The sequence below is a fragment of the Mycolicibacterium vulneris genome, from assembly GCF_002104765.1.
Classification (GTDB): domain Bacteria; phylum Actinomycetota; class Actinomycetes; order Mycobacteriales; family Mycobacteriaceae; genus Mycobacterium; species Mycobacterium vulneris.
Window position 1 is genome coordinate 1 of the sequence record NZ_NCXM01000006.1, and the last position, 57,222, is coordinate 57,222.

General features: G+C 64.9%; 52 protein-coding genes and 2 pseudogenes (1 of these 54 only partly in view). 27 read left to right on the forward strand and 27 right to left on the reverse strand.

From position 1 onward, the window contains the following. Window positions 1–296: 296 nt before the first annotated feature. Both B8W69_RS07145 and B8W69_RS07150 read left to right on the forward strand, forming a co-directional pair. A pseudogene (locus B8W69_RS07145) lies at window positions 297–503 on the forward strand (hypothetical protein); the annotation flags it as partial. A gap of 316 nt (window positions 504–819) precedes the next feature. Next, on the forward strand, window positions 820–1,491 hold the full coding sequence (locus B8W69_RS07150) for a CAP domain-containing protein (RefSeq protein WP_026071529.1): 672 nt from the start codon (window positions 820–822) through the stop codon (window positions 1,489–1,491). An 89-nt stretch (window positions 1,492–1,580) separates the two neighbouring features. Here the strand turns inward: B8W69_RS07150 and B8W69_RS07155 are convergent, their stop codons facing one another. Beyond that, complete coding sequence (locus B8W69_RS07155) at window positions 1,581–2,039, reverse strand: lipoprotein LpqH (protein WP_036390507.1); 459 nt, start codon at window positions 2,037–2,039, stop codon at window positions 1,581–1,583. Between the two features lie 280 nt (window positions 2,040–2,319). After that, window positions 2,320–2,868 carry a TetR/AcrR family transcriptional regulator gene (locus tag B8W69_RS07160; protein ID WP_009953709.1) on the reverse strand — a complete coding sequence of 183 codons (549 nt, stop codon included), beginning with the start codon at window positions 2,866–2,868 and terminating at the stop codon, window positions 2,320–2,322. A 1,458-nt stretch (window positions 2,869–4,326) separates the two neighbouring features. Here B8W69_RS07160 and B8W69_RS07165 point away from each other — a divergent pair. The 11 genes from B8W69_RS07165 (at window position 4,327) to B8W69_RS07215 (ending at window position 16,422) form a co-directional block, all read left to right on the forward strand. Beyond that, window positions 4,327–5,115 (forward strand): MlaE family ABC transporter permease, encoded by a 789-nt coding sequence (locus B8W69_RS07165; protein WP_009953710.1) that lies wholly within the window; start codon window positions 4,327–4,329, stop codon window positions 5,113–5,115. A gap of 32 nt (window positions 5,116–5,147) precedes the next feature. Then, the gene (locus tag B8W69_RS07170; protein WP_009953712.1) at window positions 5,148–5,996 is read left to right on the forward strand and encodes an ABC transporter permease; all 849 of its coding nucleotides are present in this window, start codon (window positions 5,148–5,150) and stop codon (window positions 5,994–5,996) included. 6 nt (window positions 5,997–6,002) lie between these two features. Further along, entirely contained in the window at window positions 6,003–7,472 is a 1,470-nt protein-coding gene (locus B8W69_RS07175) for an MCE family protein (RefSeq protein WP_083175138.1), read from the forward strand. 38 nt (window positions 7,473–7,510) lie between these two features. Continuing rightward, window positions 7,511–8,539: an MCE family protein gene (locus B8W69_RS07180; RefSeq protein ID WP_009953715.1), complete on the forward strand. Its 1,029-nt coding sequence runs from the start codon at window positions 7,511–7,513 to the stop codon at window positions 8,537–8,539. Continuing rightward, window positions 8,536–9,861 carry an MCE family protein gene (locus B8W69_RS07185; RefSeq protein ID WP_011724857.1) on the forward strand — a complete coding sequence of 442 codons (1,326 nt, stop codon included), beginning with the start codon at window positions 8,536–8,538 and terminating at the stop codon, window positions 9,859–9,861. The genes B8W69_RS07180 and B8W69_RS07185 overlap by 4 nt, the downstream gene beginning before the upstream one ends. Continuing rightward, window positions 9,858–11,204 carry a virulence factor Mce family protein gene (locus B8W69_RS07190; RefSeq protein WP_110881864.1) on the forward strand — a complete coding sequence of 449 codons (1,347 nt, stop codon included), beginning with the start codon at window positions 9,858–9,860 and terminating at the stop codon, window positions 11,202–11,204. The genes B8W69_RS07185 and B8W69_RS07190 overlap by 4 nt, the downstream gene beginning before the upstream one ends. Window positions 11,205–11,230: 26 nt before the next feature. Next, window positions 11,231–12,361, forward strand: a complete 1,131-nt coding sequence (locus B8W69_RS07195) for an MCE family protein (protein ID WP_085289223.1) — start codon at window positions 11,231–11,233, stop codon at window positions 12,359–12,361. 1 nt (window position 12,362) lies between these two features. After that, window positions 12,363–13,838 carry an MCE family protein gene (locus tag B8W69_RS07200; RefSeq protein WP_009953720.1) on the forward strand — a complete coding sequence of 492 codons (1,476 nt, stop codon included), beginning with the start codon at window positions 12,363–12,365 and terminating at the stop codon, window positions 13,836–13,838. Beyond that, the gene (locus tag B8W69_RS07205; protein WP_085289224.1) at window positions 13,802–14,533 is read left to right on the forward strand and encodes an Rv1363c family protein; all 732 of its coding nucleotides are present in this window, start codon (window positions 13,802–13,804) and stop codon (window positions 14,531–14,533) included. The genes B8W69_RS07200 and B8W69_RS07205 overlap by 37 nt, the downstream gene beginning before the upstream one ends. A gap of 62 nt (window positions 14,534–14,595) precedes the next feature. Continuing rightward, window positions 14,596–15,297, forward strand: coding sequence for an Rv1363c family protein (locus tag B8W69_RS07210; RefSeq protein ID WP_085289225.1), 702 nt, complete (start codon window positions 14,596–14,598; stop codon window positions 15,295–15,297). Window positions 15,298–15,567: 270 nt separating this feature from the next. Then, entirely contained in the window at window positions 15,568–16,422 is an 855-nt protein-coding gene (locus B8W69_RS07215) for an acyl-CoA thioesterase (RefSeq protein WP_085289226.1), read from the forward strand. A gap of 30 nt (window positions 16,423–16,452) precedes the next feature. Here B8W69_RS07215 and B8W69_RS07220 read toward each other — a convergent pair whose 3' ends face one another. The 3 genes from B8W69_RS07220 to B8W69_RS07230 all read right to left on the reverse strand — a co-directional run bounded on the left by B8W69_RS07220 (window position 16,453) and on the right by B8W69_RS07230 (window position 19,573). Next, complete coding sequence (locus B8W69_RS07220) at window positions 16,453–17,682, reverse strand: CaiB/BaiF CoA transferase family protein (RefSeq protein ID WP_083175145.1); 1,230 nt, start codon at window positions 17,680–17,682, stop codon at window positions 16,453–16,455. 37 nt (window positions 17,683–17,719) lie between these two features. Then, window positions 17,720–18,502: a FadR/GntR family transcriptional regulator gene (locus B8W69_RS07225; protein WP_011724865.1), complete on the reverse strand. Its 783-nt coding sequence runs from the start codon at window positions 18,500–18,502 to the stop codon at window positions 17,720–17,722. Between the two features lie 75 nt (window positions 18,503–18,577). Continuing rightward, a complete protein-coding gene (locus tag B8W69_RS07230) occupies window positions 18,578–19,573 on the reverse strand; it encodes an LLM class flavin-dependent oxidoreductase (RefSeq protein ID WP_085289227.1) in 996 nt (331 codons plus the stop codon). A gap of 176 nt (window positions 19,574–19,749) precedes the next feature. Here B8W69_RS07230 and B8W69_RS07235 point away from each other — a divergent pair, with 176 nt between their 5' ends. Beyond that, window positions 19,750–20,763: a Rieske 2Fe-2S domain-containing protein gene (locus B8W69_RS07235; RefSeq protein ID WP_085289228.1), complete on the forward strand. Its 1,014-nt coding sequence runs from the start codon at window positions 19,750–19,752 to the stop codon at window positions 20,761–20,763. Then, a complete protein-coding gene (locus tag B8W69_RS07240) occupies window positions 20,753–21,364 on the forward strand; it encodes a TetR/AcrR family transcriptional regulator (RefSeq protein WP_085289229.1) in 612 nt (203 codons plus the stop codon). The genes B8W69_RS07235 and B8W69_RS07240 overlap by 11 nt, the downstream gene beginning before the upstream one ends. Here B8W69_RS07240 and B8W69_RS07245 read toward each other — a convergent pair. Further along, a complete protein-coding gene (locus B8W69_RS07245; RefSeq protein WP_020188810.1) occupies window positions 21,348–21,965 on the reverse strand; it encodes a cysteine hydrolase family protein in 618 nt (205 codons plus the stop codon). The two genes, B8W69_RS07240 and B8W69_RS07245, sit on opposite strands and share 17 nt — an antisense overlap. A 109-nt stretch (window positions 21,966–22,074) precedes the next feature. Here B8W69_RS07245 and fadD4 point away from each other — a divergent pair, with 109 nt between their 5' ends. Next, entirely contained in the window at window positions 22,075–23,601 is a 1,527-nt protein-coding gene (gene fadD4 / locus B8W69_RS07250; RefSeq protein WP_085289230.1) for a fatty-acid--CoA ligase FadD4, read from the forward strand. 4 nt (window positions 23,602–23,605) lie between these two features. Here the strand turns inward: fadD4 and B8W69_RS07255 are convergent, their stop codons facing one another. Genes B8W69_RS07255 through B8W69_RS07265 form a run of 3 tightly spaced genes read right to left on the reverse strand, consistent with a single transcriptional unit; the run spans window position 23,606 to window position 26,419 of the window. Next, window positions 23,606–24,718: a cytochrome P450 gene (locus B8W69_RS07255; protein WP_224112187.1), complete on the reverse strand. Its 1,113-nt coding sequence runs from the start codon at window positions 24,716–24,718 to the stop codon at window positions 23,606–23,608. A 60-nt stretch (window positions 24,719–24,778) separates the two neighbouring features. After that, complete coding sequence (locus B8W69_RS07260; protein WP_083175156.1) at window positions 24,779–25,576, reverse strand: SDR family oxidoreductase; 798 nt, start codon at window positions 25,574–25,576, stop codon at window positions 24,779–24,781. A 12-nt stretch (window positions 25,577–25,588) separates the two neighbouring features. Next, complete coding sequence (locus tag B8W69_RS07265; RefSeq protein WP_014379513.1) at window positions 25,589–26,419, reverse strand: mycofactocin-coupled SDR family oxidoreductase; 831 nt, start codon at window positions 26,417–26,419, stop codon at window positions 25,589–25,591. 163 nt (window positions 26,420–26,582) lie between these two features. Here B8W69_RS07265 and B8W69_RS07270 point away from each other — a divergent pair, with 163 nt between their 5' ends. Further along, window positions 26,583–27,410, forward strand: coding sequence for an enoyl-CoA hydratase/isomerase family protein (locus tag B8W69_RS07270; protein WP_009953740.1), 828 nt, complete (start codon window positions 26,583–26,585; stop codon window positions 27,408–27,410). A 46-nt stretch (window positions 27,411–27,456) separates the two neighbouring features. Here the strand turns inward: B8W69_RS07270 and B8W69_RS07275 are convergent, their stop codons facing one another. From B8W69_RS07275 to B8W69_RS07290, 4 genes are read right to left on the reverse strand one after another with little or no spacing between them, the layout of a single operon-like run. Continuing rightward, window positions 27,457–28,236 carry an SDR family oxidoreductase gene (locus tag B8W69_RS07275; RefSeq protein WP_009953742.1) on the reverse strand — a complete coding sequence of 260 codons (780 nt, stop codon included), beginning with the start codon at window positions 28,234–28,236 and terminating at the stop codon, window positions 27,457–27,459. Then, on the reverse strand, window positions 28,233–29,342 hold the full coding sequence (locus B8W69_RS07280; RefSeq protein ID WP_009953744.1) for an acyl-CoA dehydrogenase family protein: 1,110 nt from the start codon (window positions 29,340–29,342) through the stop codon (window positions 28,233–28,235). Before B8W69_RS07280 ends, B8W69_RS07275 begins: the two co-directional genes overlap by 4 nt. Next, a complete protein-coding gene (locus B8W69_RS07285; RefSeq protein WP_085289231.1) occupies window positions 29,339–30,490 on the reverse strand; it encodes an acyl-CoA dehydrogenase family protein in 1,152 nt (383 codons plus the stop codon). The genes B8W69_RS07280 and B8W69_RS07285 overlap by 4 nt, the downstream gene beginning before the upstream one ends. 9 nt (window positions 30,491–30,499) lie before the next feature. Then, window positions 30,500–31,339 (reverse strand): SDR family oxidoreductase, encoded by an 840-nt coding sequence (locus B8W69_RS07290; RefSeq protein ID WP_009953748.1) that lies wholly within the window; start codon window positions 31,337–31,339, stop codon window positions 30,500–30,502. A 126-nt stretch (window positions 31,340–31,465) separates the two neighbouring features. Here B8W69_RS07290 and B8W69_RS07295 point away from each other — a divergent pair, with 126 nt between their 5' ends. From B8W69_RS07295 to B8W69_RS07305, 3 genes are read left to right on the forward strand one after another with little or no spacing between them, the layout of a single operon-like run. Continuing rightward, window positions 31,466–32,686, forward strand: a complete 1,221-nt coding sequence (locus B8W69_RS07295) for a Zn-ribbon domain-containing OB-fold protein (RefSeq protein ID WP_085289232.1) — start codon at window positions 31,466–31,468, stop codon at window positions 32,684–32,686. After that, entirely contained in the window at window positions 32,683–33,843 is a 1,161-nt protein-coding gene (locus tag B8W69_RS07300) for a thiolase C-terminal domain-containing protein (protein WP_011724876.1), read from the forward strand. Before B8W69_RS07295 ends, B8W69_RS07300 begins: the two co-directional genes overlap by 4 nt. A 12-nt stretch (window positions 33,844–33,855) precedes the next feature. Then, window positions 33,856–34,665 carry an enoyl-CoA hydratase/isomerase family protein gene (locus tag B8W69_RS07305; protein ID WP_009953753.1) on the forward strand — a complete coding sequence of 270 codons (810 nt, stop codon included), beginning with the start codon at window positions 33,856–33,858 and terminating at the stop codon, window positions 34,663–34,665. 25 nt (window positions 34,666–34,690) lie between these two features. Here the strand turns inward: B8W69_RS07305 and B8W69_RS07310 are convergent, their stop codons facing one another. The 5 genes from B8W69_RS07310 to B8W69_RS07330 form a co-directional block, all read right to left on the reverse strand. Then, window positions 34,691–35,515 carry a PaaI family thioesterase gene (locus tag B8W69_RS07310; RefSeq protein ID WP_085289233.1) on the reverse strand — a complete coding sequence of 275 codons (825 nt, stop codon included), beginning with the start codon at window positions 35,513–35,515 and terminating at the stop codon, window positions 34,691–34,693. Next, entirely contained in the window at window positions 35,512–36,252 is a 741-nt protein-coding gene (locus B8W69_RS07315; protein ID WP_083175162.1) for a FadR/GntR family transcriptional regulator, read from the reverse strand. The genes B8W69_RS07310 and B8W69_RS07315 overlap by 4 nt, the downstream gene beginning before the upstream one ends. A 108-nt stretch (window positions 36,253–36,360) precedes the next feature. Further along, window positions 36,361–37,503: an acyl-CoA dehydrogenase family protein gene (locus tag B8W69_RS07320; protein ID WP_009953756.1), complete on the reverse strand. Its 1,143-nt coding sequence runs from the start codon at window positions 37,501–37,503 to the stop codon at window positions 36,361–36,363. A 10-nt stretch (window positions 37,504–37,513) separates the two neighbouring features. Beyond that, complete coding sequence (locus B8W69_RS07325; RefSeq protein ID WP_014379517.1) at window positions 37,514–38,533, reverse strand: acyl-CoA dehydrogenase family protein; 1,020 nt, start codon at window positions 38,531–38,533, stop codon at window positions 37,514–37,516. Beyond that, window positions 38,530–39,735: an acyl-CoA dehydrogenase family protein gene (locus tag B8W69_RS07330; RefSeq protein WP_083175165.1), complete on the reverse strand. Its 1,206-nt coding sequence runs from the start codon at window positions 39,733–39,735 to the stop codon at window positions 38,530–38,532. Before B8W69_RS07330 ends, B8W69_RS07325 begins: the two co-directional genes overlap by 4 nt. A 115-nt stretch (window positions 39,736–39,850) precedes the next feature. Here B8W69_RS07330 and B8W69_RS07335 point away from each other — a divergent pair, with 115 nt between their 5' ends. Genes B8W69_RS07335 through B8W69_RS07350 form a run of 4 tightly spaced genes read left to right on the forward strand, consistent with a single transcriptional unit; the run spans window position 39,851 to window position 44,303 of the window. Further along, window positions 39,851–41,344, forward strand: a complete 1,494-nt coding sequence (locus B8W69_RS07335) for an aldehyde dehydrogenase family protein (protein WP_014382029.1) — start codon at window positions 39,851–39,853, stop codon at window positions 41,342–41,344. Then, window positions 41,341–42,552, forward strand: coding sequence for a CaiB/BaiF CoA transferase family protein (locus B8W69_RS07340; protein WP_009953761.1), 1,212 nt, complete (start codon window positions 41,341–41,343; stop codon window positions 42,550–42,552). The genes B8W69_RS07335 and B8W69_RS07340 overlap by 4 nt, the downstream gene beginning before the upstream one ends. Beyond that, window positions 42,552–43,511: a VOC family protein gene (locus tag B8W69_RS07345; RefSeq protein WP_085289234.1), complete on the forward strand. Its 960-nt coding sequence runs from the start codon at window positions 42,552–42,554 to the stop codon at window positions 43,509–43,511. Before B8W69_RS07340 ends, B8W69_RS07345 begins: the two co-directional genes overlap by 1 nt. A 15-nt stretch (window positions 43,512–43,526) precedes the next feature. Beyond that, window positions 43,527–44,303, forward strand: coding sequence for an SDR family NAD(P)-dependent oxidoreductase (locus tag B8W69_RS07350; RefSeq protein ID WP_085289235.1), 777 nt, complete (start codon window positions 43,527–43,529; stop codon window positions 44,301–44,303). Between the two features lie 12 nt (window positions 44,304–44,315). Here the strand turns inward: B8W69_RS07350 and B8W69_RS07355 are convergent, their stop codons facing one another. The 7 genes and pseudogenes from B8W69_RS07355 to B8W69_RS07380 form a co-directional block, all read right to left on the reverse strand. Continuing rightward, window positions 44,316–45,227: an SDR family NAD(P)-dependent oxidoreductase gene (locus B8W69_RS07355; RefSeq protein WP_047322077.1), complete on the reverse strand. Its 912-nt coding sequence runs from the start codon at window positions 45,225–45,227 to the stop codon at window positions 44,316–44,318. Between the two features lie 15 nt (window positions 45,228–45,242). Next, the gene (locus tag B8W69_RS07360) at window positions 45,243–46,445 is read right to left on the reverse strand and encodes an acetyl-CoA hydrolase/transferase C-terminal domain-containing protein (RefSeq protein ID WP_085289236.1); all 1,203 of its coding nucleotides are present in this window, start codon (window positions 46,443–46,445) and stop codon (window positions 45,243–45,245) included. Then, window positions 46,442–47,578, reverse strand: a complete 1,137-nt coding sequence (locus tag B8W69_RS31955; RefSeq protein WP_342744679.1) for an acyl-CoA dehydrogenase family protein — start codon at window positions 47,576–47,578, stop codon at window positions 46,442–46,444. The genes B8W69_RS07360 and B8W69_RS31955 overlap by 4 nt, the downstream gene beginning before the upstream one ends. Before the next feature lie 78 nt (window positions 47,579–47,656). Then, window positions 47,657–48,760, reverse strand: a pseudogene (locus B8W69_RS31960) (acyl-CoA dehydrogenase family protein); the annotation flags it as partial. Beyond that, window positions 48,757–50,247: a class I adenylate-forming enzyme family protein gene (locus tag B8W69_RS07370; protein ID WP_083175175.1), complete on the reverse strand. Its 1,491-nt coding sequence runs from the start codon at window positions 50,245–50,247 to the stop codon at window positions 48,757–48,759. The gene B8W69_RS07370 and the pseudogene B8W69_RS31960, both read right to left, overlap by 4 nt. Before the next feature lie 25 nt (window positions 50,248–50,272). Further along, window positions 50,273–51,493, reverse strand: a complete 1,221-nt coding sequence (locus B8W69_RS07375) for a cytochrome P450 (RefSeq protein WP_009953770.1) — start codon at window positions 51,491–51,493, stop codon at window positions 50,273–50,275. A gap of 26 nt (window positions 51,494–51,519) precedes the next feature. Continuing rightward, window positions 51,520–52,674 (reverse strand): thiolase family protein, encoded by a 1,155-nt coding sequence (locus tag B8W69_RS07380; RefSeq protein ID WP_009953771.1) that lies wholly within the window; start codon window positions 52,672–52,674, stop codon window positions 51,520–51,522. A 174-nt stretch (window positions 52,675–52,848) separates the two neighbouring features. Here B8W69_RS07380 and B8W69_RS07385 point away from each other — a divergent pair, with 174 nt between their 5' ends. The 3 genes from B8W69_RS07385 to B8W69_RS07395 all read left to right on the forward strand — a co-directional run bounded on the left by B8W69_RS07385 (window position 52,849) and on the right by B8W69_RS07395 (window position 55,485). Beyond that, a complete protein-coding gene (locus B8W69_RS07385; protein ID WP_085289238.1) occupies window positions 52,849–54,348 on the forward strand; it encodes a class I adenylate-forming enzyme family protein in 1,500 nt (499 codons plus the stop codon). A gap of 33 nt (window positions 54,349–54,381) precedes the next feature. Then, window positions 54,382–54,684 carry a hypothetical protein gene (locus B8W69_RS07390; RefSeq protein WP_009953773.1) on the forward strand — a complete coding sequence of 101 codons (303 nt, stop codon included), beginning with the start codon at window positions 54,382–54,384 and terminating at the stop codon, window positions 54,682–54,684. 69 nt (window positions 54,685–54,753) lie between these two features. Continuing rightward, a complete protein-coding gene (locus B8W69_RS07395; protein ID WP_085289239.1) occupies window positions 54,754–55,485 on the forward strand; it encodes a spirocyclase AveC family protein in 732 nt (243 codons plus the stop codon). A 45-nt stretch (window positions 55,486–55,530) separates the two neighbouring features. Here the strand turns inward: B8W69_RS07395 and B8W69_RS07400 are convergent, their stop codons facing one another. Together B8W69_RS07400 and B8W69_RS07405 are read right to left on the reverse strand one after the other, a co-directional pair. After that, window positions 55,531–56,472 carry a class I SAM-dependent methyltransferase gene (locus B8W69_RS07400; protein WP_085289240.1) on the reverse strand — a complete coding sequence of 314 codons (942 nt, stop codon included), beginning with the start codon at window positions 56,470–56,472 and terminating at the stop codon, window positions 55,531–55,533. A gap of 98 nt (window positions 56,473–56,570) precedes the next feature. Continuing rightward, window positions 56,571–57,222 carry the 3' portion of an amidohydrolase family protein gene (locus B8W69_RS07405; protein ID WP_009953777.1) on the reverse strand. 578 nt of this gene lie beyond the right edge of the window, so only the last 652 of its 1,230 coding nucleotides appear in the window; its start codon lies beyond the right edge, outside the window — the gene reads right to left on this strand; its stop codon occupies window positions 56,571–56,573.

Genomic DNA, 57,222 nt, shown 5'->3' on the forward strand with positions numbered 1-57,222 from the left:
CGTCGATCACCTTCTACACCAAGACCAAAACCGTGACGTCGCGGTGGCCGTCCGGCATCAAGGACGGCGCCGAATTCAGTATTCCGACCATGAATTAGGCGAGCCCTTGTAAGCAACCACTTTCAATCAACCGAGCAACTTTCAACCTCGAACTGGTGACGGAGGCCGTCGAGGCGGCCGCCGCAGCCGGCCGGCAGGCGACCACCAGCGCCCAAGCCGCGGCACTACTCGGCCTACCACGGGCCATGGAATCGGTGCCGCGTAACGATTGCGGATTCGAAATCGGTTGCGGGACAATGATAAGAGAGAGCTGGTTAAAGAGTTACGATCTGGTGATCCGGAACGGCTCGATCGTTGACGGTTTATAGGGGAGTGCCCGATCGGGGCTACGTCGCGGTGCGTGGTGGTGTCATCGTGGCGGTTGGTTCGGTCGATGTATGGGCACGCGTGAGATCGATGCGGCAAGCCTGTTGGTCACGCCCGGGTTCATTGACCTGCACACCACAGCATCTGAGCTGCTCGCAAGGTAATCCTGGCATCGAGCGGACGCCTCGTGCCGATGACAACATTGTTTAGCCCGCCTCGCCAGTCGGGATCGCAGCTGGCACAGACAAGTGCTTAAATAGATATTCATTTAAGTAATAAAACCTCTAGACGACGTCGCGGCGTCGTGGGTAGCCTACATGCATGTCAGGCTCGTTTCGGTCCTGCAACGGCTAGCTGAGGCGATCCGATCAGCCAGGCCGGCACTCGGTCGCAGCGCGTCCGCCGCACAGCACCGTCGACCACCGCTGGGTGGCTAACAAGGAGGACTTGGACATGCAACGTCGGCCGCACCGGCTGCCTGCCTTGGTTGTTACCGCCGGCGCTCTGTTGAGCAGTCCCGTCGCGCATGCGGACAATGACAACAACACGCTCATACCGAACAACAAGCGGCTCAATGACAGTGTCGTCGCCAACGTCTTCACCGTGCAGCATCAAGCAGGCTGCAATAACGACGTGAGAATCAGCCCCCAGCTGCAAGCCGCTGCGCAGCGACACACCCAGGATTTGTTGAACAACCGGGCCCTCGATGGTGACATCGGTTCGGACGGGTCTAGCCCACAAGACCGCGCCAACGCGGCTGGTTTCCATGGCCCGGTGGCCGAGACGGTGGCGATCAATCAGTCAATCGCGATCAGCGGCAATGACTTAATCAACCGGTGGTACTACAACCCCGACTATTTCAAGATCATGTCCAGCTGTGCGAACAGCCAGATGGGGGTTTGGTCGCTGAACAGTCCGGATCGTACGGTCGTGGTTGCGGTCTACGGACAGCCACAAGCCGATCCCTCGGGACGGGGAGCAACACCACTGAACACCGATGGACAGAACATTCCGCTCGATCCCAGTCCTGACTATGACGCCAGCGATGAACTCCAGTTCGGTCTCAACTGGTTCCCGTGGATCCTGAGGGGCGTGTACCCGCCGCCGGGCAATCCTCCGCAGTAGAGCGAGATTCGTCTATCGGTAGCAAACGCGGGTCAAAAGCCCGCACATCAACGTAATTCGGCCATAGGTCGCTAGGTCGCTAGGTCGCGTTAACACGCGACCTTGATTATGAACGTGTCGGTTGCCTTCAGGCTGGGATTATCGGTGTCAAAGCCCTCGGCACGTCCCCGGATGGTGTAGGTGTATCCGTGCAGGGCTACATCGGCGGCGCCCTGGAGGTCTTCGGCGTAGCCGCCGGTGAAGCCGCCCAGGTCGCTGATGTTGACCGACTTGGCGGTCAGCGCACTTCCGTTGGAAATAAACGCTTTTGTGCCTGCCGCGGTGTCACCGATAGTAACCGCAGTGAGTGATCCCATCGGAATGCACTTCACAGCGTGGGTCTCCGGAAGGGCATGATCGTTGATCGTCACCTGTGCGGTTTCTGGGGGCAATGTTCCCGGAGGTGCGGCTGCGCGGGGCGTTGACGAACATGCACCGACACTTGCTGTTATCACGACGATCGCGGATGCGTTACGGAACCGCTTCTGCACGAGCGCACCCCATTTCATCTCGCCGCCATCCCGACTCCGAATTAGAGCAAGGTCGCCACCGCTGTATTTCGGCGTCGGCTTGCCCGGTGCGGCGAGCGGTCGGCTTGGTCAAAACAACGATATCCGACTTTGGCATCGTGGTCACGGCTATCGCGATGTATTCGTTGACAACCGTTTTCGTCTGTGGGTCGGTGATCAGCCGTCATCGTGGTCGATTGCGCGTCCTCTTAACGAGGACAACAAGATTGAAGAGCTGACGGTGTAGCCGGCGCAGCCGTGACTTGATCTCGGCGAGAGGCTATCGCCGAGGGGTTAGCGAGGCGACGAGCAAGTTGCGCAGTACGCCCTCATCACCACCGTCATCGGGGTCGGCGGGCTCCGCGATAAGGCTGAAGTTGATGCGGACGATCCAGCGGGCGAGGGTGTCAGCCGGGACATCTCGGCGAATATCGCCGACAGCGGCAGCAGCCTCGAGGCGCCGCACCAGCGCGTCAGCGAGCTTGGCTCGCCACAACTCGGAACCTTCGGCGGCATGATAGGCAGCGCCGACGGCTTGATGGTCGTCGACTAGTGATCGCATCACCGGTGAGCCACGGGCGATGTCGATTCCCCGCATGCATGCGGCGACGAGCTGAGTCAGGAAGGGCTCGTCAGTCTGCCAACATTGTTCAACGGCGTGCAGGGTAACGGTGAGCACTCGCATGAAGGAGGCCGCCAGCAGAGCGTCCTTGCTCGGGAAGTAGTAGTACACCGTCGACCGGTGCACGCCAGCGCGCCGGGCGATGTCGCCCATCCGGGTGCGCACAGGCCCCTTATCCGAGTAGCAGGAATCGGCCGCGGTCAGCAACCGTTCGCGCGCCTCATCATCTGCCGGCGAGTCCGCCCCGGCTGGCCTCGGGCGACGGCCTCTGGATTGGGCGGTCACACCAGCACACTACGGCCTCGCAGCTGTGTCGGTGACGCGATGCGAATGTCTCGGCGAGGACTCGCTGGCGGTTTAACTGCGCTGCGAGAGGTGGCGGCGCCACCGGTTGTTCCCGGCGAGTGAAGCTCAACCGGCCTTGGCGGCTGCCCGGAATCTCGGCGATGGGGCAAGCCCACATCCAGATGAGCCGGGCTCTACCCCCGACCAGTTAACCGGGTAGCAACTGTCCGGCAGCGCACCTGACTCACTGCGGCTCAGCAGTGCAGAGTTCCCTCGAGATTCTCCAGTAATGCTCCGAATAATGAGCTAACGATACAAACCGATATATAGATAACTATTTAGCTTTAACCGTCACTTCTGTCAGCCCTTTTGTGCGCTGGATCACTGCCATCCGCGCTACAGAGTAAGGCTCAGGCGAGAGGTCGGTTAGTCAAGATCGGCGATTAATTGCCACGCATGCGGGGGTTGGTGTTGACCCATGCTGGTATACCCGCGTGAACAAGTTTTCGCCCGAGTGTTAAGGGTCGCGCTGACGCCAGAAAGTTCGTAGCCCTACCTTGCGGTAAGCGCAGCTCAGGACCCCACCGGTGGCTCGACGCGCTCTGTGCGGGCCTGGGATATGGAGACGCGCCGGTGTGCACTCGATCCCGCTCAGCGGCGGGCTGTGATGGTGGATATGCAAGGGATGTATCCATACTTCAGTGAGCCGGTTTACGTCGCAATCCCTTTATTGGTTCCGGTGCGCAATAAGAAACGAGGTTTAAGCATCCTGCTCTGCAATAAAAGGTACTGTTTACCGTCTGGAATGAACTCAGTTAAGGTGATTACTGTAGATAGATCTGCGAACGTATAGCGCGCAGTTCCTGGATATTATTCCTAAATTATGGTCAAATAGTGTAGTTCGTAGCAAACTTTATGGCCCTGGACTGGTCGCGATGCGGGTGATGCTGGGCGTGGGAGCGTCCAGCCCTGGCCGATGCGGCCGAGCACCTGGCCCTTGCAATATCTACGAGGTCTGATGGGTGCTGTGCTGTTCGACACGGGTGTAGCGAGCCAACCTGACACGGCCTTCCCGTTTGCGAGTATTGCGACATTTCAGCCAAAATTGTCGGAACCCACAGCAAACCAACGCAGTTGCGCTCACGTCACTTAGCCGGTTTGTCCAAAATGGCGTTCGTCGATGTTGCCTTGCCTTAATGTAATGGTGTACCGTCCCGCTGTGCTCTGGGCCACACCGTTTCGAAAGGGAGCAGCACGTCGTACCGCTGCGGGGAGGATTCATCGTCTAATGTCGGCTCCGACTGGTTACAAACGAGTGCGCTAGTGGTAGTCGCGGACACAGCACCTATTCCCGCCTTGACCGCTCCGCCAGAGGAGGGCGTGGTGGTCGAGTCTCCGGGAACCGCTCGGCTGGCCGTTGCCGGCAAGCCGCTACGCGAGGTCGGCAGCTACTTCGCATTGACCCTCGACATCTTCACGCAGCTGGTGCGCCCGCCGTTTGCTTGGCGCGAATTCATCCATCAGGCGTGGTTCGTGGCTCGGGTGTCGATCGCCCCGACGATCTTGTTGTCGATTCCGTTCAACGCGCTCAGCGTCTTCATCATCAACGTTCTGCTCGTGGAGATCGGCGCCGCCGACGCATCAGGTGCTGGGGCTGCGTTGGCGAGCGTGGCATACATCGGCCCGATAACCACGGTGCTGGTCGTTGCGGGTACCGGCGCTACTGCGATTTGTGCTGACCTGGGTGCTCGGACCATCCGCGAAGAGCTCGACGCGATGCGGGTGATGGGGATCAACCCGGTGCAGCGACTGCTGGTACCCAGGGTCTTGGCGCTCTGCCTCAACGGGTTGTTGCTCAACTCGATCAACACCATCGTCGGGTTGGTCGGCAGTTTCTTCTTCTCGGTCTACTTTCAGCACGTCACTCCGGGTGCGTGGGCGGCGAGCCTGACGCTACTGGTCAAGATCGCCGACGTGGCCATCGCCTTCTTCAAGGCGGCTTTGTTCGGCCTGGTTGCTGGGACCATCGCCTGCTACAAGGGCGTCACGGTTGGTGGGGGACCCCAAGGTGTCGGCAACGCGGTCAATGAAACCGTGGTGTACACGTTCATGGCGTTGTTCGTGATCAACGTCGTGCTAGTCGCGGTCGGCACGAAGGTGACGATGTGACCGCGGCCCCCGCCCGACACCGCCCGACAAGCGTGATTCCCGCACCGCCGCGGTTGGCACGATTGTCGATCACCCTGCACCGCTTGGTCGCCGGCTGGAATCGGCTGGGAAGCCAAACCGCGTTCTACGTCAAGGCGCTGAGTCTGGTGTGGGATGCGGTCGCCCGCTATAAGGCTGAGACGCTGCGCCTGATCGCCACTATGAGTCTGGGGATCGGTGCGCTGGCCATCATCGGCGGGACCGTGGTGGTCGTCACCACACTGGTCATGTCGACCGGAGCGTTCATCGGTATCCAGCTCTACCGATCACTGTCCGATGTGGGCGTGGAGGCTTTGAGCGGTTTCGCCTCGGCCTACCTCAACACCCGTTTCGCCGCGCCGCTGACCTCGGCCATCGGGCTTGCCGCGACTATCGGCGCCGGAGCCACCGCGCAGCTGGGAGCTATGCGCATCAACGAGGAGATCGACGCTCTGGAAGTGATGGGCATCCGCGCGATCAGCTACCTGGCATCAACGCGAATCGTAGCCGGCGTACTGGTTACCGTTCCTTTGTGGTGCCTGTCCTCGCTGGCCGGATATCTGGCGACGCGAACGCTGGTGGTCGTCGCCTTCGGGCAGGCACCCGGGGTCTATGACCACTATTTCAACACCTACCTGCAGCCCACCGACTTGATCTGGTCACTGCTGCAAGTGATAGCGACGGCAACGGTCGTGATGCTGGTACACACCTACTACGGTTTCAACGCGACCGGCGGCCCAGCCGGCGTCGGCGAAGCTGTCGGCCGCTCGGTGCGCGCCTCACTGGTCGTGGCGGTAACGGTGCAGTTGGCGGTGGCAATGGCCGCCTACGGCGTGTCCGGCAACTTCAACCTGTCTGGATAGCACGCGATGAAGAAGATGCAACGTGAAGCCGGCCTTCCCCCGGCGCTGTGGACTCTCATCCTCCTTGGCACGATCACCGGCTTGGTCGTGCTCACGGTAGCGGCGTTCAACAGAGACCTGAGGCCCTATGCGAGGGTGACCCTCACCGCCGACCGCTCCGGTCTCATCATGGAACCCGGCGCCAAGGTGAAGTTGCGCGGCGTTCAGGTCGGCCGGGTTACCTCGATTCACTCGGGCGATCCCGTGACGCTGCGGCTGGAGCTCTACCCCGAGCAGCTCCAATACATCCCGGCCAACGTAACCGCCCAGATCACCGCCACCACGGCGTTCGGGGGCAAATACGTCGATCTTCAGATACCTGAAAGCCCGAGCCCCAGACGCCTGGCGGCGGGCGCTGTCGTGCGATCACGCAACGTGACGACCGAGGTCAACACCGTGTTCCAGAACCTTGTCGCGGTGCTCAACCAGGTCGACACCCCCAAGCTGAACGCCGTACTCACCGCGCTGGGCGACGGGTTGCGCGGCAAAGGGGAGGCCCTCGGTGAGGCGACCACCGACCTCAACGAAGTCCTCGAGGCGATCAATCCCCGCAGCGAGACGATCCGGGCCGACTTTCGCGCACTCAAAGGATTCAGCGACACCTACAGCTCCGCCGCACACGACATCGTTACGGTGCTCGATGCGGCCAGCACCACCAGCGCCACCGTCAGCAACAATGCTCAGGCCCTGGACTCACTGCTGCTCAACGTCGTTGGACTCTCCCACAGCGGCATCGGTTTGATCGGCCCGAACAAAGACAACCTCGTGCACGGCGTCAACTTGCTCGAGTCGACCACGCGGCTGCTGATGAAGTACAACCCCGAACTGACCTGCACGCTGGTCGGCTCCAAGTACGACGCCGAGTTTTTCGGCGACGTATCGGGCGGCCACAACGGGTACTCGGTCACACTCGACGTCGCCTTGCTGCTTGGTGACGAGGCGTACCGATACCCTGACAACCTCCCGATCAACGGAGCCAAAGGCGGCCCCGGGGGACAGCCCGGCTGCGGAGCGTTACCCGACGTGTCCAAGAACTTCCCGCTGCGCTACCTCGTCACCAACACCGGGTGGGGGCGCGGCCTGGACATGCGACCCAACCCCGGCATCGGTTTCCCCGGATACGTCGACTACCTGCCGGCCACCCGTGGAACACCGCAGCCGCCCAGCCTTCGCCATCCGGGAGGGACGGCACCTGGTCCGATTCCGTACCCGGGTGCGCCACCGTACGGAGCGCAGCAGTACGCGCCGGATGGAACGCCGCTGTATCCGGGGTTGCCGCCCGCGCCTCCGCCGGGACGACCGCGAGATCCCGGCCCGCCGCCTGCGGGGTCGGAACCGTTCACGCCGCCAGTGCCGGGGGCGATCCAACCGACCTGCGGCGTCCTCAACCAGGTGTGCGAACCGCTGCCACCGCCACCAAATGTCCCGGGGCCATGACTGCCCACCGCGTTGAGAAGAGTTAGGGGAGGGCAGACATGAAAGAGAACCTCACCGGGACACTGTGGCGCCTCGCCATCTATGTCGTCGTCTCTGTCCTGGGCATGTTCACGCTGGTCGCCCTGTTCGGGCAGCTGCGCTTCCAGTCCGAGAAGACCTACAAAGCGCAGTTCGCGAACGTGTCGGGGTTGGAGGGCGGAAACTTCGTCCGTATCGCCGGTGTCGAGGTCGGCAAAGTCAAGAACATCACCGTCGAGCCCGACTCCACGGTCCTCGTCGAATTCACCGCAGCAGAAAAGGTCGTGCTCACCGAGGGCACCAGGGCCGCCATCCGTTTCGCCGACCTCACCGGCGGCAGGTACGTGGCACTCGAAGAGGGAGCGGGCAACATCAGGCGACTCAGTCCAGGCGCGACCATCCCCCTAGCCCGTACCGAACCGGCACTCGATCTGGACGCGTTGATAGGCGGTTTCCGGCCACTGTTCCGGGCGCTGGACCCAGACCAGGTCAACAAGCTGACCGGGCAGCTGATCGCGGCCTTCCAAGGTCAGGGCGGCACGATTGGCTCATTTCTCACCCAGGCCGCCGCACTCACCAACACCTTGGCCGACCGCGACCACCTGATCGGTCAGGTCATCGTCAACTTGAACACCGTGCTCGGTTCGCTCGGCGGCCAAAGCGGCCAGTTCGCCCGTGCCGTCGACTCCCTCTCCGAACTGGTAGCAGGCCTTGAAGCCCGCAAGCAGGACATCAGCAACGGCGTGGCGTACGCGAACGCCGCCGCCGGGTCGATCACCGATCTACTGGCCCAAGCCCGCCCGCCGGTGAAAAAGGTGGTGCACGAGGCAGATCGCACCGCGGGGACCATGCTGGCCGACCGCGAGTGGCTCGAAAAGTACCTCGACCACTGGCCCGACGCCTTCAAGATACTGAACCGGCAAGGCTTATACGGAGACTTCTTCAGCTTCTACCTGTGTGACATCGTGCTCAAGCTCAACGGCAAGGGCGGCCAGCCGGTGTACGTCAAGGTGGCCGGCCAGGCCAGCGGCAGGTGCACGCCGCGATGAAAACGTTCTCCGAACGCAATCCGTTCATCATCGGCGCCATCGGCCTGGGCGCGGTTTTTACACTCATGTTGGTGTCCCTGAACTACGACAAGCTGCCGTTTTTTCATAGTGACAGAACGTATTCGGCATATTTCGCCGAAGCGGGCGGCCTGGAGCCCGGTAACCACGTGCAGATATCGGGTTACCGGGTCGGGCAGGTCGACAGCGTCGAGCTGGACGGACCGCGCGTGCTGGTCACGTTCACCGTCGCCAGCAATCTCCGCCTCGGTGAGCGCACCGAGGCAGCGATCAAATTGCGGACCGTGCTGGGCAGCAAGGTCCTCGAGGTCAGCCCTCGTGGCGAGGGGCAGCTGACCGGACCGATCCCGCTGCAGCGGACCACATCTGCCTACCAGCTGCCTGACGCGCTAGGCGACCTCACCGCGACGATCAGCGGTCTTAACACCGACCAGCTGTCGAAATCGCTTGCAGTGCTAGCCAACACCTTCACCGACACCCCGCCCGACCTGAAGGCCGCGGTGCAGGGGGTGGCGCGCTTCTCGCAAACCCTGGATGAACGCGACGGCCAGTTGCGGACCCTGCTGAGTAACGCCAATAAGGCGACCACAGTGCTGGCCGAGCGCAGCGACGAAGTGGCCAAGCTCGTCCGCGACACCAACGCCCTTTTGAGGCAACTGAGAAGCCAAAGCAGCGCGCTGGAGCAGATTTCCAACAATCTTGCTGCGCTGGCCCGCCAACTCAAAGGCTTCATCGCCGAGAACCGCGACACGCTGAAGCCGGCCCTCGACAAGCTCAACAGTGTGCTGGCGATCGTCGACAACCGCAAGGAGAACGTCCAGAAGGCGCTCGTCGGGCTCAACAAGTACGCCTTGGGCCTGGGGGAATCAGTGTCGTCCGGGCCCTTCTTCAAGGCCTATGTCGTAAACCTTTTCCCCGGACAGTTTGTGCAGCCGTTCATCGATGCGGCGTTCTCCGACCTCGGCCTGGACCCGAATGTGTTGCTGCCCAGTCAACGCGCCGACCCGCAGGTTGGCCAGCCAGCGACACCGCCGCTGCCGATGCCGTTCCCGCGGACCGGTCAGGGCGGGGAACCGCGAATGACGCTGCCCGACGCCATCACCGGCAATCCGGGCGACCATCCGTGCGGTTCTCCCGGCGCAGCCTCGTCGGGGCCCGGCTGCTACCCCTACCGGGAGCCCCTTCCCGCGCCGCCCCCCGGTGGGCCGCCGCCAGGGCCACCCGCGCAGCCGGGTCAAGGCGCGGGGCAGTCAGCACCGTTGCCGGGGCCCGCACAGCCGGGCGAAGGGGGTGAGGGACGATGAGTCCCCGCAGCGCGAGGATCGGTGTGGCCATCGCTCTCACAGCGGTACTGCTCGGCGGAATCGTCACCGTCGTGCGGTCGGCTGCAGGGGTCGGTCGCACCACCGTCGTCGGATACTTCGCCAACAGCACTGGCCTCTACAACGGTGACAGCGTCGTTATTCTCGGTGTGCCGGTCGGCAAGATCGAGAAAATCGAACCGGAACCGGACCGTGTGCGAATCACCTTCTGGCTCAACGACAAATATAAGGTTCCCGCTGACGTCAAAGCTGCCATCCTCTCGCCGTCGCTGGTGACGCCCCGGTCCATCCAGTTGACCCCCGCCTATACGGGCGGCCCTGCACTGGCCGACCATGCGGTGATCCCGCAGCAACGTACCGCGGTGCCGGTGGAGTATGACGACTTCCGCCAGCAGCTGGAGAAGCTGACGCAGGTGCTGCAGCCGACCGCACCGGGTGGAACCAGCACCTTGGGGGCGTTCATCAACACCGCGGCCGACAACTTGCGAGGCCAAGGCCCAGACATCCGTAAGACGGTCATCGAACTTTCGCAGGCGATTTCAGCGCTCGGCGACCATAGCAATGACCTGTTCAGCACCGTGAAAAACCTGTCCATTCTGGTCTCCGCGCTGCACGACAGCAGCGACCTGCTCCAACAACTGAATCAGAACCTTGCGGAGGTCACCGGTCTGCTCGCCAATGACCCCAACGAGGTCGCCAATGCCGTCCGCAACCTCAACGACGTGGTTGGCGACGTCCGAGGCTTCGTGGCCGAGAACCGCGACGCGCTGGGTACCACGTCGGACAAACTGGCGTCAGTGACTCAAGCCGTGACCGACAGCCTCGGCGACGTCAAGCAACTTCTGCATACCGCGCCAACGGCCTTTCAGAACTTCCTCAACATCTATCAACCCGCACAAGGGACGTTGACCGGTGCGCTGGCCTTCAACAACTTTGCCAACACGATCCAATTCCTTTGTGGGGCAGTAGAAGCCGCATCACGTCTAGGCGCCAAGGAATCAGCGAAGCTGTGTGTGCAGTACCTGGCGCCGATCATTAAAAACCGCCAAGTGAATTTTCCGCCGCTGGGCGAAAATCTCTTCGTCGGGGCCGCGGCGCGCCCCAATGAACTCACCTATAGCGAGGACTGGCTGCGCCCGGATTATGTTCCGCCGCACCCTGACTCCCCGCCAACGGGAGACGCCCCGGCACCGCCGGCCGCCGGGGCGACCCCGGCTGAAGCCCCGCCGCCGGCGGCGGATGCGCCGCCGCCTGCGCAAGCGGCGCCAACGAACCCGGCTGAGGGATTACGCGGAATGATGATGCCGCCCGGAGGTGGACAATGAGCCAATCACCACTTCGGCGTCGCGTGATGGCGGCGCTACTGGCGGCGGTGGCGCTCGCAACACTGTCCGGCTGCGGGTTTCGGGGCCTGAACTCGTTCAATTTGCCGGGCACCAAAGGCGGCGGCCCGGGCGCGTATACCATTCGGGCGCAGATGCCCGATGTGCAGAATCTGCAACGGAATTCGCGGGTCCGGGTAAACGATGTGACGGTCGGCAATGTCATCGACATAGAACTCCAGGGTTGGAATGCGCTGGTTACCATGACGATCGACGGCGATGTCGCCCTACCCGCCAATGCAACCGCTACCCTCGGTCAAACCAGCTTGCTCGGTTCGGTGCATGTCGAACTGGCGCCTCCTGCGGGAGTAGCGCCGCAGGGCAAGCTGAAGAACGGGTCGTTGATTCCGCTGTCGTCGGCTGGCGCCTATCCGTCCACCGAGCGGACACTGGCCGCCGTGTCGCTGCTGCTCAACGGCGGCGGCCTGGGTCAGGTTCAAGACATCACCAAGACGTTGAGTACTGCTTTCAGTGGGCGCGAACAAGATCTGCGAAACCTGCTGAATCAGCTCGATACATTCGTCGGCTACCTCAACGACCAAAAAAGCGACATCATCGCCGCAACGGACCACCTCAACAATCTTGTCGGTCAATTTGCCGATCAGAAACCGATTATCGACAAGGCACTGAAGACCATTCCGCAAGCATTGACCGTGCTCAAAGACGAGCGAGAAAACCTCGCCAACGCCCTCGGTGAAGTCGGCCAGTTGAGCGCGCTCGCCGCTGACTCGGTTAACAAGACCAAGGAAAACCTGATCAAGGAATTGAAAGACCTTGGCCCCGTGCTGCAATCGCTGGCCGACGCAGGGCCGGCGTTGACCCGATCGTTAGGCTTCCTCGGGACATTCCCCTTCCCCGCGGAGACGCTCAGCAAATGGATACGTGGCGACTACGCGAACTTGACGGCGGTAATCGACTTGACGCTGAGTCGGCTCGACGCGTCGTTCTTAACCGGCACCCGCTTCGAGTGCAATCTGACTGAGCTTGAGTTGCAGTGGGGCCGCACCATCGGGCAATTGCCCAGCCCCTGCACCGGGGGCGGGCCGTACAACCCTGGCAACCCCTTGGTTGTTCCCTACCATTTCGACCAGGGGCGCTGAGATGCTGCATCTGACCCGGCGCACCAAGATCCAGCTGGCCATTTTCACGGTGATCAGCCTGAGCGCAGCCTCGCTCATGTTCTTCGACTACATGCAGATACCGACGGTATTCTTCGGGGTCGACCGCTACACGGTCACGGTGGAGCTACCTCAAGCCGGCGGCCTTTACCCAGGCGGCAACGTCACCTACCGAGGCGTCGAGGTGGGTCGCGTGCAAGCGGTAAAGCTGACCGCGACCGGCGCCGAGGCCGTGCTTCAGCTCAATTCTGATGTCCACATTCCTGCCAACCTGAATGCGCAGGTCCACAGTGTCTCGGCGGTCGGCGAGCAATATGTCGAGCTGCTGCCACGTGGTGGGCAGGGGCCGTCACTGAAAAACGGTGACGTGATCCCGGTCGACCGTAGTTATGTTCCACCAGACATCAATTCACTCCTGGCGGCCACGAACCGCGGCCTTACCGTAATCCCGCGTGACAACCTCAAAACGGTTGTCGACGAGTCCTATACGGCCGTGGGCGGGCTCGGCCCGGAGCTTTCCCGGCTGGTCAGCGGAACGGCGAAGTTGGCGACCGACAGCCGTCAGAACCTCGACGCGCTAGTCAACCTGATCGATGGGTCAAAGCCGCTGCTGGACAGCCAGACCCAGTCAGCAGACTCGGTCCAAGCTTGGGCCGCACACCTGGCGACGATCACCTCCGAGCTGCGCGATAACGACTCCTCGGTCGCAGGTCTGCTACGAGAAGGCGGCCCGGCGGCCGCCGAGGCCCGGCAATTGTTCGACCGGCTGAGCCCCACGCTGCCGATCGTGCTGGCCAATCTGGTCAGTGTCGGGCAGGTAGGCGTCACCTACCGCGACAACCTCGAATCCTTATTGGTCGAGCTGCCCCAGGGGGTGGCCGAAATCCAAGCGACCGGGGTGGCCAACCGCAACACCAAGCAGGATTACAACGGCGCGTTCCTGAGCTTCAATCTGAACCTCAACTGGCCGCCCCCATGCACCACCGGATTCCTGCCCATCCAACAGCAGCGCGCTGCCAGCTACGAGGACTATCCGGACTCCCCTAACGGCGACATCTATTGCCGGGTACCGCAAGACTCGGTGCTCAACGTGCGCGGTGCCCACAACATGCCCTGCGAAACGCGCCCCGGCAAACGCGCGCCGACCGTCAAGATGTGCGAAAGCGACCAAACCTACGTTCCGCTTAACGACGGCTTCAACTGGAAGGGTGATCCGAACGCGACGTATTCCGGGCAGGACGTGCCCCAGTACAGACCGGGCGAGGAGCCGCCCGGACAGGTCCCCCCCCCGTCGCCGCCGGGCCCGGCGCCACCGCCGATAGCGGCCGTCCAATACGATCCCGCCACGGGCATGTATATGGGGCCAGACGGCCGGATGTACACCCAGACCGACCTAGCTGTCGGCACCAAGAAAGGGCAAACATGGCAGAGCATGCTGATGCCACCCAAGAGAAACTGAGCGAGACGGACCTGGCGGCAACGTCCGCATCGGCCGGTCCCCCGGATGAGGGTTCATCGGAAGCGGTCACAGCTGATGAGACGACCGCTGAGGCGCCCGCTTCGGACAACCCGACAGTGGAGGCGCAGGACGACGAAGTCGAGGATTACGACGCCTCGGTTGATGACGCTGCCGAACCGGATGCCGAAGACCCTGCGCCGGCCAAGAAACTACGCTCGCCTGCGCTGTTGGCGACAGTGTTCGGGTTGGTCACAGTTGTCGGCCTGGCGGCGCTCGGGGGCTGGTTCGGGTATCAGACGTACCAGTCACACCAGGCCCAACAACAGCGCGAACTGATGGTTCGCATCGGCAGGCAAGGCGCGCTGAACCTGACGACAATCGACTGGCAGCACGCCGATGCCGACGTCCAACGCATCCTGGACTCAGCGACGGGCACTTTCTACGACGACTTTTCTCATCGATCCAAACCCTTCATCGACGTCGTCAAGAAAGCGCAGTCGAAATCGGTCGGGACAATTACCGAGGCGGGCCTGGAGTCGCAATCGGGGAACGAAGCCCAAGTGCTAGTCGCTGTGTCGGTAAAGACCTCGAATCTCGGTGCAGCCGAACAGGACCCGCGGCATTGGCGGATGCGCGTCATCGTACAGAAGGTCGGAAACGACATGAAAGTCTCCAACGTCGCATTCGTACCGTGACGGGGCCGCGCCCTGGCCAGCGCCGACGATCAAGACCACGAACCAGATAAGGAACCATCGCAGTGCGGGTTATATCCGATTCCGCCGTAGAGCGGGACGAAACACAGGTCGATGAGCAGGCCACTCAGCAAATCGATACTGAGACCGACGAAACCGACGAGACCGGGGACGGCACGGACACGGTCAGTACCGAAGACGTTGCCGAATCGGAGGACGAATCCGCCGACGATCCCGAAACGGAAGATTCCAGAGACGTTGAACCCCGGCCGCGTAAGCGCCGGATCGGATGGTCGCGGCTGCTGGTCTTCGGGGTGCTGCCTATATCAGCTTTGCTGATCGCTGTGGCCACGGGCTTTCTCAAGTGGCAAGCCGCTTCGAACCTTCTGTCCAGGGAGGCCGAAATCGAGTCAGTCGCCGCCGCCAAGGATTCCAGCGTTGCGATACTGTCCTACCGACCCGACACCGTCGAAAAGGACCTAGGCGCCGCCCGCGATCGGCTGACCGGCAAGTTCAAGGACTCATACACACAGTTAGTCCAGGATGTGGTGATACCAGGCGCGAAGAAAGACCACATCTCGGCGGTCGCTACCGTTCCCGCCGCCGCCTCGGTGTCGGCGAACCCAAACCACGCGGTCGCGCTGGTGTATGTCGACCAGACTGTGTCCGTTGGCAACGATGCGCCCACCGATACCGCATCCACCGTCCGGGTGACCATGGACAAGGTCGGCAACCGTTGGCTTATCTCGGCATTCGACCCAGTTTGAGGCCAAGATGGCACAGGCAGATATCTCCTGAGGGTCTGGCTGGGTGATAAACCGTGACATGGCTCCCGGATGACGCAGCACAACAGTGGTTTTAATCTGGGAGCGGACGCACGTGCGGTGCGTCGGTCCAGCCTCCGATGTGTGCACACCCTACGAATTTGCATGAATAGCTTTGCCTTTGGGGTCGCTAGCTTTCCGCGGTCGGAAGGGTTCGTCGAGAACTGCGGTGCCGCCGGGTGCGGCCGCCGGCGGCGTGCTTAGCTTGGCTACATGATCTCGACGCTCGAAGACGTGCTGAGTCTGTTGGACCTGCAGCAGATCGATGACGCAGCGTTCGTGGGCACTCAACCCGACACCCCCAACCACCACATCATCGGAAGCCAGGTCGCCGCTCAGGCGTTGATGGCGGCCGGGCGGACGACACCCGGGCGACTGGCGCACAGCATCCACATGTACTTTCTGCGGCGTGGTGACGCAAGGCAGCCGATCCAGTATGACGTGACCCCGCTACGTGACGGCGGCACCATCTCCTCGCGTCGGGTGACCGCGAGCCAGTCGGGAGTCGTCCTCTTCGAGGCGCTCGCCTCATTCACAATCATCGCCGACGACGTCGACTGGCAACAAAGAATGCCTGACGTGGCGGGGCCGTCCGCGGTCCACGGACTCGAGGATCTCTTGACGCCCTACGCCGAGGAATTCGGTGACTGGTGGCCGCAGCAACGTCCATTCACCATGCGGTACCTCGACGCGCCGCCTCGGGTCGCCCTTGATCTCTCCGACCCGCCGCCGCCGCGGCTTCGGATCTGGCTTCGTGCGAACGGCGAGGTCACCGACGATCCGTTGGTCAACAGTTGTGTGGTGGCCTATCTCAGCGCGCTCACACTGCTCGAGTGCGTGATGACGACGATGCGCACCACACCGGTGGGGCCTCGGCTCTCGGCGCTAGTCGACCACACCATCTGGTTTCACCGCGCTGCCGATTTTACTGACTGGCTGCTCTTCGACCAGTTCTCGCCGAGCATTGTGGGCCGCCGCGGTTTGGCCACCGGGACCCTGTACAACCGGTCGGGCGAATTGGTGTGCATCGCAACCCAGGAGGGTTACTTCGCTGAGCAGCGACAGTGAAGCGGATCAATGGCGTTGGCAGCGCCGCGATTACGTGATCACGCCGGCGATCTTTAGTTCAATAAGGCGGTCGTCATCGATGCCCAGTTCGCGCAGTACTGCGTCGGTGTGCTCCGCGAATTGCGGTGCTCTGGTTAGGCTGGCTGGATCGTCGTCGAACTGCGCCGGGCTGGCGACCAACTTCTGCGGATGACCTTCGGCATCGACGATTTCGGCGATGCGACCGTTGGCAGTCAGTGCTTCGTCATTGGCTATTTCCCAGGCATCCTGCACCGGGGCCCACTGCCCTCTGCCCTTGCGTAATAACGCTTGGCATTCAGCGAAACTCAACTTGCCGATCGCGTCCGCAACGATTTGTTGAGCAGTTTCGCTGTGCTCGGCCATCGCGTCGAGCGTTGTGAACCGCGGATCTTCAGCGACCTCGTGCAGACCCATCAGCCGGCAGAACTCCGGCCAGTACCGCGTCGGCTGCAACATTGACAACTGGACGAACCTTCCGTCCGAAGTCCGATAAGCGCCGGTGAGCGGGTTGCCCGGGGCCTGGGTTCGGCGTTCTACCTTCGGCAGCGGGCCGCCCATCAGCATCGCCATGTTCACGTTGAACTGGGTTGTCCAAGCGCCGACCGCCAAGAGCGAGACGTCGAGCACGGACGGTTCCCCGGTGGCCTGTCTGCCGTAGAGTGCCGCCGCCACGGCGCCGGCGATGGTGATGCCGCCGATGTTGTCCCCGTAAGCCCCGGCGGGCATGAACGCACTGTGTGCGGCATCGGGCGACGTGAGGCCGTCCGCGCTGCCACCACGGGCCCAGAACGCCGTCGCGTCATAGGCCCCCGCATCCCGGTCGGGCCCTTTCAGTCCGAAGCCGCTGCCGACGACATAGATTATGGCGGGGTTGATTCGGCGGACGTCGTCGACGTCGATGGACAGCTTCTTCCGCGTCGACGGCAGGTAGTTCGTCAGGAACACGTCGCTTCGCCGAATCAGTTCGTCGAGCAGGGGACGCGCCTCGGAATTGTCCAGGGCCAGGCCGACACTGCGCTTTCCGCGGTTGGGTGCTTCCATGATCGGCGCGAACGACGATCCGGGTACAGTTGCCGCGGCGCCCAACACTTTGACCAAGCCGCGCTGGGCATCGCCGGTGACAGGATGCTCGATCTTCACCACGTCGGCGCCCCAGTCGGCGAGCACAGCGCCTGCCGAGGGAACGAAGGTGAACTGGGCGACCTCCAGCACGCGAACTCCGGTGAGCGGTTTACGCATCAGATGTCCTTCAAGTGAGGGTGGGCACGGTGCCCACTCAGTGCATGATGTCTCGGACCTTCGTCTTCTCGTGGCCCTTGAGTAGCTCAGCGCTGGCGTTCTCCATGTGTCGCCGCCAATGCGCCTCGGCCTCGGCGCCGTCCCGGGCGGCCACCAAGTCGGCGAGTCGGGTGTAGGACCGCATCAGCTTGTTGTACTGAGCCTTGGGCACGACGTTCTGAACGCTGAGAAATGCTGCGGTCATGTGCCTTTCGAAGATTTCGTGCAGCATGCCGACGATCACGGTCAGTGTCGCGTTGCCCGACAGTTCGACTAGCCGGCGGTGCAATGCGGTGGACGCCGCGCCCAGCTTGCCGGTCTCCCATGCAGCGGGGATCTCCTCGATGAGTTCGCGTAACTCGCGGTGGGCCGCAGCGGTGCCATCCTCTGCGAGCAGCCGGGCCGCATACGGTTCAATGCCCATCCGTGCCGTCATCACGTCCGCGAGCGTCGTTCCCGCCATCTCGAGCAGGAAGCCCGCCGGCCGCGCGACGATCTCGGGGCCCGGGACGCGAACCCGGGCGCCGGTGCGTGAGCCGCGCCGCACCTCCACGAGGCGGTCGGACTCCAAGACTCGCACCGCTTCTCGCAGTGACGGCCGGCTGACCTGAAAGTGATCCATGAGTTCGGCTTCGTAGGGAAGGAAGTCGCCGTCTTTGAGCTGTCCCTCGACGATCATCCGCCGCAACGTGTCCGCCACGATCTCGGCCGTCTTCGGCGACCGCACCGCACCGTTATTCTGTGACGTGGCCATCGGCGCGAGCGGTTCCCGCTTGGGCATCGCGACCTCCTGAACTCGACATGTAGTACTCAGTACACCATGTAAGGCACCCATCTGGTGCATCCGTAGCTGGCGTCAATGTAGTTGCGAAAGAACGCGCGTCGCGGCCGCACCATAGCCGGAGCGTCGTCGACGTCCGACCAGGAAGCTTGGCGGTGAGGCAAATGCCGTGTCGGGCACTCGTTTGCGAGTCGCCAGCATCTCGCGTGCCTGTGTGTCGTCGCCACAGATCGCGATCGACCACAGCATATCGTCAGTGACGTGGTCGGCGATCGTTTCCGGATGGCCGCTGCGGAAGGCCGATCGGATCCGGGCGACCTGGTCTGTCCAGCCGTGCAGTTCGACGAGTGAGTCGTAGGTCTTCACGGTGAAGTAGAAGGCGATCTGCAGCCGCGCGTCCCGGACAGCCCGTGCCGGGTCGTCGTTGTCGATCGCGGTGATCAGCCACCCCCAACGTCGTAGCTCGGCCGGGTCACGTCCGCTTGCTTCCGCGCCGCGGACCAGTTCGGGCTCCACGACTTCGGTCCACCACCGATCGGTGAACAGGCCGTGCCCCAGTACGCCATCGGCGGTGCGACCTACCGTCCGCAACATGATCTTGTTGAACGCTCCGATCAGGATGGGAACGTCTAACCGGCCGAGCACCGGTGCACGGATGTCGGCGTCAATCGTGTAGAACCGGCCCTCGTAACGGACGCGTTCGCCGTTCTCGGCGTTCAGGAACGCCCGTATCGCCTCGATCAGTTCGGCCATCCGGGGGGCGGGGTGGGCGGCGTCGACACCAAACCAGTCCTTATTCATCCGTGAGGTCCCCGACCCAAGTCCCAGAAAGACCCTGCCCGGGGCGAGTGTCCAGAGATGTCGGACCGCCGCGGCGTGCACGAACGGGGACCGGGCGAATGCGTATGCGATTCCCGGGCCGATGTACGCCCCCGAGGTACCGAGAGCCATCTCGGTCGCGGTGATGTATGCGTTGAGATCGGCGAACTCGCCAGCGCAAAACGCCTGCGCGCCGGCGGTCTCCGCCTGCGCTGCCAGCGCGGGCCCCGGCCACGGCAGACCCCAGTCCATGCGTCCTCGCATCCGTCGGCACTACGTCACTAACCTAGTTAGATACGTAATTGTACTTCCTGCCCGGTGGCTACGCCATCGCCCTGCATCGATCGTTTTCGACAAAAGTGTCAAAAAAGAGTAGCCTCGCGATAGTCCTGCTGCTAGGCGTCGTGCGTGGAAAGGACATTCCGATAATGCAAACATTGCCGAGCATGCTGCCCACCGGGTGGTTTCAGGTCGCCTGGAGCGCTGACCTTGCCGTCGCCGAGGTGATCCCGATGCACTACTTCGGCCGGGATCTGGTCGCCTTCCGGCAGCTGGATGGGGTGGTGAAGGTGCTGGACGCGCACTGCCAGCATCTTGGCGCGAGCCTGGCCCACGGCGGCTGCGTAGTCGAAGAAGGCATCCAGTGCCCTTTTCACGGCTGGGTGTGGAACGGCGCGGGACGCAACGTCCACATTCCCTACCAGGATCGGCCCAATAAGGGCCGCCGAGTACGTAGCTACCCGGTCGCCGAGCTCAACGATTCGATCTTGATCTGGCATGACAGCGCGGGCAGAGATCCATTGTGGGCGGCACCCGACGCGTTCGCGGTGCTTGGCGAACACGTCCGCTCGCAACGATTCCACCCATTGACAGCCGATTGCCGGACGCGGCATGAGCGGGTAAAGGTGCATCCCCAGGTGATCGCCGAGAACGCCGTCGATCCTCACCACTTCCAATTCGTCCATCGCACCCCGATCAGTCCCGTGGTACTGCGTGAAAGCACCGACAGCTCGACCTGGTCGGCCAAGGTCGGCTTTGGCCGGAGGTGGAGCGACGGCCTGGACCGCACCGGCGACACGATGAACACGATCGAAATCTATTGGTCAGGAATCGGGCTCAGCTACAACGGCGAACACGTCCGCGACGGAATCCGAGTCATCTCCATCTGCGCGACACCGGTGGACGACACCAGATCCGACATCTTCGCCGGCTACTGGATCAGCGAGGAAACGTCAGAAGGCCCGGATGATTTCGAGGCGCGCCTGGCCGCAGCGAAACTCGCCCTGCCCGACGACATCCGGATCTGGGAGCACCAGAAGTACCTCGAACCGCCGGGTCTGGCGACCTCGGAGGCGGCAGGCTTTCGCGCGCTGCGTCGGTGGGCGAGCGGGTTTTATCCCGAACCGGAGGCTGCCGCCGACCCGGTCGCGCATGGTGTCTGAGGGCTCGCCCCCGCGGGTAACACGCAAGTCCGACCGCACCCGAGAGTCAATCCTGGACGCTGCGCGGACCGCGTTTGCGCGCAAGGGTTTCTCGGGCGTCACCATCAAGGACATCACTGACCTCGCGCCGGTCACCCGGGCGAACTTCTACTATTACTTCTCCGACAAGACCGAGCTTTTCATCGAGCTCGGCACCGACACCTACCGCGAAGCGCTGGCGGTTGTCGAGGGTTTCATGGAGCAGGGGAGCCCGCCCAGCCGGGAGGACGTCGAGGCCTGGGTTGCCGGCTACTTCGACTACCTCGACCGCAACGGTGCGTTCGTCATCCGCTCCACGGAGGACATGCCTCCCGATCGCAAATTCCGCGCGGCGGTCGCCCGCTCGCACCGTCGAACCGCCGCTGCGCTCGGTGAGGGCATCGCAAAGATGGCGCCGACACCGCCCGACCTCGACCCCGTGGCTACCGGGCTGGTGATTATGGCGATGCTCGAACGCTCATGGCTGATGGTTCGCCACAACGAGGTCCCGTCGACGACACGCCAAGCGGTGATCATGGCGGCCACCGAGATGCTGTGGCGAACGGTCAACGGTCAGACCTGACCGATGTCCATTCCCCGATAAGCTTATCGATCGTGGTCAGCCGACCCAGCACGGCAATAGTGTTGTCCAGCACCTGTTCTGCATAGTCCTTGGGGGTGCCGCCGACGGCGTCGCGCGGGACGACGAGTTCGAAACCGGCCTGCGTAACATGCCCGGCAGTGTGGGTGATCGCCAGGTTCAGTGAAACGCCGGCAAGGACGATGGTGCTCACGCCGAAGCCTTTGAGCACGGGCAGTAGTTCGGAATCGAGCGTTGGGAAAAGGCCGTGGTGGCGCGGTAACACCAGATCGGTGGGTGCCAGTAGCTCGGGAAGCACTGTAGTGGAGGCGGTTCCGGGTGCCCAGTGAGCGGTTGCGGGGCCCAGGGCCCGCCAGATGCGCGCCGTCCCGGTCGGCCGGCCCCCGAGGTTGCCCTCATAGGTCGCGTGCACCACCCGCGCGCCGAACTGGCGGGCGGAATCGAGAAGTCGGCGCACACTGGAGACGAGTTCAGAGCTGTCGGCGGCCAAAGCGGGCAAGACGGACTCGGGGCCTAGCACACCGTTCTGGCATTCCACACAGACAACGGCCGTGGTCTCGGGGTCCCATGGTGTCGGAGCCATCCCTGCACCCTAGTCCATTTTTTTGACACCTGTGACGAAAAATTCGGTAGATCCCTTACAAAATATCGCGTTTCGCCTTCTTTACCTCGGAAGACTCTAAGGTGAAATCGTGGAGATCCGCGATCACATCTCATCCGGTAAACCTGCCCTGGTCCTCGCTCGGACTGGCACGGTGATCGACTTTGCCGAGCTGGAGAAGCGTGCCAATCGTCTGGCTCACTTCTGGTATGCCGCCGGACTTCGCGAGGGCGACACGGTTGCGGCATTACTCGAGAACAATGAACACGTCCATGCCGTGATGTGGGCGGCGCGCCGAAGCGGTCTGTACTACGCGTTGATCAACACTCACCTGACAGCCGCCGAGGCCGCCTACATCGTCGACAACAGTTCAGCAAAGGCGCTGATCGGGTCACGCGCGACTCGCGACATCTGCGAAGGCCTTGCCGAGCATTCCCCCGGCGGGTTACCTGAGCTGCCGCTGATCGCCGACGACGATCTAGACGGATGGTACCGCTACCCGGAATGCGTTGCCGACCAACCCGAGACGCCGATCCCCGACGAAAGCGAAGGCGATCTGCTGCAGTACTCGTCGGGAACCACTGGCAGACCCAAGGGGATCCGCCGTGAGCTTCCGCATCTACCACCAAGCGAAGCACCCAACATCCTGATGCCGTTGATGAATGCCGTCGGAATCACCAGCGAGTCGGTGTATCTGAGCCCGGCGCCGCTGTACCACACCGCGCCGTCGTTCTGGTCGATGGTGGTGCAGTCGCTGGGCGGCACCACCATCGTGATGGATAAGTTCGACCCGGAACACGCGCTCGAGTGCATCCAGCGCTACGGCATCACTCATGGCCAATTCGTCCCGGCGATGTTCGTGCGGATGCTCAAACTGCCCGAAGCGGTGCGCATATCCTACGACGTTTCCAGCCTGCAGCGGGTGGTGCATGCGGCCGCGCCATGCCCGGTGGACATCAAGAAACAGATGATCGCGTGGTGGGGGCCGATCATCGACGAGTACTACGCCGCTTCGGAGGCGGTGGGAGCCTCGTTCATCCGCGCCGAGGACTGGCTTACCCACCCCGGCTCGGTCGGCCGACCCTTGGTTGGGGTCCCACACATCCTCGACGAGAGCGGCCATGAGCTACCGCCCGGTGTGCCCGGCGAGATCTATTATGAGGGAGGGCATTCGTTCCAGTACCTCAAAGACGATGCGAAGACGGCGGCGGCCCACGACGCGCACGGCTGGGTGACCGTCGGTGACATCGGCTATCTCGACGTGGATGGCTACCTCTATCTCACTGATCGCCGTCATCACATGATCATTTCGGGTGGCGTGAACATCTACCCGCAAGAAGCCGAAGACCTCCTGATCACCCATCCCAAGGTGCTCGATGCCGCAGTCTTCGGTATTCCGGATGACGAGATGGGTCAGGCTGTCAAAGGCGTGGTGCAGACGGTAGATCCGGCTGATGCCAACGACGGCTTCGCGGCAGAGTTATTGGAGTGGCTGCGAAACCGGTTGGCGCACTACAAGTGTCCGCGGTCTCTCTCGTTCGAGGCGCAGCTGCCCCGGACCGATGCCGGTAAGTTGTACAAGCAGCAGCTCGTCGGCAAATATTCGGCGAAGGGATAGGTGATCAGCCCAGTTTCAGAGGCACGCGCTCAAGTGAAAAGGTGCTCGCGGGGAACACAATCTGCGGTTCCTCACCGACTTTCACCGAAAACTCGGGAATGCGCCGGAGCCATTCGCCCACGATCAACTTCAGCTCGAGGCGGGCCAGGTGCGACCCCAGGCAGCGGTGTGGCCCGCCACCGAAGCCCCAGTGCCGGTGCACCTTTCCATCCATCACCACGTCATTGGTCGAGATCTCGTCGCTGTCGTCGCGATTGATGGCAGCGACACACAACCGCACCATGGTGTCGGCGGGCAGCGTGACGTCCCCGATGGTGACCTCGGTGGTGGTCACGCGGGGCAGCATCGGCGCCGGCGGCTCCAGCCGGACGATCTCCTCGACGAACACATCGATCTGGTCGGGATCGTCGTGGAGGGTGGCCCTCAGCTCCGGGTTGCGGGCGAGCTCCAGCAGTGCGGAACTCATCGCCGCGGTGACGGTGTCCAGCCCGGCCAGGACGAAAAGGAAGCTCAGGCCCATGATTTCGGCGTCGTCGAGTGGCTCCTCGCCATTGAGCAACTGCGACAGGATGTCCGGCCCGGGGTCGGCGCGCCGTGCGTTGATCGCCTCGGTGAGGTACGCGACCAATTCGAGTGCCGGCGTCAGGTCGGCATCCTCGAGTGACGGCGCTTCCGAGATCGCGATGACCGAGGTTTTCCACGCGACGAGCTTGTCGCGATCCTCCAGCGGAAGCCCGAACAAGGTCAGGAATACCTGTGAGGGATAGGGGATCGCCACGTCGGCCACGACTTCGCACTCGCCTTGTGCGGCTACCCGTTCGATGATCTCGATCGCCTGCTGCTGCAGCGAGGGCAGCATCTCTTTCAAGGTGTGTGGACTGAAGAAGGGCTGCAGGATCTTACGGAACCGGGTGTGTTCCGGCGGATCGAACGAGATGGGCACCAACGGCAGCGGGCTGCCGAGCACGTCAAAAGCCTTCTTCGAGGAGAACAATTCGGGATCACGCAGCGCCGCCAGCACGTCCTCGCGGTGGGTCAGATAGAAGATTCCGTCGACGGACACCACCCGCCCTGCGTCACGCAGGACCTTCCACCCCACCCCGCGGTCTGCCGCCATCGGCAGGCTGGCGAAGGAAAGTTCGGGTACGCCAAGGGTTTCCACGTATGCTCCTAAAGGTTAGAACGCCGACCGGTGCAAGCCACCGTCGACTTCGATCCAACTACCGGTGAGGTAGCCGGCAGGTTCTGAGCAAAGATAGGCGATGAGCGAGGCAATCTCGCTCGGTTTGCCCATTCGCGCTGCCGGCACCCGAGCTTCGCGCAGCATGAACTCGCGTCGCTCCTGATCGGTGCTCGCGCCGAGGTGCTGCTCCAGGTAGGCCAGTGCGTTCTCAGTCTCAATCCAGCCGGGCGCGACGGTGTTGACCGTGATGCCGAACTGGGCGTACTCGTCGGAGACCGTCTTGAGCAGGCCGATCGTCGACGGCCGACTGGTGTTGGCCACCGCGTGGTGGATGTTGCCCGCCGGCTCCTTGGCAGTGGCGGAGCCGATGTGCACGAATCGGCCCCAGCCGGCGTCCTGCATGGCAGGCAGGACCGCGTGCAGCAGGAGGATCTGGCTCATCGTGTGCAGTTCGAAGGACTCACGGTAGACGTTCACATCGGTGATATCGGCGAAATCCCCGGGCCGTTGGTACTTGGCCTGCCCGACAACGATCAGCGGCGCCCCGTGCTGGGCCGCAATCTCGCGGACGGCGTCGGTGAGCTGCCCGTCGTCGGCCACGTCGGCAGTGACACCGATGGCAGTGCCCCCTTCAGTGCGGATCGCCTCGACCGCGGCGTCGACATCGGTCTTAGTCCGCGCCAGTATCGCAACCCGCGCACCTTCTGCGGCAAGCAGTTTGGCGACCTCGAAGCCGATTCCCTTGCTGCCGCCGACGACCAGCGCCGATCGGCCGTCGATTCCGTAATGCATCCGGCGCGCCGACTAGCCTCGCCGCACGTCCATGCCGGCGTCCACCTTGAGCATGCTTCCGGTGAACGAACGGCCCGCGTCGCTGATCAAAAAGAGGATCGTGTTGCTGACGTCGCGTGGCTCGATCAGCGGCAAGTCCGGCAGCGCGGTCTGGACTGCATTGACCATGCGGGGGTTGTCCTCGATCACTTTGAACAGCGCCGGGTTGTCAGTGATCATCGGGGTCGCGCAATTCGTCGGCGCCACCGCATTGACGCGAATACGGTCGGGGGCAAGCATGGCTGCGTACGCGCGGACCAGGCCGACGACGGCGACCTTGGACATCAGGTAGGCGTCGCTGCCGCCGCGGCCGTCGGTGAGATCCAGTAGGGCGATCATCGAACTCGTCGCGATCAGATTGCCACCCTCGCCACGTTCCTTCATGTGGGGGATCGCTACCTGGAAGGCGTTCCACACCCCGATGAGCATGATGTCGAGCCCTAGCCTCAGCGCCTCTGAGGCGTCGCGCTCATCGGCGTTGGTGAGCACGACCCCGGCATTCGCGAGCACCGTGTCGACGTGGCCGAACTCGGTGACGCCCGCGTCGAACGCCTCCTGCAGGGCAGCCTTGTCGCGGACGTCCGCCTTGCGGGTCAGCATCTTCCTGCCGGTCTTTTCCACCAGGCGGGCCGTCTCCTCGAGATCGTCTTCGGTGCCAAGTGCATAGGGCACGATGTCGAGGTTCTCGCAGATGTCGACGCCGATGATGTCGGCACCTTGCTCGGCGCACATCACCGCGTGCGAACGGCCTTGCCCGCGAGCGGCTCCGGTGATGAAGACAACTCTGCCGTCCAGTGAACCCATATCTTTAAGCCTCCAGTAGCTCTCGCTATCGGCCGCGCTCTGCGGGATGGTGAGGGCGCGACGCAGTGACGTGCGCCACGTTACGCCGCGGAATTGGAATCATACAACTATTTGGCTAATTTGGTGGACGACGGAACACTCCGAGCTTTGGAAGGGATATCACATGTCCGACAGCCCCAATGGCGGTCCGCGCCCACCCGACGGTGACTGGTTGGGGAGCCCCTACCTGAGGTTCGAACGTGAAGGTGCGTTTGCGATCTGCACCTTGGACCGCCCCGAGGCGCGGAATGCGATGACGCCCGCGATGTACTTCGGGATCCGTTACGCGGTGAGTCGCGTCAATGCCGACCCCGACCTCGCGGGCCTGCTCATCACCGGCACCGGCGACGTCTTCGCGCCGGGAGGTGACCTGGGTCAGAAAGCAGCAGACAACTGGATGGACTTCGCGTCCACCATGGGAACCGACGTCACGCCGTTCGACACGCTGCGGCAGTCGGCCAAGCCGGTCGTGTCCGCGGTCAACGGCATCTGTCAGGGTGGTGGCCTGCAGATCGCGATGTGCAGTGACCTCGCCGTGGTGAGTGATCGGGCCGTCTTCCGGGTGCCCGAATTGTTCCGTGGCATCGCCGACACGTACTACAGCCAGGTCCTGGCCCGGCTCATCGGACCGGTCCGGACCAAGGACCTGATGTTCACCGGACGGACGCTGAACGCGCAGGAGGCGCTCGACTGGGGCATGGTGAGCAGGGTGGTCCCGCACGACGACCTGATGAGCGTCGCCAAGGAGTTGCTCGCGCAGTGTTGCCGGACCGCTCCGGGAGCGCGCGGGTTGGTCAAGGCGAGCCTGGACAACTACCTCGGGCTGTACGACCGGATCGGCATGACGACCAGTCTGTTCGGTCCCGAGGCGGCCGAAGGCTTTCGGGCGTTCAAGCAGAAGGACTCGCCGGACTGGGTGCACCCGGAACTCCGGGTCCAGGGCCGGTTGTAGCCCGTCGCTGCGGGCCGACGCGAGGTCGGCCCGCAGTCCACGCCGGCTACTTCGGAGTGAAGCGCTGCGCGCCGTCTAGGCGCATCACCTCGCCGTTGACGTAGCCGTTGGACAGCAGAAACGTTGCTGCGTCGGCATACTCGGCAGGAGTGCCTAGTCGCTTGGGGAACGGGATGTTGGCGGCGAACTTTGCGATCGCCTCTTCGCCGACCGACTCCATGATCGGCGTCTTCATCGTTCCAGGGGCGATGGTGTTGACTCGGATGCCCACCGAACTGAGGTCGCGAGCGGCAGCGATGGTCAACCCGATCACGCCGGCTTTCGCTGCGGCATAAGCGGTCTGGCCGATCTGGCCCTCATAGCCGGCAACCGAGGCCGTCATGACGATGGCACCGCGTTCGCCGTCCTCACGAGGTTCGGCAGCGGCTACCGCAGCCGCTACCAGCCGTGTCAGGTTGTAGGTGCCGTTGAGATACAGGTTGATCGTCTTAGTGAATGCGGCCATGTCGGCGGGACTGCCGTCGCGCTGCACGATCCGTTGGGCCACCCCGAAGCCGCCGTGCGCAACGACCGCGTAGCGCAATCGACCGAGCTGGTTGGCCTGCTCGATGGCGCCCTGCACACTCTCGTCACTGGTTACATCGGTACTGACAAACAGTGCCCCGCTGCCCAGTTCGTCGGCCAGAGCCTTACCCTTGTCGGCGGCGAGATCGGCGATCACCACGCCGAGTCCGTCGGCATGGAGCCGACGGACCGTCGCCTCGCCCAGGCCACCCGCGCCGCCGCTGACAATCGCCGACGCTCCGTCGAATTTCGCTACAGTCACCAATTCTCCTTATTAACCATTGTTTTCACTTCAGGCGGATCGCCCGTCACCAAGCTCCACGGATCCTCCGCGGCCAGCACCAGCCGGCCGAGTCGTCGTGCGTAGTTCGCGGTCGTGCCGTAATCCGCGGTCCAGCTCTGAGCGCGCAGGGTGAACAGCCACAGCGGGTGCTCACTGGTGACGCCGATCGCGCCGTGCAACTGATGGGCGACGCTGGTGACCGGGCCGACGGCGCGGCCGACTGCGACCTTCGCGACGGTGACGGCATAGTCGGTGTGGGGGGAGTTGAAGCCGTGCTCGGAAGCGGCGGCGACAGCTAATTCCGCAGCGGCACGGGCTCTTTCGATCTCTCCGGCCATGCCGGCCAGTGACTGCTGCACGGATTGGAAGGCGCTGAGCGGACGACCGAACTGGACGCGCTGCCGGGTGTGCTCGACTGAAAGTGCGGCGGCGGCGTCCAGCACCCCGATGGTCTGCACACAGCGTGACCATGCGCCGCGCCGAGTCAGCTCGGCGCCGAGTGCCGGGTCTACGGCGTGTAATTGGTCGGCGGACACGTCGAACGGAACCGAATCGCGTGGTTCGCCTGCCAGGTTGTGGCCTTCCTGCAGATCACCAGAGGCCACGTCGATGACGCCGACCCGCAGCCCGGCGGGCGTGGTGACGGCTAGCAGGGCGGCGGCGCACGCTCGAGCCCATGGCACGCCGGTCGCGGTGCCGGTGACCCTGGCGCCGTCGGTTTCGGCATCGGCGACGGCAACGGTCAGCGGCCCGTTGGGGAGCTCGATCCCGGCCTGCTGGCCCAGCCACCCGGCAAGCGCGTCGGTTTCGGCCAACGGCACCGCGCCGGCGTGGCGGGACACGCCGTAAAGCGCAATGGCCAACTCGTGCGGGCCGGCTCCCATGTCGGGCGTGCTCGTCAGCCTGGCCAGCCCGGTGTCCTCGAGGTTGCGCCAGAGTTCGGCGTCGAACTGCTCGGGGATGCCGCGACGGCCCAGCCCCGCGTCATAGGAACGCCGGCCAAGGTCGTCGACGAGCTGGCGCAGCTGTGTGTCGTCATTTTGAGAGTCGGTCGCGGCGAATACCCCGCCGGCCAGCGCGCTCATCGCAGCCCCATACCGCGGGCGATGACGCCGCGTAGCACCTCGTTGGTGCCACCGCGCAGCGTGAACATGGGTTTGTGCAGCCACGCGGTGTTCAGCATGGCCTCCAGTTCGGAATTCGGCGGTGCCGCCTCGAGCAGGTCGGCGATCAACCCGACGGATTCGGCTTCGAAACGGGTGCCGAGGTCCTTCACCAGCGCCGCCTGATTCGCCGCGTCGCCGCCGTCGGTGAGCGTGCGGGCCACCGACAACGACAGCTGCCGCAGCGAGATCAACCGCGCCATCAGGTCGCCGATGTCGGCGGCGGTACGGTCGTCGGGCACCGGCCCGCGACCGAGTGTGCGGATGGCGGCGAACAGCAGGGGACCGGTGGACAGGATCCGCTCGGGCCCGCTGCGTTCGAACGACAACTCGGACGTGACCTGGTGCCAGCCGTTGCCGACCTCACCGAGCACGTCGGCATCGGGAACGAAGACCTGCTCGAACAGCACCTCGTTGAAGTGGTGAGCCCCCGACATCAGGATGATCGGCTCGATGCGGACGCCCTCGGCATCGCACGGCACCAGGAATTGGCTGAACCCGGCGTGGCGGTGTTCTGGATCCGGCGGGCTGGTGCGGGCTAGCACGACGACCTGGTGCGCATGGTGGGCCCCGCTGGTCCACACCTTGCTGCCGGAGAGTAGCCAGCCGCCGTCGGCGCGGACAGCCTTGGTTTGCACAGCAGCAAGGTCGGACCCGGCGCCGTGTTCGCTCATGCCGATTGACGAAAAAAGCTGTCCTGCAACAATCTTGGGCAACAAACGTTCGCGCTGCTCCTCATTGCCGTAGGTCAGCAGGGCGGGTGCGACCTGACGGTCGGCCGTCCAGTGGGCGGCCACGGGCGCGCCCGCCGCGATCAGTTCCTCGGTCACCACGTAGCGGTGCAGGTGCCCCAGCCCGTGGCCGCCGTAACGCTGCGGGATGGTCAGGCCGGTCAATCCGGCGGCGCCAAGCCGCCCCGAGAACTCCTCGTCCCACCCGGCCAGCCATGAATCGACGCCGGGCTGCCAGCCGAATTCAGCACGGTCGGACTCCAAGAAGTCGCGCACGGCGTGCCGCAGCTTGACCAACTCGGGCTCACGGGCGCTCAACGCGTCGAACGAATTCACCACTGCCGCTTCCTAAACCGTAGGCGCCGGGGCCGACAGGAGGTAGAAGTTGGGCGTCAGGTCATCCTCGTTGGCCGCCAGTAGGTACTCCGACAGGTCGGCGCGGCCCTCCTCGCGAAGGATCTCCTCGTCGGTGTAGAAGTGGCCGCTGCACGCCGCGGCGGGACGGGTGACCAGCGCGTGCACCGCCTCGGCCATGATCTGCGGGCTGCGGGCCTGCGCCCGCACCGTTTCCTCGCCCATTGCGACCATCATTCCCGTACTGGCGATCGTGGTGGCCGGCCACAGTGAATTCACCGCGATCGGCACCGAGGCGAACTCCTCGGCCCATCCCAAGGTGAGCAGGCTCTCGGCGTACTTGCCCACGGTGTGCCCGACATGGGCACCAACCCATCGGGGGTCCATGTTCAGCGGAGGGGCGACATTGACCACGTGCGCATTGCCCGACCGGCGCAAGTACGGAAGTGCGGCCTGCACAATCGCGAACGGCCCTTCGACATTGACCTCCAGCAGCCGGCGCAGGCTTTTGGGCGGTAGCTGCGCGGTCGGTCGTAGATCCAGGGCTCCGGCGTTGTTGATGACGACGTCGATGCCACCGAACGCGTCGGCTACCGCCTCGACTGCCGCTGCGACCGCTGCCGCATCGCGCACATCGCAGGTCAGCGGCAGCGCCCGACCGCCGGCACGTTGCACGGCGTCCGCGGTCTCGCCAAGGGTGCCCGCGATCTTGGGATTCGGCGTCTGAGTCTTAGCCAACAGGGCCACAGCAGCGCCATCGGCGGCGGCCCGAACGGCGACGGCGGCTCCGATACCGCGGCTCGCGCCGGTGACCACGACCACGCGGTGCTTCAAAGTGCGAGAATCGGGACTACCCACGGTTTGTTGGCCTTCCGCCGTCGCTGCGGTGATTCGAGGAATGCTATAACTATATAGCTCATTAGTGGGAGGGATGAACCCGCCCGACCGAAGCGAGGCCCCATGACTCAGGTTCTGTCGATCGGCACCTATCTGCCGCCATGGACTGTGCGCGACCGGCGGGTCAAGGGGGCCGACGAGGACGCGCTGACGATGGCCGTCGCCGCCGGCCGCGCCGCCGATCCCGAGGCCACGGCGCAACGCGTGGCGTTGGTGTCACGTGACTTTCCGCTGCTGGAGGGCGGCAACGGCGCGGTGCTGTTGGCCGCGTTGTCCCTGCCGGCCGACACCCCCGTCGCCGAGGTCCTCGGCGGTGCGCCCGCCGTGTTGGACCAAATCTGCAGCGCCGGCGAAGGCACCTTGGTGATCGCCGCCGACGACAACGATCTCGCGGCGGGGGCCGGTGCGGTGCTCACGGGCGATGGCGGCGCCTCCGTGACCCCGCTGGCACGCCAGACCCGCAGTCTGCCGTTGACGGCCCGTGGTGCCGACGGCGCCCGCCACTCCTACGTCGACCCCCGGCTGCAACGTGAGGTCGGGGTGCGTTCCACACTGGCCCGATTGGGCCTCGCCCCAAACTCGGCGGTGGCAGCGGTCGCAGGCGTGCCGGTCGCGCAGGTCGGGGGTGACTTCGACACATCGCACGCCGTCGGCATCCCCACCGTCTCCGCCACGGCGATCATCCGGCTGTTGGCCGATGCGATCGAGGCTGGCGCACAAGGCTTGTTGATCGCCGTCGAGCAATCCAGTGTCAGCGCGGCCGATCTCGCGCAGGGGGGCGCCAAGCCCAGGATCGCCCGCGACGAGTTTCCGGCGCGGGAGCTACCCAAGGCGCGCGTTGCCGACGGCGTCGGCATTCCGATTTCGATGCCCGCGTATGCGCGCGCTTTCGAGCCGAAGATCCGTTGGGAGGCGGCGGTTTTCGAAGAGAGCCCCGGCATCGATGCCGCACCGCAGTTTCCACCGCGGCTCCGAGTCGACAATGCCGGACGGTTGGCCACCGAGTACCGGCTCGAGTCGCTGCCGCGAACCGGCACCGTCTACACCCACACCACGGTGCGGATTCCGGTGCCCGACTTGCCCAGCCCGTACTCCCTGGCCGTCGTTCAACTCGACGACAGCCCGGTGCGGGTGCTGCTGAAAGTCACCGGTGTGCCCGCGGGCGAGGCGACGATCGGACAGCCGGGGGCGGTGGTGCTGCGCAGGATCGCCACTCGCACCGGCATTCCCGATTACGGCTACGCCTTCTGGCCCGGACGGACGCTGGAAGGAGCGGTTGCATGAGAAAAGTCGCCATCGTCGGCGCGGGGATGACGCCCTTCGCCGAACACTTCGAACTGGGTATCAAGGACCTGGTGCCGATGGCCTACGCCGAAGCGGTCGCCAACGTTGACAAGGGCATTCAGAAGTCTGAGCTCGAAGCCGCGTGGTTCGGCGAGTTAGCGACCACCGACGGGTTCCCGTCCGGCATTTTGGCCGACACCCTCGATCTGACTGACATCCCGGTAACCCGCGTCGAAAATGCCTGCGCCACCGGCAATGACGCGATCCGGAACGGCACGCTGGCCATTGCCTCCGGCCTCTACGATGTGGTGCTCGTCGTCGGGGCCGACAAGGTCCGCGAGACCTCCTCGAACACCACGTTCTGGGACTGGGCGGCGATGACCCGCGACAACGCCTGGGACTATCCGCTGGGGCTGGTTGCGCCCGCCAATTTCGCGCTGCACGTGATGCGATATCTGCACGAGTCTCCGGCGACGAAGGAGCACATGGCGATGGTGGCGGTGAAGAACCATTTCCACGCGGTGAACAACCCGAAAGCTCAACTGCGCTATGAGATCACCGTCGAGCAGGCGCTTGCCGCGCCGATCGTGGTCGAACCCTTCGGGCTCTACGACTGCACCCCGCAGAGCGACGGCGCGGCCGCGGTGATCTTGGCTGCCGAGGACGTCGTCGACCGCTACACCGACCGTCCCGTCTGGGTTCGCGGCGTGGGGCTGGGTATGGACCGGGTGATGCACCAGCATAAGACGGACATGACGACGTTTCCGCCGACGGTGCGTGCCGCCAAGGCCGCAATGGCGATGGCCGGGGTGACGCCGCGCGATATCGACGTCGCCGAGGTCCACGACTGCTTCACCGGCGTCGAGCTGATCAGCTACGAAGATCTGGGCTTCGCACACCGTTTCGAGGCCTACAAGTTGGTGGAAGGCCGCGAACACTATGTGGGCGGGTCGATTCCGATCAACCCGAGCGGCGGGTTGAAGGCTAAGGGGCATCCGCCGGGTGCCACCGGCGTGGCGCAGTGTTACGAACTGTTCAACCAGCTTCGCGGTGAAGCCGAGAATCAGGTTGACGGCGCACGAATCGCGTTGGCGCACAACATCGGCGGGCCGACCGCGGTCTCCGCGGTCACCGTCCTTTCCAACCAGAAGAACTGATAGGACCATCACATGACAACTTCCGAGATCGCCACCCTGCCCGGCTACGAAGAGTTTGCGCCGTGGCTGCTGGTGGAGAAGACCGGCAACGTGCACGTGATCAGCATCAACCGGCCGGAGGCTTTCAACGCCGTCAACGAGGACGTGCACCACGCGTTCGCGACGATCTGGCGGGTACTGGCCGCCGACGATGACGTGCGGGCGGTGGTGACAACCGGTGTCGGAAAGGCATTTTCCGCGGGCGGCGACATGGTGATGTTCGGGCGCCTCATCGAGGACCCAGTGGCACGTCAGTTTCAGATCACCGAGGCCCGCACGGTTTTTCTCGAGGTGATCAATTTCCCCAAGCCGCTGGTGTCGGCCGTCAACGGCCCGGCTGTCGGGCTCGGCTGCTCGATCGCTTTGTTGAGCGACTTCCTGGTGATGGGGGAGAACAGCTACCTGGCCGACCCGCATGTCGCGGTCGGCTTGGTGGCCGGTGACGGCGGTGCCGCGATGCTTCCGCTGCTGATCGGCCTGATGAAAGCCAAAGAGTATGTGCTGCTCGGGGATCGGATCACCCCTGCCATTGCGGACAAGCTGAACCTCGTCACCAAAGTGGCCACCGATGACACCGTGCTCGACGAGGCGCTCGCAATAGGAGAGCGGCTGGCCGGTCTGCCGCCTCAGGCCCTGCGCGCCAGCAAGGTCGCGATGAACATGCACCTGTCTCGGGCCGCGCTCGGTGTGCTGGAGTACGCGCTGGCCGAGGAATACACGTCGTTCTCGACCCCGGAATTCAAGGAGCGGGTGGCCGCGTTCCGGGCGCGCTCGAAGAAGTAGCTCGACGGGCCGGCGCGGGAATCAGTCAGCGGTAGGCCGTCACTCGCGCGGTGATCGCCACCTTGCGGTCGTGGCCGGTGGCCTGCGCATCGCCCACGCCGGTGTTGCGGCCTACGCGCAACGGCGTGCCCTCGTAGCGGGATTCATTGCCGGCGAAAAACGGACGCAGAAAGTTCACTCGCAACGAGGAGGTCTGCAGCAGACCGCCGGAACGGTTCTGGTTGATCGCCGCCGAAGCCGCGAGCTCGAGGCCGGCGGCGGCCACGCCGCCGTGCACGATGTCCATGTCGTTGTTCAGGTTGCCGTCCGCACGCTGCGCCAGCACCGTCGCCGGACCATCCTGCGCGACGTGCACCGCCATCAGGTCGGCGAACGCGGTCTCGCCCGACCGGCGCAGGGTCTCCGACCGTTGCTGAGGGACGATGTCGCCGGCGTGGATGAAGAATGACCGCACTATGCCGGTGCCGATCACCACGCCGCGATAGGTCAGCGTGCAGATCCCCAGCGACGTGGCACCCAGCGGACCGGGTGAGTGCGCGCTGGCCAGCACCGGGCCGTCGAGTTCGCCGACGTCGGGGCTGAGGTCCATCGAAAGCTCGCTTGACACCGTCCAGTGCCCGGGCCGCCTGCGGTAGTGGTTGACGATCCCGGCGGCCGCGTCGACGAGGATCGCCAAGGGGGCCACAGTGGGAGCGCCGGTGCACGGATTGCGGAATCGATGCATCGGCATCGACAGCACGGCTGTGGCCTTGGGCGGGTCTGATTCGACGTATCCGATACCGAACCGGACCTGTATCGAGTCGGGTGTCTCGAGATCGTGCTGGTTTACCTGTTCGTCGACCCCGGTCATTCGAGAAGGTCTACGACGGTGGACAATTCGGCGCCGGTCAAGACGAACTCCTCTGCCTTCTGCAGGTGGCGCTTCCAGAGCTCGCCGGCCTGCTCGGCGTCGCCGTCCTTGATCATGTCCAGCACCATCCGGTGGGTCTTCGCTGAGCGGCGGACCGCCTGCTCGGCGCGCGTGCCCTTGGTTGGCTGCAGCGACCGGTTGGCCTTCTCGATGATGTGATGCAGCATGTCGCTGACGATTTGCAGAGTGCTGTTGCCGGATAACCGCGCGATTGCGGCGTGGAAGTCGGTGAGCTGATCGACGGCGTCGCTGCCGGGATTCAGCTGCGATTCGCGTTCGACGATCTGCTCGAGTTCGGCGATCACCTTGGGACTGCGGTCCTTGGCCAGCTGCTCGACCATCGGAACCTCGAGCGTCACTCGTGCGTCATAGACGTCCTTCACCGTGACGCCTTCGTATTCGAGAATCAAGCCGGCATAGCGGGCGAGTGTCTCGCGCCGGGGGCGGGTGACGCGGGCGCCGCCGCGTACCCCACGCTGAACCTGAATCAACGACTCCGATTCGAGCACGCGGAACGCTTCCCGCAGCGTCGGCCGGGACACGCCGAAACGCTCCATCAGCTCCGATTCCGGCGGCAACATGGTGCCTTCGGTGATCTCGCCGCGGATGAACATTCGCCGCAGCACCGTGGCCACCCGATCGGCCATCTTCGGTTCTCGAAGACTGGTGACCTCCATTGCAACCTCCACCGCTATGCGAATATGCGAATCAACTAACCATTTAGAGGTTAGCCGAACTAGAGGGCCGAGTCGGGAATCGGCGACCGTCAGTTAGCAAACTCACCCTTAGTACCCCATCGCCCGTCCCATGAGGTCCTTCATGATCTCAGTGGTGCCCGCATACAGCCGCTGCACCCGCGAGTCCCGCCAGAGTCTGGCTACTTCGTACTCGTTGATATAGCCGTAGCCGCCGTGCAGCTGCAGGCAGCGGTCGATGATCTCCCACTGGACTTCCGAGGTCCACCACTTCAGCCCGGCGGCGTCCTGATCGCTGAGGGTGCCGTCGTTGACCGAGAGCACGCATTGGTCGAGGTAGGTCTGAGCGGCGTCGAGCTTGGTCTGCATTTCGGCCAGGAAGTGCCTATTGACCTGAAACTTGCCGATGGGCTGCCCAAACGCGGTGCGCTCCAGCGCGTAGGCCTTGGTCAGGTCGAGCGCACGGCGGGCGGCCGGCAGCGCGTAGCAGGCTACGCCGACCCGCTCGCTGGGCAGGTTGGAGACCAGATGGTAGAAGCCGCGGTTGAGCTCTCCCACCAGGTTCTCCTTGGGCACCTTGACATCCTCGAAGAACAATTCCGCGGTGTCGGCGGAGTATTGGCCGATTTTGTCGAGCTTGCGGCCACGGGTGAAACCCTCCATCCCGTCCTCGATCATCAGCAGGCTGATGCCCTTGTGCCGCGCCGACGGATCGGTCTTCACGGCCGTCAGCACCAGCTTGGACAGCAGGCCGTTGCTGATAAAGGTCTTCTGGCCGTTGACCACCCAGTGGTCGCCCTCGTCGCGCGCGGTGGTCTTGATGCCGGCCAGGTCGGACCCCGCCGCGGGTTCGGACATCGCGATGGACCCGATGTACTCGCCGGAGACAAACTTGGGCAGCCAGCGTTCCTTCTGCTCCTCGGTGGTCAGATCGTTCAGGTACGGCACCAGGATGTCGTTCTGCACGCCGAGGCCGATGCCGACCGAACCGGTAAGGAACATCTCCTCGGAGACGATCTGATTGAACCGGAAGTCCTTGACGCCGAGCCCGCCGTACTTTTCGTCGAACTCCCAGCCGATCAATCCGTGTTCGCCTGCGGCCAGCCAGGCCTCACGGCTCACCTTGCCGTCGCGTTCCCACTTCTCGACGTTGGGCACGCATTCGCGCTCGAAGAAGCTCCTGGCGGTGGCCCGGAACTCGTCGTGGATCTCCTCGAAAATGTTGCGGCGCATGTACTTCCCTCTACTCGGCTGTCTCGTCGGCCCACGTGACGACGGCGGGCAGCGCGCGGCCGGTGGCCCAGCCCTCGTCGGAGTCCTCGAAGAGCCGCTCCGCGAGCAGCCCTTCGAGCTGGTCGTGTGACCCGCAGAGCGCGTCGATCTGGAATCCTCGAGTGACGTAGCGGTGCAGATCGTGCTCGGCGGTCAGTCCGATCGCACCGCACACCTGCAGTGCCACGTCGCTGACGGCGCGGTGTGCCCGGCCCGCGGCGGCCTTGGCGGCCAGCGCCAACAGTTCGCCGCCGTCTCGCCATGACTCGCCCAGCAGCGCCCGCGCGCCTGCCAGCACCGCCGAGGCATCGGCCAGTGCATGCCGCGGCGATTGGAATGACCCGATCGGTGCGCCGAACTGGACGCGCACGCTGACGTGGTCGACGGCGATGCGCAGCGCCCGCTCGGCCAGTTCCACCAGTTCGGTGGCCAGCGCCCGACGGGCTGCGGTGACGGCGTTCTTCCATTCGGTGGAGGCCTCGACCAGCGGGGTGTCGATTGATCCGCTCACTCGGGTCCAATGCGTCGACACGTCAAAGGTGTCCAGCCGCTGGCCGTTGAGCCGCGATGCGTCCACAACGGCCACCGAAACGGTGTTCCTCGGTCCGACTACCGGGACCACGATCCGGCCCTCCGGCGGTCCCAGCATGATGCCCGAGACCCGCTCAGCATCGGAACCCGCCACACTTCCGGTGGCGAGGTCGGGCAGCAGCACGTGAGCTGCGGAACCGTCGAGCACTCCGGCCAGTTCGGCCAACATGATGCGGTCCAAGCAGTCCGTCAGGGCCAGCGATCTGCCTTGCGCGCGGAACAACAGCTCACCCGCCTGGACGGGGTACTCGGCCTCGATCTCCGACCAGCCCAACTCGGCCAGCCGCCCACCGATTGCCAGGTGCTCACCGGCGTTCTTACCCGCCAGTTCCTCGAAGAGGCGAAACACCGCCTCTTCGACCATCTGCCATGACTCGTCGGGCACCGGCGCCTTCCTCATCGTTTCTCCTTGGGCAGCCCGAGCAGGTGGTCGGCGATGATGCCGCGCTGCACTTCGGCGGTGCCACCCATCACCGTGGCGGCCCGCGAGTACCACCACTCGGCCCGCGCGGTGTCCAGTTCCGCGCCGCCACGGCCTGTGCCGGCGATCAGGTGCTCTCGCTCGATTTCCAGGATGAGGTCGTTGACCTCCTTCTCGGCGCGGCCGAACAGCAGCTTGTCGATGCTGCTATCGGCACCGACCGCCTCGCCCGCGGCCAATCGGCGCACGGTGGTGGCAGTGCGTGCCTGGGCGGCCGCCACGTCGACATACACCCTGGCGAAGCGCCGGCGTTGCGCGTCGGTAGCGCCGGCGGTCACCATGTGCTCACGCAATCGACCCAATTCGGTGAGCACCTTGTTGAGCACCGCGTAGCCGTACATGCCGCGTTCGTACTGCATCAGATGCATCGCCACGGCCCAGCCGCCGCCGACGTCGCCGACGACCCGCTCACCGTCGACCCGGACGTCGTCGAAGAACACTTCGGCGAGTTCGCGGCGTCCGCTGGCCAGCGCGATCGGACGAATGGTGACGCCCGGTGCGTCGGCGTCGACCATGATCATCGTCAGCCCGCGGTGTCGGCTCTCGGGGGTTCCGGTCCGGACCAACGCCAACAGGCGCGTGGCGGTGGGCCCTTGGCTGGTCCAGATCTTCTGACCGTTGACGACGAACCCCCCGGCCCCGTCGTCGACCGCGCGGGTGCGCAGGCTGGCCAGGTCGCTGCCCGACTCGGGTTCTGAGAAACTTTGGCCCCACCACTCGACGCCGCTGAGGTAACCCGGCAGATACGCCGCGGCCAGACCGGGAGCGAACTTCAACAGAGCGGGGCCGAGGGTCTCCAGCGTCCAGTGTTGGGCCGGAATGGGCAGCATCGCGCGGCCGAGTTCCTCGTAGTACACCGCACGGTGAATCTCGTTGCCGCCCAACCCACCCGCGGCCTCCGGCCAGCCGTACCGGTTCCAGCCGTCGGCGTTCAGAGTGGCCATCACCGTGGCGTCGTGCGCAAGTCCGTCCTCGGCGCTGGTGAACGCGGCCGCGCGCCACTCGTCGGCTGTCTTCAAATTACGCAGGTAACGTCGGAAGTCCTCGCGGTACGCCGCGATGCTGGACAGGTATTCGGGGTGGCGACCGCTATGCAGGGCGCTATCGACAGGGGCGGACAACTGCTGCCCTTCCGTTGGTTCTCGCGTCTCGCCAGCCGGAGCTGAATCCGCTAAACAGTTATCTATAACAAGGTACACTAGCCCCACGCCGACAACTCTGCGAGAGGGAGCGCCAATGACGGCTTCACCGGTCGCCGCTACAACTGTCCAGTTCAATCCCGAGGCCAGGCTTTTTATCGACGGCCGGTTGCGGGATTCGTCGACCGGTAAGACCGTCGACAACATCAATCCGGCTAACGAAGAAGTGCTCGGCCTCGCCACCGACGCCAGCGCCGAAGACATGGAGGAGGCCATCGCCGCTGCCCGGCGTGCCTTCGACTCCACCGACTGGTCCACCAACCACGAGTTCCGTCAACGCTGCCTGATGCAGTTGCACGACGCGCTGCAGGAGGAAGCCGAAGACATCCGCGCCGAGCTGATCGCCGAGGTCGGTGCGACGGTGGGGATGACCCACATCGCACAGATGGGATGGCCGCTGGCCGACGCCATCCGGTGGCCGGCCCAGCTGATCTCGACCTTCCAATGGGAGCGGATGCTCGATCAGGACGCGAAGATGGGCGTGCCGTACAACCGCGTCGTGGTCAAGGAGCCGATGGGTGTCGTCGGCGCGATCACGCCGTGGAATTTCCCGTTCGAGATCATCAGCAACAAGGTGGGCCAGATCCTGGCCACCGGCAACACGATGGTGCTCAAGCCGGCCATGGAGACGCCGTGGAGCGCCCTGCGGTGGGGCCGGATCATCGCCGAGAAGACTGACATCCCGGCCGGTGTCGTCAACATCGTCCCGGCGTCGGACAACGACATCGCCCAGGTGCTCGCCACCGACCCGCGGATTGACATGGTCTCCTTCACCGGATCAACAGCTGTCGGCAAAGTCATCCAGCGGCTCTCGGCCGACACCATGAAGCGCAACATGCTCGAGCTCGGCGGCAAGTCGGTGTACCTGGTGCTCGATGATGCCGACATGGACACGGCGCTGCCCGGCTGTATCGGCGCACTGATGCATTCCGGGCAGGGGTGTGCGCTGGCCACCCGGATGCTCGTCCCGCGTTCCCATTACGACCAGGCCGTCGAGGTCGCCTCCGCGACATTTGGCTCCCTGGCCGTCGGCGACCCTGCGGACCCGAATACCTTCTGCGGGCCGCTGGTCTCGGCCAAGCAACAGGCCCGGGTGCTGAACTACATCGAGATAGCCAAGCGTGACGGAGGCCGCGTCACCACGGGCGGCGGAGTTCCCGACGGCCTGGACCGCGGATACTTCGTGGCACCGACCGTCGTTGCCGACGTCGCACCGGACCACACGATCTTCCAGGAGGAAGTGTTCGGGCCGGTGCTGTCCATCACGCCGTACGACGGAGGTGACGACGGCGCCGTCGAGTTGGCCAACAACTCCACCTACGGCCTGGCCGGCGGCATCATGGGCTCCGACGAGCGCGCCATGGCCGTCGCCCGCCGCATCCGCACCGGCTCACTGATGATCAACAGTGGCATGTACTACGGCGCCGACGCCCCCTTCGGTGGCTACAAGATGAGCGGTATCGGCAGGCAGAACGGCATCGAGGGCTTCGAGCAGCATCTACAGACCAAGACGATCGGATACCCCCTGTGAGCGACATCCTCAGCGGAATACGCGTCGTTGAGCTGGCGGCGTGGACATTCGTTCCGGCCGCGGGCGCCGTGCTCGCCGATTGGGGTGCCGACGTCATCAAAATCGAGCACCCCGAGACCGGTGACCCGCAGCGTGGCCTGATCAGCTCCGGGATCGTCACCGGCGCAGGGGGAGTGAATCACTTCATCGAGCAACCGAACCGCGGCAAGCGCAGCATTGGGCTGGACACCTCGACCCCGGACGGGCTCGAGCTGCTGATGAAGCTGCTCGAAACCGCCGACGTCTTTGTCACGAATCTGCTGCCGGATTCGCGCCAGCGGATGGGGATTGACGTCGAGCAGGTGCGGGCGCGCAACCCCAAGATCATCTATGCCCGCGGCCACGGCTACGGCACCCGTGGCGACCTCGCCTCGCAGGGCGGCTTCGACCTGGCCGCCTACTGGGCGCGCGGCGGCATCGGCGATGCCTATTCGGCCGGCGACGGCACCTACCCGCCGATTCAGCGACCGGCATTCGGCGACTCCTATGGTGGGCTGGCGATCGCGGGCGGAATCGCCGCGGCCCTGGTGAAGCGCGAGCGCACCGGCGAACCGTCGGTGGTCGACGTGTCGCTGCTCAACGCCGCGATCTGGCAGTTGGGTCCGGACATCGTCGGATCAGGCGTCACCGGTCAGGACATCCCGAAGTTCAACCTCGACGAGATGCCCAACCCGGTGGCCAGCATCTACAAGACCCGCGACAACCGGTTCATCGCCTTCGTGCTGCTGCAGGCCGACCGATTCTGGGCGGACTTCTGCACCCGGCTGGGCCGCACCGATCTGATCGAGGACGAACGGTTCGCCAATGCGGTCGTGCGGTTCGGCAACCGTCAGGAGTGTATCGGCGAGTTGCGCAGCGCGTTCGAGTCCCAAGATCTCTCGCACTGGGAGAAGGCATTTGCTGGTTTCGACGGGGTGTGGGACGTCATGCACACCGCGCATGAGGTGCACAGTGACCCGCAGGTGATCGCGAACGGGTATCTGCCAAGGGTCACCGATGCGAACGACAACGAGTTCGCGCTGGCTGCCAGCCCCGTGCAGTTCGACGAGGCTCCGCTGGACCTGACGTGTGCGCCGGGCCACGGTGAGCACACCGACGCGCTGTTGGCCGAGTTGGGCTTCAGCGAAGAAGAGATCATCGAATTCAAAATCAATTCGGTTGTGCTGTAGTGGGTTCCGAGGAACTCGCGCGACGGTTCCTGCACGTCAATCTCAACTGCGCATCGCTGGACGCCACCGAGGCGCTCTATGTCGGGCAGCTTGGACTGGCGGCGCGAATGCGCACCGATCCCAAAGTTCCGACCGACGGCAGCATCCTCGGCATCGACGGCGACGAAACGTTTTGCGAGACATCGTTTCTCTACGATTCGCGAGGCGGCCGCGCCGGCTGCGCTTTGGAGGCCATCGAGTTTCACAACCCGGCGCTGAAAGCCGATCCGAACAGTGACCCGACTCGTCCCGGCATCCGGTCAACGCTGCTGACAGTGGCCGATCTCGATGCAACCGTCATAGCGTTGCGTGAGGCCGGCATCACCGTGGGCGGGCCGGTCGACGGCCTGATCTCCGGCTCTAAATCGGTTCTCGCGGTCGACCCCGACGGAGCGGTCATCGAGCTCACCGAAGCCCCGAGCGATAAGCCGGGGGCGGTGTTCGCCGGAATCCGCCTCGCCGCCATCGACGCAGTGGCCACCGGAGAGTTTCTTGCCGCGATCGGTTTCACTCAGGTGCAGGCGCCGACTCAAGTCGAGGTGGCCGGCGACCAACTCACCCCTGGCGGGTCACCCGATGCCGTCAAATGCGCGGTGTCGCGCTACGCGCTTCCTGAGGACGCCCATCAGTTCAGCCTCACCATTGTGGAACATCCCGACACGCGTGACGCGGACCCGGTGCCGTGGGGCGGGAACCATCAAGGGCTGTACCGCTGCGCGCTGCGGGTGGAAAACACCGAGGCGGCAATGGCGTTGGTCCCGAATTCCGTTGAGACCATGGGTGATCCGGTGTGGTGCCCGTTGCCGGGCACCAAGATCGAGGGGCTCTACATCTCGTTCCTGCGCTCGCCCGACGGAGTGGTATTCGAATTCGTCGAGCGGCCGCTGAAGTACTTCAGTCCGGCCGTGGCAAGGGGTTGAGCGTTGGACCTGGGAGTGCGCGGCAAGGGTTATGTCGTCGTCGGCGGGACGGCCGGCATGGGACTGGCGGCAGCACGGGCGCTGGCTCGCGAGGGTGCGTCGGTCGTCGTGGTCGGGCGCGATCCACAGCGGGGCAAGAACGCCGCGGAAGAAGTCGCCGCAGCGGGTGCTGCCTCGGCGCATGACCTGGTCTTCGACGTGAGTCAGCCCGGCGCCGCGGTGGCCGCGGTCGACGAGGCAGTGCGGCTTCTCGGCAGGCTCGACGGCATCGCGGTCACTATGGGCACCGCGGGGATGATGCCGATCGACTCCGACGACCATGCCTGGGACACCGCGTTTCACGACGTCTTGCTGGCCACCGTCCGCAGCGTGCAGGCGGCACTGCCGCACCTCGCGGTCAACGGAGGCGCGATCGTGACCACCGCCGCGTACTCGGCGCGCTCGCCGCACGAGCCCCGGCTGCCCTACGCCAGCCTCAAGGCGGCCGTTGCCACCTTCACCCGCGGCATCGCGCGCACCCATGGCAAATCGGGCATCCGGGCGAACAGCGTAGCCCCCGGCGCCGTGGAAACCGATGCGCTGCATGCCATCCGGGGATACGTCGCTGAAAGCAAGGGCTATCCCTACGACGAGGCCCTCGAGCGGGCACTGGTGGAGGATTTCGGGTTCGACGCCGCGCTCGGGCGCCCCGGACAGCCCGATGAGATCGGCGCGTTGATCGCCTTCCTGCTATCGGACATCTGCGCGTTCGTTACCGGCCAGACCATCTACGCCGATGGCGGTGCGCCGTAATCTCTTCGGGGCTCAGGCCGTCGGCAGCGGTCCGGCCAGTCCGCGGGGCGAAGTCGCGTAGAGCCAGCTGACGGCCTGTCCGATCTCGGAAAAGGTCAGCGAAGCACCATCTTTAGCGTGGTAAGCGCCGGGCGCTTCGGTGAAGCCCTCGATGCGGGTGAGCTTGTCGCCGTTGATACGCAGGATCTGTCCGGTGAGCCACGACGACTGTGCCGATTGCAGCCAGGCCACCACAGCGGAGCTGCGGGCGGGATCCAGCGCGGGATCGTCAGCCCGGGCGCCGAAGACATCGGCGGTCATTCGCGACATCGCCAGTGGCGAGATCGCATTGACCGCAACACCGTAACGCTGTGCCTCCATCGCGGTGACGAGCGTCAGGTTGGCGATCGCGGCCTTGGCCGCGCCGTAAGCGCTCTGCCCGACATTGCCCCACAAGCCCGCGCCGGACACCGTATTGACGATGTGCGCGTCAATCGGGTTGCCTGCCTTGAACTGAGCACGCCAGTACTCGCAGGCATGTCGGGTGACGGCGAAGGTGCCTTTCAGATGTACGGCGATGACGGCGTCCCAATCGGCCTCGCGGGAGGCGGCCACCATGGAATCCCGCAGGATGCCCGCGTTGTTCACCACTCCGGTCAGGCAACCGAAAGTGTCGATGGCGGTGGAGATCATGTCGGCGACGTCGTCCCACGCCGATACCGAACCCGTGTGCGCGACGGCCTTGCCGCCGGACGCCTCGATCTCGGCGACGACGTCCGCCGCGGGACCTTCCTCGTCACTGCTAGAACCGTCCCGGCCGACGCCTGGATCGTTGACAACGACGGCCGCGCCCTGCTTGGCCAACTCGAGGCAGTGGCCGCGGCCGATACCCCGTCCACCTCCGGTGACCAGGACGACCTTACCGGTCAGCGGACCTTCAGGCATTGCGCGTTATCTCCTTCATTCCGTGAATAATTCGGCTATCAGTGTGCGGCGCTGGGGCCAGTCTGCCGCGCGCAAGTCGACGTACCCGGCCTCGGTGACGATCAGGTCGACGTCGTGGGCGGGGGTGGAAGTGGGCCTGCTGAGCTGCTCGACCAGGGGTGAGCGCCCGTTCACCCGCGTCGGAACGGCGATGATCGACAGTCCGCCGCTACTCACTCGGGCGGCGGCGCAATAGTCGGGATGTCCGCCGATACCACCAACCACCTTGTCGCGCACGCCTTCGACATTGACCTGCCCGTATTGGTCGATCTCGATGGCGGTGTTCACCGCGACCAGCGGTGCACCGCGCGACAGCCGGGTGAGGTCGTGGGTGTAGTCGAGTCCGCGCAGGATCCGGCGCCCGTCGGCCCAGTCGTAGAGCGCGTCGCTGCCCAGCAGATACGTCGCCGACGGAGTGCCCGCCAACAGGCCGCGCCGGTCCAAGTCGACGACGGCGTCGGTGAGTAGCCCGGTGTCGATATACAACGGCACCTGTGCCCGTCGCAGCAGTGCGGTGCCGAGCTGGCCGGGTCCGTACTGGATACGGGCGCCCTCTGGCAGCAACCGCAATACCGCATCGGCGAGCGCCTCGTGGATCGGCTCGGGCTCGCGCTGCGGTACTCGTAGTGGGCCGCCCCGCACAGTGCCAAGTACCTCGAGGCCCGGCGGGCCGAGTCCAGGCTCGGCAGCCGCTGCGGGCGCCGAGGTGTCGATGATCGCGAGAGTCCTTGTCCTGCTGTCGGTTACCGCGCGCTGCCAGGACACCTCGGTGCTGAAGTGCAGCAAGCCATCCCGGCGGACCAGCCGGGTGAGCAGCACGTCGGGCCGCAGCACATCGGCCAGCAGGGCGGGAATCGCCGCCAGCCGCGTCGGCAGGAACCGCGCCTTCGGGCTGCGCAGCACCTCACGCACACCCCACCCGGGCATCAACGCAACCACCTCACCGAACGCGTCTGCGTCGAGGCCGTCGATCGGGGCGGGCAGCCAGCCCAGTACCAGCCGCACCGAGCCGACCTCCCTGGCCGCGGCGCTCAGCGTCGCGCCGACCGAGCCGCCGTCGTCAAGGCAGCCCAGCGCGCCAACTCCGTCGCCGAGGGCAACCGTCATTCCGGGGCGCAGCGCAGCGCGCAACGCGGCGGTGAAGTCGACCCTGGTCAAAGGGTTCAAACCCGCTGTCATCGCGGTTCTTTGGGAAGTCCGAGCACTCGCTCGCCGAGGATGTTGCGCTGAATCTCGCTGGTTCCGCCCAGGATAGTCTGCGCTCGACCGATCAGCATGTGGTGCACCAGGCCGTCCTCCTCGGGGTCGGTGCACGCGTCGGTACCGAGCACCTCGGTGGCCATGTCACCCAGGTCCTGATCGGTTTCCGAGGTCATCAGCTTGAGCACCGAGAAGGCCGGCGACGTCAGGTCACCCGAGTCGATGGCGCGCTGCCAGGTGAACCGCAGCAGCCACATCCTGGCCCACAATCGGGTCATCGACCTGGACAGCACCGGGTCGAGCAGGTCGTGGTCCCGGGCCGCATCGACCATGCGCTCGTGCAACCGGAACATCGATACGGCCTGCGAACCCAACGTCAGGCGCTCACGGCCCAGCGTCACCATCGCCACTGTCCAGCCCTGACCGACTTCACCGATCAGGGCATCTTCGTCGAGCTCGGCGCCGTCGAAGAAGACTTCGTTGAATTTGCTCTCACCGTCCATCTGGGTCAGTGGACGCACCGTCACCCCCGGGATATCCATGGGCACAACGAACATCGACAAGTCACGGTGCTTGTCCGGGCCGGTGCGGGCGAGCAGCAGCCCGAAGCGGGCCGAGGCGGCCGCCGAACTCCACACCTTCTGACCATCGATCCGCCAGCCGGTCGTGGTGCGCTCGGCACGGGTACGCACACCGGCGAGGTCTGACCCGGCGCCAGGCTCGGAGAAGAGCTGACACCAGACATCGTCGCCCAGCCTGATCGGCTCCAGAAAGCGATCCTTCTGTTCCTGGCTGCCGAACTTGATCAGCACCGGTCCGACCAGGTCAGCGCCGGTGATGTTGAGCTGACGGGGCACTTCGGCTCGCGCGCACTCCTCGGCGAAGACGGCCTGGTACGTCACTGTTGCTGCGGCACCGCCGAACTCGCGCGGCCAGTGCAGACACGCGTAGCCGTGGTCGGCCAGATAGCGGTGCCAGACCCGGCCGGCTTCGACGTCATCCGCGGTGGGAGTGGGCCCGTAGTTCCGGAGGCCGGCCGGCCTGGGTGCGTTGTCCAGGAAAGAGCGGATCTCCGCGCGTAGGGCGTCGACATCGTTGAGCTCTTTCGTCACTTCTGGCGAAGCCGGCGGCTGAGTCGACGGGTCCAGCGTCGATAGCCGGTCCCAGTGCTGGCCCGGGGCGCCGAGGAGCACCTCGTCCGTGCGGGCGCGCCGGAAGTACAGGTGTGCGGAATCCTCCCAGGTAAAGCCGATGCCGCCGTGAATCTGGACGTTTGCCTTAGTCGCGTTGCGCAGCGCCTCTGAGCAGACCGCCTTGGCCATGCTCGCCCGCCAGCCCGCTTCGCCGGCGGCCGCGGAGTCCGGATCGTCGAGAGCTTCCAGGGCCGCCTGTGAGGCCGAGCGCGCCCACTCGAGATCGACCAGCATGTCGGCGCACTTGTGCTTGATGGCCTGAAAGCTGCCGATCTGCCGTCCGAACTGCTCACGCGTGCGGGCATAGTCGGTGGCGATCTCGAGCACCCGCTCGCAGGCGCCGACCTGTTCCGCCGAGAGCACCGCCAGCGCAATGTCGACGTTGCGGTCGACGACGTCGCCAAGGGGTGCGTCGCCGGACAGCCGCAGCGCCGGCGCCGAGCTCAGCGTGATGGTGGCCATCGGCCTGGTGCGGTCGAGCACGCGTTCGGCCTCCGCGACGACGCTGTCAATAGTCGGGTCGAGCAGGAACACCGCCGGCTCGCCATCTTCGTCGATGGCGACCACGACGAGGTCGTCGGCAACGGAGCCGCCCAGCACGTGGCGTACTGTGCCGTCGATGTTCCAATCACCCCCGGCGCGAGCGGCGCGCAGGGTCACCGCGGACCGTCGCCACAACCCGCCGTCGCCGGTAAGGGCTGCGGCGGCGGTGCGGCGACCTTCGATGAGCCCGGTGAGTCGCTTGTCCGCGTCCGGGTCGCGCTCGGTCAGGTCGAGCAGCAGGCCGGTGGCCAGCACCGTGGAACTGACGAACGGCACCGGGGCCAGCGCGCGGCCGAGTTCGTGGGCGACCACACCCAGCGCGGACACTCCGTAACCTGCGCCGCCCAGGTGTTCGGGCAGCGCGATGCCGGCCACCCCCACCTGATTGCACAGCACGTCCCACAGCACCGTGTCGAAGCCGGAATGCCCGTCTCCGCCGCCGCGGTTGCCCTCGGCGTATGCGACGGCGCGCACTCGGTCCTCGGATGCCAGTCGCTCACAGGCGGAGCGCACCGATTGCGCGAGTTCCTGACGCTCGTCAGCGGACAACGCCGTCATCGGGTTCCTCCTGCGATCTGCCGGGCCAGCTCGGACTTGGCGACCTTGCCGAGCCCTGTCAGCGGGAACTCGTCGACGAGGACGAGCCGCTCGGGCCACTTCTGCTTCATCAGCCCGCGTTGGTCGAGGAACGTGCAGAGTTCATCGAGGGTGACGTCGCGATGGCGTGGCGAACGGCGCACGACCGCGCATACCAACTCGCCGCGCAGTTCGTCGGGCTGGCCGAGCACGGCGATCTCGTCAACCAGGGGGTGGGCCAGCAGTTCGTTCTCGATCTCGTCAGGGGCAACGTTCTCGCCCTTGCGAATGATCAAATCCTTGGTGCGGCCGGTGACCACGATGCGCCCGTCCGGGCGAAGGTGGCCCCGGTCGCCGCTGCGGAACCACCCGTCGGCGGTGAGCGCATCGGCCCACTGGTCGTGCTGCAGGTATCCCGCTGTCAGGTTGGCGCCGCGCAACTCGATCTCGCCGTTCGCCCCGATCCGCACCTGCGATCCAGGGATGGGCCGGCCGGCGCTGTTGGCCAGTTGCTCGTCGGTGTCGGTGGCCTCGCTGACGCAGATCATCGGCGCCTCGGTCATCCCGTAGGCATGCACGACGGGTACGCGTAGGTGTTCACGCACCTGCTTGTGCACCTCGGGCGGACACGGGGCACCCCCGCCGATCAGCATCCGCAGCGACGGCACCAGCAATTCGGTTGTCGGCGCGGCCATCTGGGCGGCCAGCAGCATCTGGTAGAACGCGGTGCTCGCTCCGGTCACCGTCACCTGATGTTCGGCGAGCACCCGGGGCAGGTCGGCTGCGGAAACTTTGGGGATGAGCACCACGGGAAAGTCGCCGAACAGAGCGGTGGCGAGGTAGACCATGCCGCCGATGTGTGCGATGGGAAAGGCGATCGTGCCGACTTCCCGCGGATGGCTGCCCACGCCGAGATGCGCGACATAACCGCGGGCGGCGCTGAGCAAGGTGGCGTCGGAGTGGCGGACGGCTTTCGGGCGGCCGGTGGTGCCCGACGTGAAGTACACCCAGCGCGGCTCCGCTGCGGAGGGGAGCGCTTCGTACTCGGCGCTTGTAGCCGGTGACGTCTGGAGTCGGCGGACAAGGTCGGCAGGCACCGTGATTGTCGGTAGCCCTGGTGCGGCATTGGCGGCCGTCGACTCATCAACCAGCAGGATGTCAGCGCGCGCGACGTCGACCGCCGCGCACACCTCGCGGCACCGATAGAGGTGTAACACCGGGGCCTGCACAACGGGCATGCGGGCCAGCGCCAGCATCACCACCGCCGCGTTGACGTGTGAGGGTAGCTGCCAGGCGACCGTCATGCCGGGACGTACACCGGCATCTGTCAGCCATCCCGCGGCAGCCGAAGCCAGTCCGGCGACCTGCGACACGGTGAGTGTCTCGCCGTCGACGTCGCGTAGCAGCGGACGATCCGGCCGGCCGGCGGCACACTCGTCCAGCAGCCCGGCGATGGTGCCAGCCGTCACCGCGTTCTCCCGTCCCGGCCGGCCGTCAGCCCACCCGCGGCCCGGGCGTGAAACTGACTGGCAGTTCGCGCACGGCGTACACCTCGCCCGCGTCCTCGAACAGTTTCGCCTCACCGGCCAACTCGAAGTCGGGTAGCCGCTTGAGCACCTGGGTGATCATCACGTCGAACATCAGCTTGGCATAGTGCGAGCCAAGGCAGCGGTGCATGCCCACACCGAAAGCCATGTGCTTCTTGGCATTTGGGCGATCGAGGTCGAGTTCGTCGGGGTTCTCGAACATTGCGGGGTCACGGTTCGCCGCAGCCCACATCAGGATCGCCCGGTCGCCCTGGCACAGGTGTTGGCCGTGAAAGTCGGCGTCGCGCGAGACGGTGCGCGCCAGGCCGAGCGTCGGCGTGTACAGGCGCAGCAGCTCATCGGTGGACTTCTTCACCAGGCTCGGATCAGCGGTGAACTTGGCGCGCAGCTCGGCGTCCTTGCACAGCCGCAACAGCACATTGGCGGTGAAGCCACTGGTGGTGTCCATACCACCGAGCATCATCAGCACGGTGTACATGGTGATCTGGCCATCGTCGAGCGGTTCGCCGTTCAGCGTCCCGCGCAGGATGTCGCTGAACAGGTCATCACCGAGTCCCTCGGCCCGACGCTGCTCCATGTGCTTGACGATCTCGCCGAACATCTCCATCCCCGCGATTCCGGCCTTCTCCGGGTCATGGGCACGGTCGTGCACAGTGGTGTGCACCCAGCCGACCCAGTCCATGAACCGCGACTCGTCGAAGTTCAACAGCCGCAAGATCAACCGCGCCGGCAGCGGCGTCGTAAGCTCACCGACCAGGTCACACTCACCGCGCTCGATGAAGGCGTCGATCGCCTCATTGGTCATCTCGATGGCTGACTCACGAAACCGTTCCGCCGAACCCGGCGAGAACCGCTTGAGGGTGACCTCGCGCAACTCCTGGGTCTCGGGAGGATCCGACTCGATCGGCAGGATCGGCAAGGGCAGCTCACTAGCGGGCACACCGACCGAGGGGAAAGAGTTGAACAGGTCGTCGTCGCGGGCCGCTTCGAAAACCGATGCGTAGTCGACCAGCGCCCAGAAGCCTTCGTAGTGCTCGGAATGTGCTACTGGACAGCCTGATTCGCGCATCTCACGGAACCGGCCGTAGGGGTCATCGCGAAACTCGGGCGAGTGGTGGTCGAGGTCGACCTCGGCGCGCGGGCGCGATTCCGCCTGGGTGTCGGTCATCGGCAGTACTCCCTTCGGGATGGCGGCTACTTGGACAAGATGGCGACGGCTGCGGTTCCGGGTGCCCCGTACAGCTGGGCCAGCCCGACCTGCGGATCGTTCGGCACCTGACGGTCACCCGCGATGCCACGCAACTGCTGGACCAGCTCGTAGACCTGACGTAGGCCGGACGCGCCGACCGGTTCGCCGTTCGCCAGCAGGCCGCCGTCGGTGTTGATAGGCAGCCGTCCGCCGATCTTGGTGGCGCCGTCAGCGAGCAGCGCCTCCTGTTCGCCGTCCTTGCACAGCCCCGTCTCGGCCATGTGGATGATCTCGGAACCCGAGTCGGTGTCCTGCAATTGCGCGACGTCGACGTCCTCGGGACCTATCCCGGCCAATTCGTAGGCGGCGCGGGCGGCCTCGGCGGTGGTGCCTGGCACGATCGGCAGCTCGATCGAGGTACGCAGCAGTTCGTAGGCGCCTTCGCGGCGGCTGCGCAGCGCGGTGGAGCGCAGGTAGATCGGAGAGTCGGTGTACTGCTTGGCTTTATCGGCCCGGCACACCACGACGGCGGCGGCGCCTTCGTTCGGGTTGCAGTACATGTATTGACGCAGCGGTGCGTTCACGACCGGAGAGCTCAGGATCGCGTCGACGCTCATCGGCTTGCGGCGCCATGCATGCGGCGCCAGCGCTCCGTTGTCGAAGTTCTTGGCGGCAACGCGGGCCAGGGTCTCCTCGGTGATGCCGTGATCGTGCATGTAGCGCATGATCTTGGTGCCGAAGTAATGCGTGGTCAGGAACATGCCCTGATCGCCGTACCACTGCGGCAACCCCGATACCGACGGGTCGGCGCCGAAGGCGCCGCGCGGATGCTTGTCCAGCCCGACGCCGACCGCAATGTCGGCTTCGCCGAGTTGGACGTCTCGGGCGGCCAGGGTCAACAGCGAGTTTCCGGTCGCGCAGCCGCTCAACGTGGCCCGCGCCGGGAGGCCAGTCATCCCTGCCAACCCCGTCACCGCCTCGGGATTGGCCACCTCGAGGCTGCCCGCATACAGGCTGCCCACGTCGGACCACGCCACCCCGGCATCGCGCAGTGCCCTGCTGATCGCCACGGCGCCCATCTCCAGTGCCGACCGGTCCTCGTACCGCCCGAACGGGTGAAGGCCGACACCGATGATGGCGATCTCGGGCCTGCTGCTCATTGTGTTCCCTTCAGCATGCGTCACTGTCGAACCCGCCGTCGACGGGAGCGCGCGTTGACTCAGATACCACTAAGCCTATAACTATATATCTGATTAGTCGGTGCGGGTCTAGAATCGGGTCGCTACGCACTAACGGCGTTAGGGCATCAACTCGCAGGTGAGGGCTGAGGGGCGTTGAGTATTTCGTTGCTGCTGGAGATGGCGGCGTCGGGTGATCCCGGCCGGGTTGCCGTGGTGGACGGCGACATTCGATTGACCACTGCCGACCTCGGCGAGCTCGCCGGCGGCGGTGCAGGTGTTATCGCCGCATCCGGGGCATCCCATGTCGCTTACGTCGGCACCGGCGGAGCACTACTCCCGCTGCTGCTGTTCTCTTCGGCGCGCGCGAACACGGCGTTCACGCCACTGAATTATCGGCTGAGTCCAGAGGGGCTGCGCGAACTCATCGATCGGCTGGCCTCGCCGTTGGTCGTGGTCGACGCCGAGTACCGCGATATCGTGGCCGGTTTCGGCCAGCCGGTGATGACGTCCGACGAGTTCATCGAGACCGCGCGATCCACCGAGCCCGTCTCGGTCTTCGCCGACCCCGACGACGTGGCGGTCGTGTTGTTCACCTCGGGTACCACGTCGCGGCCCAAAGCCGTTGAGCTGACTCACAACAACCTGACCAGTTATGTCACCGGCACTGTCGAATTCGGTTCCGCCGATCCCGCCGATGCGGCGCTGGTGTGCGTCCCGCCATATCACATCGCGGGGGTCGGGGCCGCATTGTCAAACCTGTATGCCGGACGGGCGATCGTGTACCTGCGCCGGTTCGATCCGCACGAATGGGTTCGACTGGTCCGCGACGAGCGGGTCACCACCGCAACGGTGGTGCCGACCATGCTGTCCCGCATCGTGGCGGTCCTCGAGCAGCAGTCTGCCGAGCTTCCGACGCTGCGCAACTTCGCGTACGGCGGATCGAAGGTGGCGCGACCCCTGGTCCGAAGGGCGCTCGACCTGCTACCGCAGGTCGGCTTCGTCAACGCCTACGGGCTGACCGAGACCAGTTCGACCATTGCGGTGCTCACACCCGAGGACCATCGCCTGGCCCACGAGGCGCGAGACGACGCCGTCGCCCGTCGACTGACTTCGGTCGGTCGACCGGTCCCCGGCATCGAGGTGCAGATTCGCGCGGAGGACGGCACCGTGCTAGGGCCGGGCGAGACGGGTGAGCTGTTCGTTCGCGGCCCTCAGGTCTCGGGCCGTTACACCGAGATCGGTTCGGTGCTCGATGCGCAGGGGTGGTTCGCGACCAGGGACGTCGCGATGCTGGATGAGGATGGCTACCTGTTCATCGGAGGGCGGTCCGACGACACCATCATCCGCGGCGGCGAGAATATCGCCCCGTCGGAGGTCGAGGACGTGCTCATTGAGCACCCCGATGTCCGCGAGGTTGTCGTCGTCGGGCTGGATGACGCCGAGTGGGGGCAGGCCATCGTAGCGGTGATCGTGCCCGAGTCAGGCACCGCGCCGGCACCTGAGCAGTTGCGCGAGTTCGCCCGCAGCAAGCTGCGCGGGTCCCGCACGCCGGACCGCATCGTGTTCCGGGATGAGCTGCCGACCACGCCGACCGGCAAGGTGCTGCGCCGGGAGATCCTCGAAGACCTCAAGCCGGCGGCAGCCGAGCACTGAATCCGTCTCCCAGACAACAACAAGGAGTCCGACATGATCAAGAACGGCACGCGCATGCAGAGCCAGGTGTGTGACACCCAGGTGATCGTCGTCAAAGCCGCTGAGAGCCTGGACGATCTGCGTTGCGGGGGCCGGCCCATGCTGCCGCTGGACGCCGAGCGGCCTGCCGACGCCGCGCCCGACCCAGCCTTCGCCGACGGCAGCACGATGGGCAAGCGGTACGTCGACGACGGCGACGCCGAGGTGCTGGTCACCAAGGCCGGCGCCGGTTCACTCAGCGTCGGGACGACGCCGCTGGTGCTCAAGGAAGCCAAGCCGCTGCCGGCGAGCGACTGATAGACAATGACACATCTAGGCCGCGGCGCGTACGCCGCTGGGCCGTTACCTCCGTCGAACGTCCCGTGGATGGTGGAGGTTGGCGGGTGGATCGCCTTCGGCCTGGTGGCCGTGTTCCTGCTCTACCGCTGGCGCAAGAATGGCCGGCCCGACACGGCTGCGCTGCTGTTCATCGGGTGCTTCACCATGTGGTGGCAGGAGTTCTACGCCGACTGGGGTGCTTACCTGTACTACAACCCGGATCTGGAGCTGCTGCCCTGGGGAAAGACCCCGTACACCACCCCCAACAAACCGGTGTACGTGCTGGCCGGCTACGGCTGGTTCTTTGCCGGCGGATTCGCAGCCGTGTTGAACCTGTTCCGATGGTTCCGGCGTCGCTATCCCTCAGCGAACTACCTTGCCGCCCTGGCGATCACCGTGTTCGTTCCGTTCATCCTCTGGAACTTCGTGACGGCGGACGGAGTTTCCTACGTGACGAACTGGTTCCAGTACCTGGAATCGATCGGACCGACCATCCACACCCACAAGGGTGGTCTGCAGCTGATCTATCAAGGTGTCCCGCTGGCCATCTTCGCCGTCGCAGTGGTCGCCAGCCTCGACCGGCGCGACGTCGCCGGGCGCACGTGGTTCGAGCGGATGCTGGGCGTGCGACCCGTCATCACCAGCTGGGCGCAGCGCGCACGCCAGGTCGTCGCCTGGATCGTCGGGATGAACGTCCTGTACGCGGTGTTCCTGACCCTCCCGCTAGTGATCGCGCGCATCCTGTTCTTCCCAGACAATCCCTGGGTGCCCAACCCGTGACGTCCGAGCAGGCGATCGATGCGTGGATCGCCAATCACGGTCACCTCAGCGCAGCCGGCCTTCGACGAACACGCTTTCCGGGACGGCGGCATCGAGGCCTGCCGGGACGGCTCGGTTGCTTGCGGCCATCAGATCCTTTGCGCTCGTCGCAGCGGTGACAGTCCAGCCATGCGCTTGCAGCCAGTCGACGACCTCGGTTCGCTCTTCTTCATAGAGCAGGTTGCCAGACTCGGTAATGTCTTTGCCGCCCAGCCTGATTGCGGCCTGTCGGTAGCGTTCCGTCTGCTCCTCGCGGCGCGCGAAACTCTCTGGGCTGAAGAACTCGTTGGTGAACGCTTCGACCGCGACACGGCTCCCGGGAGCGCTGAGCGACTGGATTCGATCGAACAACAGGCCCTGGGCATCGGCTGTTAGATAAGGCAACAGCCCTTCCGCCGACCACGCCGTCGGGGCCGACGCGTCAAACCCGGCCTGCGCCAGTGCCTTCGGCCAATCCAGACGGAGGTCGATGCCGACGCTGACATGAGAAGCGATCGGGTCGACCGCATGCGATTTCAAGGTGCCGATCTTGAATTCCAGCACCTTCGGCTGATCGATCTCGTAGACCACACACCCAGCCGGCCAGGCGAGTCGCCAGGCGCGTGAGTCCAGACCGGCCGCCAGGATCACGATCTGCCGGATACCTTCGCCGGCCGCCGCCAGAAAGTAGTCGTCGAAGAACTTCGTCCGGCACGCCGTATAGCCCAGCATCGCCTGCATCCGGTCCTCGAATTGTGGATCGGCACCGACCAATTCGGCCGGTAACTCATCGTCCAGATAAACCCGCCAGATGCCGTCGCCGGCCGCTTCGAGGAACAGTTTTGCGTAGGGATCGCTGATCAGCGGATCGGCGCTTCTGGTCTCCGCGGCCCGCCCGCCGGCAACCCCTAACGCGGTAGCGCCGACGCTCTCATTGATGTCCCACGTGTCATTGTCGGTTCTGGCCATCACGGTCCCTTTCGTGGCTCTCGGCGAAACGAGCTATTCCGAGCCTACCCGAAAAGTTAGCCGTGCTTACTAAATGGACCATTAGCGCTGCGTGTACCTCAGGCGTTCGCCAATTGCGGGGGCTTGACGGCCTCCGGGTCGGGGTTGGCGATCGGCAGCCCCATGAAGCGACGGGCGTTGTCACCCATGAAGTCATAGGTGCGACGCTCGTCCATACCCTCGGCGTACTGCCAATAGCGCTTCGGCTCCGCCAAGCCTTCGGGATGCGGCCAATCCGAGCCGAACATCACCTTGTCCCATCCGACGGTCTGCACGACGTCGGCCACGGAACCCTCCCAGAACGGGCTGACCCAGATGTTGCGTCGGAACACGTCGTGCGGATGCTCGGGGAAATTCTGCGGCATCTTGCCGTATGTCGACTGCAGGTCGTCGAACAGCGGCTTGATCCACGCGCTGCCGTTCTCGACGCTGGCGATCCGCAGCTTCGGGAATCGGGTCAACGTGCCGTGGCAGATCAGGCTGGTCAACATGTCGGCGATCTCTCGGTGGCCCAGCGCGGTCCACTTGAACGCCGACATCTCGAACGCGCTGCTGGTCGACGGCGGCTCCCACCTGTCGATGTACTCCTGCAGCGGAGGTTGGCTGGCGTGCAACACGATTGGCAGACCTGCGTCCTCGACGTCGCGCCAGAACGGGTCGAACTCGGGAAGCGCGGGGGAGCGCCACCCCTTGTAGCCATTCACCGGCGCC

Coding starts and splice junctions, on each gene's coding strand:
- B8W69_RS07150 (WP_026071529.1), top strand. CDS start 820: ATGCAACGTCGGCCGCACCGGCTGCCTGCCTTGGTTGTTACCGCCGGC.
- B8W69_RS07155 (WP_036390507.1), bottom strand. CDS start 2,039: ATGAAATGGGGTGCGCTCGTGCAGAAGCGGTTCCGTAACGCATCCGCG.
- B8W69_RS07175 (WP_083175138.1), top strand. CDS start 6,003: ATGAAGAAGATGCAACGTGAAGCCGGCCTTCCCCCGGCGCTGTGGACT.
- B8W69_RS07180 (WP_009953715.1), top strand. CDS start 7,511: ATGAAAGAGAACCTCACCGGGACACTGTGGCGCCTCGCCATCTATGTC.
- B8W69_RS07185 (WP_011724857.1), top strand. CDS start 8,536: ATGAAAACGTTCTCCGAACGCAATCCGTTCATCATCGGCGCCATCGGC.
- B8W69_RS07190 (WP_110881864.1), top strand. CDS start 9,858: ATGAGTCCCCGCAGCGCGAGGATCGGTGTGGCCATCGCTCTCACAGCG.
- B8W69_RS07195 (WP_085289223.1), top strand. CDS start 11,231: ATGGCGGCGCTACTGGCGGCGGTGGCGCTCGCAACACTGTCCGGCTGC.
- B8W69_RS07200 (WP_009953720.1), top strand. CDS start 12,363: ATGCTGCATCTGACCCGGCGCACCAAGATCCAGCTGGCCATTTTCACG.
- B8W69_RS07205 (WP_085289224.1), top strand. CDS start 13,802: ATGGCAGAGCATGCTGATGCCACCCAAGAGAAACTGAGCGAGACGGAC.
- B8W69_RS07215 (WP_085289226.1), top strand. CDS start 15,568: ATGATCTCGACGCTCGAAGACGTGCTGAGTCTGTTGGACCTGCAGCAG.
- B8W69_RS07220 (WP_083175145.1), bottom strand. CDS start 17,682: ATGCGTAAACCGCTCACCGGAGTTCGCGTGCTGGAGGTCGCCCAGTTC.
- B8W69_RS07225 (WP_011724865.1), bottom strand. CDS start 18,502: ATGCCCAAGCGGGAACCGCTCGCGCCGATGGCCACGTCACAGAATAAC.
- B8W69_RS07230 (WP_085289227.1), bottom strand. CDS start 19,573: ATGGACTGGGGTCTGCCGTGGCCGGGGCCCGCGCTGGCAGCGCAGGCG.
- B8W69_RS07235 (WP_085289228.1), top strand. CDS start 19,750: ATGCAAACATTGCCGAGCATGCTGCCCACCGGGTGGTTTCAGGTCGCC.
- B8W69_RS07240 (WP_085289229.1), top strand. CDS start 20,753: ATGGTGTCTGAGGGCTCGCCCCCGCGGGTAACACGCAAGTCCGACCGC.
- B8W69_RS07245 (WP_020188810.1), bottom strand. CDS start 21,965: ATGGCTCCGACACCATGGGACCCCGAGACCACGGCCGTTGTCTGTGTG.
- B8W69_RS07255 (WP_224112187.1), bottom strand. CDS start 24,718: ATGGCGGCAGACCGCGGGGTGGGGTGGAAGGTCCTGCGTGACGCAGGG.
- B8W69_RS07260 (WP_083175156.1), bottom strand. CDS start 25,576: ATGCATTACGGAATCGACGGCCGATCGGCGCTGGTCGTCGGCGGCAGC.
- B8W69_RS07265 (WP_014379513.1), bottom strand. CDS start 26,419: ATGGGTTCACTGGACGGCAGAGTTGTCTTCATCACCGGAGCCGCTCGC.
- B8W69_RS07270 (WP_009953740.1), top strand. CDS start 26,583: ATGTCCGACAGCCCCAATGGCGGTCCGCGCCCACCCGACGGTGACTGG.
- B8W69_RS07280 (WP_009953744.1), bottom strand. CDS start 29,342: ATGAGCGCGCTGGCCGGCGGGGTATTCGCCGCGACCGACTCTCAAAAT.
- B8W69_RS07295 (WP_085289232.1), top strand. CDS start 31,466: ATGACTCAGGTTCTGTCGATCGGCACCTATCTGCCGCCATGGACTGTG.
- B8W69_RS07300 (WP_011724876.1), top strand. CDS start 32,683: ATGAGAAAAGTCGCCATCGTCGGCGCGGGGATGACGCCCTTCGCCGAA.
- B8W69_RS07305 (WP_009953753.1), top strand. CDS start 33,856: ATGACAACTTCCGAGATCGCCACCCTGCCCGGCTACGAAGAGTTTGCG.
- B8W69_RS07310 (WP_085289233.1), bottom strand. CDS start 35,515: ATGACCGGGGTCGACGAACAGGTAAACCAGCACGATCTCGAGACACCC.
- B8W69_RS07315 (WP_083175162.1), bottom strand. CDS start 36,252: ATGGAGGTCACCAGTCTTCGAGAACCGAAGATGGCCGATCGGGTGGCC.
- B8W69_RS07320 (WP_009953756.1), bottom strand. CDS start 37,503: ATGCGCCGCAACATTTTCGAGGAGATCCACGACGAGTTCCGGGCCACC.
- B8W69_RS07325 (WP_014379517.1), bottom strand. CDS start 38,533: ATGAGGAAGGCGCCGGTGCCCGACGAGTCATGGCAGATGGTCGAAGAG.
- B8W69_RS07335 (WP_014382029.1), top strand. CDS start 39,851: ATGACGGCTTCACCGGTCGCCGCTACAACTGTCCAGTTCAATCCCGAG.
- B8W69_RS07355 (WP_047322077.1), bottom strand. CDS start 45,227: ATGCCTGAAGGTCCGCTGACCGGTAAGGTCGTCCTGGTCACCGGAGGT.
- B8W69_RS07360 (WP_085289236.1), bottom strand. CDS start 46,445: ATGACAGCGGGTTTGAACCCTTTGACCAGGGTCGACTTCACCGCCGCG.
- B8W69_RS07375 (WP_009953770.1), bottom strand. CDS start 51,493: ATGACCGACACCCAGGCGGAATCGCGCCCGCGCGCCGAGGTCGACCTC.
- B8W69_RS07380 (WP_009953771.1), bottom strand. CDS start 52,674: ATGAGCAGCAGGCCCGAGATCGCCATCATCGGTGTCGGCCTTCACCCG.
- B8W69_RS07390 (WP_009953773.1), top strand. CDS start 54,382: ATGATCAAGAACGGCACGCGCATGCAGAGCCAGGTGTGTGACACCCAG.
- B8W69_RS07395 (WP_085289239.1), top strand. CDS start 54,754: ATGGTGGAGGTTGGCGGGTGGATCGCCTTCGGCCTGGTGGCCGTGTTC.
- B8W69_RS07400 (WP_085289240.1), bottom strand. CDS start 56,472: ATGGCCAGAACCGACAATGACACGTGGGACATCAATGAGAGCGTCGGC.